At 70.9% G+C, this 57,090-nt stretch carries 51 protein-coding genes (1 of these 51 cut by a window edge); 15 read left to right on the top strand and 36 right to left on the bottom strand.

Translation table 11 applies throughout. The features are described from left to right. Positions 1–900, top strand: the 3' portion of a protein-coding gene (locus ACGFYN_RS09005; RefSeq protein ID WP_393865110.1) for an amino acid deaminase/aldolase. Its footprint begins 303 nt before the window's first position; 900 of the gene's 1,203 nt are visible here — the last part of the coding sequence; its start codon lies off the left edge, out of view; the stop codon is at positions 898–900. Between the two features lie 16 nt (positions 901–916). Here ACGFYN_RS09005 and ACGFYN_RS09000 read toward each other — a convergent pair whose 3' ends face one another. From ACGFYN_RS09000 to ACGFYN_RS08985, 4 genes are all read right to left on the bottom strand, one after another. After that, complete coding sequence (locus ACGFYN_RS09000; RefSeq protein WP_393865325.1) at positions 917–1,822, bottom strand: DUF2510 domain-containing protein; 906 nt, start codon at positions 1,820–1,822, stop codon at positions 917–919. A gap of 67 nt (positions 1,823–1,889) precedes the next feature. Beyond that, positions 1,890–2,672 (bottom strand): 3-oxoacyl-ACP reductase, encoded by a 783-nt coding sequence (locus ACGFYN_RS08995; protein ID WP_393865109.1) that lies wholly within the window; start codon positions 2,670–2,672, stop codon positions 1,890–1,892. Continuing rightward, a complete protein-coding gene (locus tag ACGFYN_RS08990) occupies positions 2,669–4,042 on the bottom strand; it encodes an aldehyde dehydrogenase family protein (RefSeq protein ID WP_393865108.1) in 1,374 nt (457 codons plus the stop codon). The genes ACGFYN_RS08995 and ACGFYN_RS08990 overlap by 4 nt, the downstream gene beginning before the upstream one ends. An 11-nt stretch (positions 4,043–4,053) precedes the next feature. Further along, the gene (locus ACGFYN_RS08985) at positions 4,054–5,418 is read right to left on the bottom strand and encodes a glutamine synthetase family protein (protein ID WP_393865107.1); all 1,365 of its coding nucleotides are present in this window, start codon (positions 5,416–5,418) and stop codon (positions 4,054–4,056) included. Between the two features lie 93 nt (positions 5,419–5,511). Here ACGFYN_RS08985 and ACGFYN_RS08980 point away from each other — a divergent pair, with 93 nt between their 5' ends. Then, complete coding sequence (locus ACGFYN_RS08980) at positions 5,512–6,246, top strand: FadR/GntR family transcriptional regulator (protein WP_393865106.1); 735 nt, start codon at positions 5,512–5,514, stop codon at positions 6,244–6,246. Between the two features lie 53 nt (positions 6,247–6,299). Next, positions 6,300–7,004, top strand: a complete 705-nt coding sequence (locus ACGFYN_RS08975) for a gamma-glutamyl-gamma-aminobutyrate hydrolase family protein (protein WP_393865105.1) — start codon at positions 6,300–6,302, stop codon at positions 7,002–7,004. A gap of 238 nt (positions 7,005–7,242) precedes the next feature. On the opposite strand, the gene ACGFYN_RS08970 is transcribed toward ACGFYN_RS08975, so the two are convergent. Beyond that, positions 7,243–8,154 carry a LysR family transcriptional regulator gene (locus ACGFYN_RS08970; RefSeq protein WP_393865104.1) on the bottom strand — a complete coding sequence of 304 codons (912 nt, stop codon included), beginning with the start codon at positions 8,152–8,154 and terminating at the stop codon, positions 7,243–7,245. 70 nt (positions 8,155–8,224) lie between these two features. On the opposite strand from ACGFYN_RS08970, the gene ACGFYN_RS08965 reads away from it, so the two are divergent. Then, entirely contained in the window at positions 8,225–9,406 is a 1,182-nt protein-coding gene (locus ACGFYN_RS08965; RefSeq protein ID WP_393865103.1) for a TDT family transporter, read from the top strand. Here ACGFYN_RS08965 and ACGFYN_RS08960 read toward each other — a convergent pair. The 4 genes from ACGFYN_RS08960 to ACGFYN_RS08945 all read right to left on the bottom strand — a co-directional run bounded on the left by ACGFYN_RS08960 (position 9,318) and on the right by ACGFYN_RS08945 (position 14,951). Further along, positions 9,318–10,037 (bottom strand): helical backbone metal receptor, encoded by a 720-nt coding sequence (locus ACGFYN_RS08960; RefSeq protein WP_393865102.1) that lies wholly within the window; start codon positions 10,035–10,037, stop codon positions 9,318–9,320. The two genes, ACGFYN_RS08965 and ACGFYN_RS08960, sit on opposite strands and share 89 nt — an antisense overlap. Positions 10,038–10,042: 5 nt before the next feature. Further along, positions 10,043–10,609, bottom strand: coding sequence for a helix-turn-helix domain-containing protein (locus tag ACGFYN_RS08955; protein WP_393865101.1), 567 nt, complete (start codon positions 10,607–10,609; stop codon positions 10,043–10,045). A gap of 684 nt (positions 10,610–11,293) precedes the next feature. Then, on the bottom strand, positions 11,294–13,906 hold the full coding sequence (locus tag ACGFYN_RS08950; protein ID WP_393865100.1) for an ABC transporter permease/substrate binding protein: 2,613 nt from the start codon (positions 13,904–13,906) through the stop codon (positions 11,294–11,296). Continuing rightward, positions 13,899–14,951 carry a glycine betaine/L-proline ABC transporter ATP-binding protein gene (locus ACGFYN_RS08945; RefSeq protein ID WP_393865099.1) on the bottom strand — a complete coding sequence of 351 codons (1,053 nt, stop codon included), beginning with the start codon at positions 14,949–14,951 and terminating at the stop codon, positions 13,899–13,901. Before ACGFYN_RS08945 ends, ACGFYN_RS08950 begins: the two co-directional genes overlap by 8 nt. A 193-nt stretch (positions 14,952–15,144) precedes the next feature. Between ACGFYN_RS08945 and ACGFYN_RS08940 the strand changes: the two genes are divergently transcribed. Further along, on the top strand, positions 15,145–16,074 hold the full coding sequence (locus tag ACGFYN_RS08940; protein WP_393865324.1) for a 5'-3' exonuclease H3TH domain-containing protein: 930 nt from the start codon (positions 15,145–15,147) through the stop codon (positions 16,072–16,074). A 100-nt stretch (positions 16,075–16,174) separates the two neighbouring features. After that, positions 16,175–17,023, top strand: coding sequence for a siderophore-interacting protein (locus ACGFYN_RS08935; protein ID WP_393865098.1), 849 nt, complete (start codon positions 16,175–16,177; stop codon positions 17,021–17,023). Positions 17,024–17,104: 81 nt separating this feature from the next. On the opposite strand, the gene ACGFYN_RS08930 is transcribed toward ACGFYN_RS08935, so the two are convergent. The 3 genes from ACGFYN_RS08930 to ACGFYN_RS08920 form a co-directional block, all read right to left on the bottom strand. After that, the gene (locus ACGFYN_RS08930) at positions 17,105–17,881 is read right to left on the bottom strand and encodes an ABC transporter permease (RefSeq protein ID WP_393865097.1); all 777 of its coding nucleotides are present in this window, start codon (positions 17,879–17,881) and stop codon (positions 17,105–17,107) included. Further along, positions 17,878–18,894 (bottom strand): ATP-binding cassette domain-containing protein, encoded by a 1,017-nt coding sequence (locus tag ACGFYN_RS08925; RefSeq protein ID WP_393865096.1) that lies wholly within the window; start codon positions 18,892–18,894, stop codon positions 17,878–17,880. Before ACGFYN_RS08925 ends, ACGFYN_RS08930 begins: the two co-directional genes overlap by 4 nt. A gap of 171 nt (positions 18,895–19,065) precedes the next feature. Beyond that, positions 19,066–19,686, bottom strand: a complete 621-nt coding sequence (locus ACGFYN_RS08920) for a PadR family transcriptional regulator (RefSeq protein WP_393865095.1) — start codon at positions 19,684–19,686, stop codon at positions 19,066–19,068. Positions 19,687–19,912: 226 nt separating this feature from the next. Between ACGFYN_RS08920 and ACGFYN_RS08915 the strand changes: the two genes are divergently transcribed. After that, complete coding sequence (locus ACGFYN_RS08915) at positions 19,913–21,496, top strand: amino acid permease (RefSeq protein WP_393865094.1); 1,584 nt, start codon at positions 19,913–19,915, stop codon at positions 21,494–21,496. 31 nt (positions 21,497–21,527) lie between these two features. On the opposite strand, the gene ACGFYN_RS08910 is transcribed toward ACGFYN_RS08915, so the two are convergent. After that, a complete protein-coding gene (locus ACGFYN_RS08910) occupies positions 21,528–22,109 on the bottom strand; it encodes a GNAT family N-acetyltransferase (protein WP_393865093.1) in 582 nt (193 codons plus the stop codon). A gap of 68 nt (positions 22,110–22,177) precedes the next feature. Between ACGFYN_RS08910 and ACGFYN_RS08905 the strand changes: the two genes are divergently transcribed. Further along, positions 22,178–23,128 carry an RluA family pseudouridine synthase gene (locus tag ACGFYN_RS08905; protein WP_393865092.1) on the top strand — a complete coding sequence of 317 codons (951 nt, stop codon included), beginning with the start codon at positions 22,178–22,180 and terminating at the stop codon, positions 23,126–23,128. Positions 23,129–23,767: 639 nt separating this feature from the next. Further along, complete coding sequence (locus ACGFYN_RS08900) at positions 23,768–24,814, top strand: hypothetical protein (RefSeq protein ID WP_393865091.1); 1,047 nt, start codon at positions 23,768–23,770, stop codon at positions 24,812–24,814. 57 nt (positions 24,815–24,871) lie between these two features. On the opposite strand, the gene ACGFYN_RS08895 is transcribed toward ACGFYN_RS08900, so the two are convergent. The 6 genes from ACGFYN_RS08895 to ACGFYN_RS08870 form a co-directional block, all read right to left on the bottom strand. Beyond that, complete coding sequence (locus tag ACGFYN_RS08895; protein WP_393865090.1) at positions 24,872–26,347, bottom strand: cytochrome P450; 1,476 nt, start codon at positions 26,345–26,347, stop codon at positions 24,872–24,874. A 144-nt stretch (positions 26,348–26,491) separates the two neighbouring features. Then, a complete protein-coding gene (locus ACGFYN_RS08890) occupies positions 26,492–27,112 on the bottom strand; it encodes an ATP/GTP-binding protein (protein WP_393865089.1) in 621 nt (206 codons plus the stop codon). Then, complete coding sequence (locus tag ACGFYN_RS08885) at positions 27,093–27,521, bottom strand: DUF742 domain-containing protein (RefSeq protein ID WP_393865088.1); 429 nt, start codon at positions 27,519–27,521, stop codon at positions 27,093–27,095. The genes ACGFYN_RS08890 and ACGFYN_RS08885 overlap by 20 nt, the downstream gene beginning before the upstream one ends. Continuing rightward, entirely contained in the window at positions 27,518–27,925 is a 408-nt protein-coding gene (locus tag ACGFYN_RS08880) for a roadblock/LC7 domain-containing protein (protein WP_016434374.1), read from the bottom strand. The genes ACGFYN_RS08885 and ACGFYN_RS08880 overlap by 4 nt, the downstream gene beginning before the upstream one ends. Beyond that, positions 27,922–29,514, bottom strand: coding sequence for a sensor histidine kinase (locus ACGFYN_RS08875; protein ID WP_393865087.1), 1,593 nt, complete (start codon positions 29,512–29,514; stop codon positions 27,922–27,924). The genes ACGFYN_RS08880 and ACGFYN_RS08875 overlap by 4 nt, the downstream gene beginning before the upstream one ends. A 248-nt stretch (positions 29,515–29,762) precedes the next feature. Beyond that, positions 29,763–30,398 (bottom strand): TetR/AcrR family transcriptional regulator, encoded by a 636-nt coding sequence (locus ACGFYN_RS08870; protein WP_393865086.1) that lies wholly within the window; start codon positions 30,396–30,398, stop codon positions 29,763–29,765. 202 nt (positions 30,399–30,600) lie between these two features. On the opposite strand from ACGFYN_RS08870, the gene ACGFYN_RS08865 reads away from it, so the two are divergent. From ACGFYN_RS08865 to atzF, 4 genes are read left to right on the top strand one after another with little or no spacing between them, the layout of a single operon-like run. Beyond that, positions 30,601–31,425: an urea amidolyase associated protein UAAP1 gene (locus ACGFYN_RS08865; protein ID WP_393865085.1), complete on the top strand. Its 825-nt coding sequence runs from the start codon at positions 30,601–30,603 to the stop codon at positions 31,423–31,425. Continuing rightward, positions 31,422–32,084 (top strand): urea amidolyase associated protein UAAP2, encoded by a 663-nt coding sequence (locus ACGFYN_RS08860; RefSeq protein WP_393865084.1) that lies wholly within the window; start codon positions 31,422–31,424, stop codon positions 32,082–32,084. The genes ACGFYN_RS08865 and ACGFYN_RS08860 overlap by 4 nt, the downstream gene beginning before the upstream one ends. Then, positions 32,081–35,593 (top strand): 5-oxoprolinase/urea amidolyase family protein, encoded by a 3,513-nt coding sequence (locus ACGFYN_RS08855; RefSeq protein ID WP_393865083.1) that lies wholly within the window; start codon positions 32,081–32,083, stop codon positions 35,591–35,593. The genes ACGFYN_RS08860 and ACGFYN_RS08855 overlap by 4 nt, the downstream gene beginning before the upstream one ends. Further along, positions 35,590–37,290 carry an allophanate hydrolase gene (gene atzF, locus ACGFYN_RS08850; protein WP_393865082.1) on the top strand — a complete coding sequence of 567 codons (1,701 nt, stop codon included), beginning with the start codon at positions 35,590–35,592 and terminating at the stop codon, positions 37,288–37,290. Before ACGFYN_RS08855 ends, atzF begins: the two co-directional genes overlap by 4 nt. Positions 37,291–37,348: 58 nt before the next feature. Here the strand turns inward: atzF and ACGFYN_RS08845 are convergent, their stop codons facing one another. The 11 genes from ACGFYN_RS08845 to ACGFYN_RS08795 all read right to left on the bottom strand — a co-directional run bounded on the left by ACGFYN_RS08845 (position 37,349) and on the right by ACGFYN_RS08795 (position 48,746). Next, positions 37,349–40,204: a DEAD/DEAH box helicase gene (locus tag ACGFYN_RS08845; protein WP_393865081.1), complete on the bottom strand. Its 2,856-nt coding sequence runs from the start codon at positions 40,202–40,204 to the stop codon at positions 37,349–37,351. Positions 40,205–40,291: 87 nt separating this feature from the next. Further along, a complete protein-coding gene (gene tatC / locus ACGFYN_RS08840) occupies positions 40,292–41,242 on the bottom strand; it encodes a twin-arginine translocase subunit TatC (protein WP_393865080.1) in 951 nt (316 codons plus the stop codon). A 47-nt stretch (positions 41,243–41,289) separates the two neighbouring features. Further along, positions 41,290–41,577: a Sec-independent protein translocase subunit TatA gene (gene tatA / locus ACGFYN_RS08835; RefSeq protein WP_393865079.1), complete on the bottom strand. Its 288-nt coding sequence runs from the start codon at positions 41,575–41,577 to the stop codon at positions 41,290–41,292. A gap of 262 nt (positions 41,578–41,839) precedes the next feature. Beyond that, entirely contained in the window at positions 41,840–42,034 is a 195-nt protein-coding gene (locus ACGFYN_RS08830) for a hypothetical protein (protein WP_393865078.1), read from the bottom strand. 10 nt (positions 42,035–42,044) lie between these two features. Further along, the gene (locus tag ACGFYN_RS08825) at positions 42,045–42,338 is read right to left on the bottom strand and encodes a hypothetical protein (RefSeq protein WP_393865077.1); all 294 of its coding nucleotides are present in this window, start codon (positions 42,336–42,338) and stop codon (positions 42,045–42,047) included. Positions 42,339–42,407: 69 nt separating this feature from the next. Next, the gene (locus ACGFYN_RS08820) at positions 42,408–43,448 is read right to left on the bottom strand and encodes a helix-turn-helix transcriptional regulator (protein WP_393865076.1); all 1,041 of its coding nucleotides are present in this window, start codon (positions 43,446–43,448) and stop codon (positions 42,408–42,410) included. Between the two features lie 19 nt (positions 43,449–43,467). Continuing rightward, positions 43,468–44,421, bottom strand: coding sequence for a helix-turn-helix transcriptional regulator (locus ACGFYN_RS08815; protein WP_393865075.1), 954 nt, complete (start codon positions 44,419–44,421; stop codon positions 43,468–43,470). A 131-nt stretch (positions 44,422–44,552) separates the two neighbouring features. Further along, a complete protein-coding gene (locus ACGFYN_RS08810) occupies positions 44,553–44,924 on the bottom strand; it encodes an FKBP-type peptidyl-prolyl cis-trans isomerase (protein WP_384253292.1) in 372 nt (123 codons plus the stop codon). A 60-nt stretch (positions 44,925–44,984) separates the two neighbouring features. Continuing rightward, positions 44,985–45,989 (bottom strand): FKBP-type peptidyl-prolyl cis-trans isomerase, encoded by a 1,005-nt coding sequence (locus ACGFYN_RS08805; protein ID WP_393865074.1) that lies wholly within the window; start codon positions 45,987–45,989, stop codon positions 44,985–44,987. Between the two features lie 126 nt (positions 45,990–46,115). Next, positions 46,116–47,477, bottom strand: a complete 1,362-nt coding sequence (gene pafA / locus ACGFYN_RS08800) for a Pup--protein ligase (RefSeq protein WP_147997031.1) — start codon at positions 47,475–47,477, stop codon at positions 46,116–46,118. 9 nt (positions 47,478–47,486) lie between these two features. Beyond that, on the bottom strand, positions 47,487–48,746 hold the full coding sequence (locus tag ACGFYN_RS08795) for an MFS transporter (RefSeq protein WP_393865073.1): 1,260 nt from the start codon (positions 48,744–48,746) through the stop codon (positions 47,487–47,489). Positions 48,747–48,847: 101 nt separating this feature from the next. Here ACGFYN_RS08795 and ACGFYN_RS08790 point away from each other — a divergent pair, with 101 nt between their 5' ends. Beyond that, positions 48,848–49,864, top strand: coding sequence for a LacI family DNA-binding transcriptional regulator (locus tag ACGFYN_RS08790; RefSeq protein WP_393865072.1), 1,017 nt, complete (start codon positions 48,848–48,850; stop codon positions 49,862–49,864). A 63-nt stretch (positions 49,865–49,927) separates the two neighbouring features. Here ACGFYN_RS08790 and prcA read toward each other — a convergent pair whose 3' ends face one another. From prcA to arc, 5 genes are all read right to left on the bottom strand, one after another. Beyond that, positions 49,928–50,686, bottom strand: a complete 759-nt coding sequence (gene prcA / locus ACGFYN_RS08785) for a proteasome subunit alpha (protein WP_393865071.1) — start codon at positions 50,684–50,686, stop codon at positions 49,928–49,930. Positions 50,687–50,747: 61 nt separating this feature from the next. Then, entirely contained in the window at positions 50,748–51,593 is an 846-nt protein-coding gene (gene prcB / locus ACGFYN_RS08780; protein ID WP_393865070.1) for a proteasome subunit beta, read from the bottom strand. A 152-nt stretch (positions 51,594–51,745) separates the two neighbouring features. Then, positions 51,746–51,964 (bottom strand): ubiquitin-like protein Pup, encoded by a 219-nt coding sequence (locus tag ACGFYN_RS08775; RefSeq protein WP_030848612.1) that lies wholly within the window; start codon positions 51,962–51,964, stop codon positions 51,746–51,748. A gap of 155 nt (positions 51,965–52,119) precedes the next feature. Then, a complete protein-coding gene (dop, locus tag ACGFYN_RS08770; protein ID WP_393865069.1) occupies positions 52,120–53,631 on the bottom strand; it encodes a depupylase/deamidase Dop in 1,512 nt (503 codons plus the stop codon). Between the two features lie 234 nt (positions 53,632–53,865). Beyond that, positions 53,866–55,632: a proteasome ATPase gene (gene arc / locus ACGFYN_RS08765; RefSeq protein WP_393865068.1), complete on the bottom strand. Its 1,767-nt coding sequence runs from the start codon at positions 55,630–55,632 to the stop codon at positions 53,866–53,868. Positions 55,633–55,875: 243 nt separating this feature from the next. Between arc and ACGFYN_RS08760 the strand changes: the two genes are divergently transcribed. Beyond that, positions 55,876–56,178 carry a ferredoxin gene (locus tag ACGFYN_RS08760; protein ID WP_393865067.1) on the top strand — a complete coding sequence of 101 codons (303 nt, stop codon included), beginning with the start codon at positions 55,876–55,878 and terminating at the stop codon, positions 56,176–56,178. 56 nt (positions 56,179–56,234) lie between these two features. Here ACGFYN_RS08760 and ACGFYN_RS08755 read toward each other — a convergent pair whose 3' ends face one another. Next, the gene (locus ACGFYN_RS08755; protein ID WP_393865066.1) at positions 56,235–56,810 is read right to left on the bottom strand and encodes a hypothetical protein; all 576 of its coding nucleotides are present in this window, start codon (positions 56,808–56,810) and stop codon (positions 56,235–56,237) included. Between the last annotated feature and the right edge of the window lie 280 nt (positions 56,811–57,090).

Here is a 57,090-nt window from a genome sequence, read left to right as displayed (position 1 = left end):
TACGCGGAGCTCGCCGCCGACCCCAAGCTCGCGGCCGCCGTGACCGTGATGGTCGACGACCCCGCGCAGCTCCGCCTCATCGACGAGGCACGCGAGGGCGGACGTGAAGTCATCCGCGTCTGCCTGGAGTTGGACACCTCGCTCAAGCTGTTCGGAGGCCGCGTGCGCGTCGGCGCGCGCCGTTCGCCGCTGCACTCCCCCGCCCAGGTCGCCGACATGGCGCGCGCCGTGGCCCGGCGGCCCGGTTTCAAGGTCGTGGGGATCATGGCCTACGAGGGGCACATCGCGGGCGTCGGCGACTCCGTCGCCGGCCGGCCCCTGCGGTCGCGTGCCGTACGGCTCATGCAGGCCACCGCCCGCCGGGAGCTGGCCGAGCGGCGCGGCGCGGTCGTGCGGGCGGTGCGGGCCGTCGTGCCCGACCTGGAGTTCGTCAACGGCGGCGGCACGGGCAGCGTGCAGCACACCGCCGCGGAGGACGCGGTCACCGAGATCGGCGCGGGCTCCGGGCTGTACGTGCCGCGGCTGTTCGACAACTACACCTCCTTCAGCGGGCGTCCGGCGGCCCTGTTCGCCCTGCCCGTCGTGCGCCGGCCGGGCGTCGGGGTGGTGACGGTGCTGGGCGGCGGCTATTCCGCCTCCGGTGCGGCCGGCCCCGACCGGCTGCCGGTCCCGCACCTGCCCGAGGGACTGCGCTACGACCCGCAGGAGGGACCGGGCGAGGTGCAGACGCCGCTGCTCGGCTCGCCCGCGGACGATCTGCTGCTCGGCGACAAGGTGTGGTTCCGGCACGCCAAGGCCGGTGAGCTGTGCGAGCGGTTCGACGCGCTGCACCTGGTCGAGGGCGAAGCCGTGACGGCGACGGTCCCGACGTATCGCGGGGAGGGTCACACCTTCCTGTGAGCCGCGGGCGGGCCGGTCACTTCGTCGGGCCGATGCTGCTGCCGACCCCGCCGCCGGTCGCCGCGTCGTCGATCGAGCGGATGCCCCTGGCGATCCGGTCCATGTCGGCGACCGGCGGGCCGGCCTCGCCCGCGTCGAAGACGAACCGGACCATCACCGGCGCCTCGGTGCCGACGGTGGAGGGGAAGGCGAGCGACTCGACGTACCCGCCGGGCCCCTTGGCCGTCCTGACGCGCCAGCGCACGAAGTAACCGGCGCGACCCGCCACCGCGATCTGGCCGGACTTGACCTGCCGGTGCGACTCGATGCCGCCGAAGGGCCGCCTGCCGACCAGGTCGCGGTCGTAGGCGGCGTCGGCGGCGTCCTTGACGTCCTGCTCGGCGAGCGCCCGCGGGGAGCTCTGGTCGCTCTGGCTCACCGTGCGGGAGATGACGAGGCCGTGCCGGCACACACCGGAGTCACCCGGGCAGTCGTAGGTCCCGTCGGTGGTCATGACTACGTCGTCCTCGGCGACGTACTGCGGCCTGACCCAGCCGTCGAGCAGCGGCAGGGTGATGCCGTCGAGCTGGTCGGTGACGACGGACGGGTCGTCGGCGGAGGGCTCGGCAGAGGACTGCGACGGCGAGGGGCTCTCGCTCGTCGGCCCGGCGTCGGAGGCGACAGGGTTCGGCGCGGTCTGCACGTCCGGGCCGTTCCCGTCGCTCCGGCCGAGGAAGACCGTGCCCGTGACGATCGCCGCGACGAGCACGGCCCCGGCCGCGACCAGTGCGACGACCTTCGCGCGGCCGGGACCGCCGCCGGCGGCCGGCTGGGCCGCGGGGACGGTGGCCGCGCTGCGGTGCTCGGTCCAGGCGGTGCCGTCCCACCAGCGCTGCAGGTGGGGGGCCGACGGGTCGGGGTACCAGCCGGGCGGGGGCGACATGCTCATCCCGGCACTCTAGGACGAGGCCTGACGATCAGTACACAGTGTCCCGCCCTGAGCGGTGCGGCTAGAGCGGTGTGACGTACGCGCCCGAGATCCCGCCGTCCACCAGGAAGTCGGTGGCGTTGACGAAGGACGAGTCGTCGCTGGCCAGGAAGGCGACCGCGGCGGCGATCTCCCCGGCCTCCGCGAACCGGCCGACCGGGATGTGCACCAGGCGGCGGGCGGCCCGCTCCGGGTCCTTCGCGAACAGCTCCTGAAGGAGCGGGGTGTTGACCGGTCCCGGGCAGAGCGCGTTCACGCGGATGCCCTCGCGGGCGAACTGCACGCCCAGTTCGCGGGACATGGCGAGGACGCCGCCCTTGGACGCGGTGTACGAGATCTGGGACGTGGCCGCCCCCATCCGCGCCACGAAGGACGCCGTGTTGATGATGGAGCCCCTGCCCTGGCGGCGCATGTAGGGGATGGCCGCCTTGCAGCACAGGTAGACGGAGGTGAGGTTGACCTCCTGCACGCGCTTCCAGGCCTCCAGGCCGGTCTCCAGGATGGAGTCGTCGTCGGGCGGTGAGATGCCCGCGTTGTTGAAGGCGATGTCGACGCTGCCGTAGGTGTCGAAGGCGGTCTTGAAGAGGGCCTCGACCTGCTCGGCGTCGGTGACGTCGACCTTCACGAAGAGCCCGCCGACCTCGTCGGCCGCCGCCTTGCCGCGGGCCTCGTCGACGTCGCCGCAGACGACGTGCGCGCCCTCGGAGGCGAGCCGGCGGGCGGTGGCGAGGCCGATGCCGCTGCCGGCTCCGGTGATGACGGCGGTACGGCCGACCAGGCGTCGGCATACAGGGGTGTCGGTCACTGTGCGGGGCCTTCCGTGCTGATGAAGACGTTCTTGGTCTCGGTGAAGGCGGTCAGGGCGTCCGGGCCGAGCTCGCGGCCGAGGCCGGACTGCTTGAGGCCGCCGAAGGGGGTCCAGTAGCGGACGGCCGAGTGGGAGTTGACGGAGAGGTTGCCGGCGCGGACGGCCTGGGAGACGCGCAGCGCGCGGCCCAGGTCGCGGGTCCACAGGGAGCCGGCCAGGCCGTACGGGATGTCGTTGGCGAGCCGGATCGCCTCCGCCTCGTCGGTGAAGGGGAGCAGGACGGCGACCGGGCCGAAGATCTCCTCCCGGGCCGCGGCGGAGTCGTGCCGCTCCCCCGTCAGGACGGTCGGCGGGAACCAGAAGCCGGGCCCGTCGGGGGCGCCGCCGCGCAGGGCGGGGGCGTCGTCCGGCACGAACGACCGTACGCGCTCCAGCTGTTGACGGCTGATCAGCGGCCCCATCTGGGTCTTCTCGTCGGCGGGGTCGCCCACCACCACGCCGGCCAGCGCGTCGGCGAGCAGCTCACGCACCTCCTCGTACACGGACTCCTGGACCAGGATCCGGGTGCGGGCGCAGCAGTCCTGGCCGGAATTGTCCAGGAAGGAGAAGGGGTCGACGGCGCTCCCGAGATCGGCGTCGGCGAAGACGATGTTGGGGCTCTTGCCGCCGAGTTCGAGGGTGACCGGCTTGACCAGGCGGGCGCAGCGCTCCATGACCTCGCGGCCGGTGCGGGTGGAGCCGGTGAACACGATCTTCGCGACGCCGGGGTGGTCGACGAGGGCGCGTCCGGCGACGCCGCCGTGGCCCGGGAGGACCTGGAACAGATGCTCGGGCAGCCCCGCCTCCAGGGCGAGTTCGGCGAGTCGCAGGGCCGTCAGCGGGGTGGTCTCGGCGGGCTTGAGGACGACCGCGTTGCCCGCGGCGAGGGCCGGGAAGGAGCCCCAGGCGGCGATGGGCATCGGGAAGTTCCAGGGTGCGATCACGCCGATCACGCCGAGCGGTTCCTGGAAGGTGACGTTCCAGCCGCCGGGTACGGGGATCTGCTTGCCGAGGAGGCGTTCGGCGCCGCCCGCGGAGTACAGCAGCAGGTCGCGGGCGTTGCCTGCCTCCCAGCGCGCGTTGCCGAGGACGTGGCCCGCCTCGCGGACCTCCAGCTGCGCCAGTTCCTCCACATGGGCGTCGACGACGTCGGCGAAGCGGCGCAGCAGCCGGGCCCGGTCGGCGGGCGGCAGGGCGGCCCACCGCTCCTGTGCGCGGGTGGCCCGTACGACGGCCGTGTCCACGTCGGCCGCGGTGGCGGCGGGGACGGTGGCGACGACCTCCTCGGTGGCGGGGTTGAGGACGCGGAGCTCGTGCTCGTGGGACAACGGTGCACCTTTCACATGCGTTCGAAGGAGCGGCGCAGCTCCCAGTCCGTCACTGCGGCGTCGAAGGCCTCGAGCTCGACCCGCGCCATGTTGCGGTAGTGCGCGACGACCTCGTCGCCGAAGGCGGCCCGGGCGATCGGGCTGTTCTCCCAGAGGCCGGCAGCCTCGCGCAGGGTGGTCGGGACGTGCTCGTACTCGGCGGCGTACGCGTTGCCCGGGCAGGGCTCGGGCAGCTCCAGCTTCTGCTCGATGCCGTGCAGCCCGGCCGCGACCAGCCCGGCGACGGCGAGGTGCGGGTTGACGTCGCCGCCCGGCAGCCGGTTCTCGAAGCGCAGGGACCGGCCGTGGCCCACGACCCTGAGGGCGCAGGTGCGGTTGTCGTGGCCCCAGGCGACGGCGGTCGGGGCGAAGGAGCCCGGCTGGAACCGCTTGTAGGAGTTGATGTTGGGGGCGTAGAGCAGTGAGAAGTCCCGCAGGGCGGCGAGCTGTCCGGCGAGGAAGTGCCGCATGACGTCCGACATGCCGCCCTCCCCCGCACCGGGCATGACGTTGTTCCCGGCGGCGTCCGCGAGCGAGAGGTGGATGTGGCAGGAGTTGCCCTCGCGCTCGTTGTACTTGGCCATGAAGGTGATCGACACGCCCTCCTGGGCGGCGATCTCCTTGGTGCCGGTCTTGTAGATCGCGTGCTGGTCGCAGGTGCGCAGGGCGTCGTCGTAGCGGAAGGCGATCTCGTGCTGGCCGGGGTTGCACTCGCCCTTGGCCGACTCGACGGTGAGGCCGGCACCGGCCATCTCGTTGCGGATACGGCGGAGCAGCGGCTCGATCCGCCCCGTCCCCAGCACCGAGTAGTCGATGTTGTACTGGTTCGCCGGCGTCAGCCCCCGGTAGCCCGCGTCCCAGGCCTGTTCGTAGGTGTCCTTGAAGACGATGAACTCCAGCTCCGTGCCGACCTGGGCGGTGAGGCCGTGTTCGGCGAGGCGGTCGAGCTGGCGGCGCAGGATCTGGCGCGGGGCGGCGACGACGGGCGAGCCGTCGTTCCAGGCGAGGTCGGCGATCAGCATGGCCGTACCGGCGTTCCAGGGCACGCGCCGCAGCGTGCTCAGGTCCGGGTGCATGGCGAAGTCGCCGTAGCCGCGGTCCCAGGAGGACATGGCGTAGCCGTCGACGGTGTTCATCTCCGTGTCGACGGCGAGCAGGTAGTTGCAGCCCTCGGTGCCGTGGTGGAGGACCTCGTCGAGGAAGAAGCGGGCGGCGAACCGCTTGCCCTGGAGGCGCCCTTGCATGTCGGGGAAGGCCAGGACGACAGTGTCGATCTCACCGCTCGCGACGAGGGCGTGCAGCTCCTCGACGCCGAGCGGGGGTGTGCGGTCTGCCACGGGAGATCTCCTTCGGCTGCTGCGCTTTTTCCACCGGGCCGGAAGCCATAAGGTATGCCGGAGAACCATTGCTTGGGAAGGGGGTGCGGTGGGATGTCGGCGGATCCGGACGGCGGCCCGGAGGACCGGTTGACGCCGGTGCTGCGGCCGGTGCGGGCGGGCAACGGCTTCGAGGAAGCCCTGGAGCAGATCTTGCAGGTCGTACGGCTGGGTCTGGTGCCGGGGGGCGAGCGACTGCCGGCCGAGCGGGAGCTCGCGGAGCGGCTCGGCATCAGCCGGGTGACGCTGCGCGAGGTGCTCAAGGTGCTGCAGGACCAGGGCCTGGTGGAGGCGCGGCGCGGGCGGTACGGCGGAACGTTCGTCCTGCCCCGCCCGGACGCGGGCGGCGAGGACGAGCTGCGGCGCAGGATCACCGAGGTCGACATCGAGGACGTGCTGCGCTTCCGGGAGGTCCTGGAGGTCGGGGCGGCGGGGCTGTGCGCGGCGCACGGGCTGGGCGAGGAGCAGGCGGACCGGCTGCGCGAGGCGCTGGACCGCACGGGCGACGCGCCTCTCGCCGACTACCGCAGGCTGGACACCCTGCTCCACCTCACGCTCGCGGAACTGTGCGGATCACCGACGCTGACCGCGCAGTACGCGGCAGTTCGGGCCACGGTGAACGACCTGCTCGACTGCATCCCGCTCCTCGTGCGCAACCTGGAGCACTCGCAGCGCCAGCACGTCGCGCTGGTGGAGGCGGTGCTGGACGGGGACGCGGACGGGGCGCGGGAGATGATGCGCGAGCACTGCGCGGGCACGGCGGCGCTGCTCAGGGGGTTTCTGGCGTGACGTCACGTCGGCAAAGGTATGGATCGGATCCATTGCTCCGGGCTGGAGGACGTATGGCGGGCGGGCCGCTGATCGGCATCAGTACGTATCTGGAGACCGGGGCGCGTTGGGGCGTGTGGGAGCTGGAGGCCGCGCTGCTGCCGGCCGGCTATCCGCGGCTCGTGCAGCGGGCGGGCGGGGTGGCGGTGATGCTGCCGCCGGACGAGGTGCTGCGGGCCGCGGACGTCGTGTCCCGGCTGGACGGTCTGGTGATCGCGGGCGGCCCGGACGTCGAGCCGGTCCGCTACGGCGCCGAGCGCGATCCCAGGACCGGGCCGCCGGCCCGCGCCCGGGACTCCTGGGAACTGGCGCTGATCGACGCGGCGCTGGCCGCCCGGGTCCCGCTGCTGGGCATCTGCCGGGGCATGCAGCTGCTGAACGTCGCCCTCGGCGGCACGCTGGTCCAGCACCTCGACGGTCACGCGGAGGTCGTGGGCGTCTTCGGCCATCACCCGGTCAAACCGGTACCGGGGACGCGGTACGCCGCGGCCGTCCCGGAGGAGACGTCCGTGCCCACGTACCACCACCAGGCGATCGACCGCCTCGGCAGCGGGCTGCTGCCGTCGGCCCATGCGGCGGACGGGACGGTGGAGGCGGTGGAGCTGCCACCGGCCGACGGGTGGGTGCTGGGGGTCCAGTGGCATCCCGAGATGGGTGAGGACACGCGGGTGATGCGGGCCCTGGTGGAGGCGGCGGAAGGTTCCGCGGCGGGGTCCTGAGTGGCACAGGCACGATGCCCAGGACCCCGCCGGGGCGGGGAAGGGCGCTAGGGGGTGTCTGACAATTCCCGCCTGCCCCGCGACGCCTGGCACGCACTCCCCCAGAGGGGCCCCCAGCCGCGTTCCCGGACCGCCCACGTGACTCCGCCACGCGAGCGGTCCGGCGCCTTGCGATCGCACGCACCAGACGCCGCGAGGCCCGCCCTCCGGGCGGACGACGGGAATTGTCAGACACCCCCTAGCCCCGCGTCAGCGACAGCAGTTCCCTGGCCGGGCCCGCCGGTCGATGGCCCGTGGGCCACACCGCCCGTAGATCGCGCGCGAGGGCGACCCCCTCCACCGGCACCCGCACCAGCCGCCGCATCGCCAGCTCCTCGCCCACGGCCAGTTCGCTCAGGACCGCGGGACCCGCTCCGCTCACGACCGCCGCCTTGACCGCGGTCGTCGAGGAGAGCTCGATCAAGGGGCGCGCCAGACCGCCGAGCGCCGCGTCCAGGACCTGCCGGGTCCCGGAGCCCTTCTCCCGGAGGATCAGCGGGGTCGCCGCCAGCTCGGAGGCGGCCAGCGCCTTCCGCCGCCGTGCCCACGCATGGGCGGGCGCCGTCACCACGATGAGACGGTCACGGGCGATGACCGCGGAGTCGAGGCCGTGCGGCACGTCGACCCCTTCCACGAAGCCGAGATCCGCCTGGCCGGACAGCAGCTGCTCGGCGACCGCCGCCGAGTTGCCGGCCAGCAGCGACACCGCCGTGTCCGGGCGCTGGGCGCGCAGCGCCAGCAGCCAGCCCGGCAGCAGATACTCGGCGATCGTCATGCTCGCCGCCACCCGCAGCCGCGAGTCCCGCCGGTCCCGCAGCGCCTGCGCCCCCACGTCGAACGCCTCCGCCGCCTCCACGATCCGCCGCGCCCAGTCCGTGACCAGCGCGCCGGCGTCGGTGAGCCGGGAGCCCCGCGGTGACCGGTCGACGAGGGCCACGCCCAACTGCCGTTCCATCGAACGGATCCGGCTGCTGGCAGCGGGCTGCGTGATGCCGAGCTCGCGCGCCGCCCCGCCGAGACTGCCGAGCCGCGCCACCGCCAGCAGCAGCTCCAGCGCACCCAGATCCGGCACCCGATGCGACAGCGAGCCCTGCGTCTCCACTTCGCTCATAAACCCAGCTTATGCCCTGATAGAGCGGTGCTCCCTGGTCGCCCGTCCCGGACGGCGAGACCGTGAGGACATGGTCACCGCAGCCCAGCACCTTGCGCACGCCACCCCACGTGCCCCACGTGTCCCCCGCGCCACGGCCGTCCGTCACCTCGGACCCAACTGGTACGCCTCCGTCATGGGCACCGCCATCGTCGGCACCGCGGGAACGGCCCTCCCCCTGCACGTCCCCGGCCTGCGCACCGCCTGCGCCGCCGTGTGGGCGCTCTCCCTCGGACTCCTCCTCGCCCTGCTGGCCGCCCGCGCCCTGCACTGGACGTACCACCGCGACCAGGCGCGCGCCCATCTCCTCGACCCGGCCGCGGCGCCCTTCTACGGCTGTCTGTCCATGGGTCTGCTGGCCGTCGGCGGCGGTGCCATGACCGTCGGCCGGGACTGGATCGGCCTGCGGGCCGCCGTCGCCCTCGACTCCGTGCTGTTCACCGCCGGGACGGTGGTCGGGCTGGCGGCCGCCGTGGCGGTGCCGTATCTGATGGCCGTACGGCACCGGATCGAGCCCGGGCAGGCGTCGCCCGTCTGGCTGCTGCCGCTCGTCGCCCCCATGGTGTCCGCGGCGGTCGGGCCGCTGCTCGTGCCGCATCTGCCACCGGGACAGCCCCGGGCGACGCTGCTCCTCGCCTGCTTCGCGATGTTCGGGCTGAGCCTGCTCGCGACCCTGGTGATGCTCCCGGTGATCTTCGCCCGGCTGATCACCGGCGGGCCGCTGCCGCTCGCGCTGACCCCGGCCCTGTTCCTGGTGTTGGGCCCGCTCGGCCAGTCCACGACAGCTGTGGGCAAGCTCGCGGACGCCGCGCCCGGTGCCGTACCTCCGCCGTACGGCGGAGGATTCGCCGTCCTCGCCGTCCTGTACGGCGTGCCGGTCATGGGCTTCGCGCTGCTGTGGCTCGCGTTCGCCGCCGCGCATGTGGTGCGGGCGCGCCGGCACGGCATGGTCTTCTCGATGACGTGGTGGGCGTTCACCTTCCCCGTCGGGACGTGCGTCACGGGGGCCGAGGCCCTCGCCCGCCGCACCGGGCTCCTCGCCTACGACTGGCTGGCGGTCGGCCTGTATCTCCTGCTCGTCGCCGCCTGGGGCACCGCCGCCCTGCACACGGCCCGCGGCCTGGTCAGCGGCGAGCTGCTCGCAGCGCCCCGCCCAGCACCCGCGCAGCCTCGGCCAACGACGGCCCGTACCACGTCAGATGACGTCCGCTGACCAGGGCGCACGGCAGCCCGGGGAACGCCTCCGGTCCGTCCCCGGCGGTGAAGCGGTACGGCTCGTCCGGCAGGACGACGACGTCCGGCGCCGCCGCCCGCAGCTCCTCGACGGGGATGCGGGGATAGCGGTCGGGGTGGGCCGCGTAGACGTGGTCGACACCGAGGCGGGAGAGGACGTCACCGGCGAAGGTGTCGCGGCCCAGCACCATCCAGGGGCGGCGCCAGATCGGCACCACGGCCGTCGTGCGGCGCTCCGGCGGGGGCAGCTCGGACCAGGCGCGCTCCGCCTCGTCCAGCCAGCGCGGCCGGGAGGCCGCCCCGCACGCCCGGAGCACACGCTCCAGCTCCCCGAAGGCCCGCGCCACATCCCGCACCTCGGTCACCAGGACCTCGACGCCCGCCGCGCGCAGGGCAGCCAGGTCGGGCTCGCGGTTCTCCTCCTCGTTCGCGACCACCAGGTCGGGGGCGAGGGCGAGAACGCGGTCGAGCTTCGGGTTCTTGGTGCCGCCGATGCGCGGGACATCGAGGTCAGCGGGGTGGGTGCACCAGTCCGTCGCGCCGACGAGAACGCCGGGCGCCGAGAGAGCCACCGCCTCGGTCAGCGACGGGACGAGGGAGACGACGCGCACCGGCACTAGCGCGACCGGTTCTGGACCGCCTCGACGTGCTCCGCCACCGCGACGACGATCACGCGCGTGTCCGACACCGTCGCCCGCCACCGGTGGCGCACGCCGCCCGTCAGATAGAGCGTGTCGCCGCGGCCGAGGCGGTAGGCGCGCCCCTCCGCCTCGATCTCCACGGCGCCGTCGGCGACGTACATCAACTGGTCGTTGCGGTACTGGAATTCACGGCCCGCGTCGTGGTCCCCGGTGAACTCCGAGGCGTGCATCTGGTGATGACCCCGCACCAGGGACCGCTGCCGCGGCTCCTCGGCAGGCTCGCACACCTCGGCGCGCACGACGTCGACGCTGCACGCCGGGTCGGCGGCCGCGAGGAGTTCGACGGCGGTGGTGCGCAGAGCGTCGGCGACCTTCTCGAGCGAGGCTCGGCTGGGCCGTGCGCGGTCGTTCTCGACCTGGCTCAGGAACGGAACCGACAGGCCGCTGCGGTCGGCCACGACGGCGAGGGTGAGCTGCAGCGCCCGGCGACGGCGCCGTACGGCCGCGCCGACACGCAAAGGCTGTTCTTTGTGGTCGCCCATCGCTCCGGCTCCCTCCTTGTGTCGTGGTCCGTTTCCCGCACCGCCGTTCGCGCGCGGTACTTCTGATGAGTTCTCTGCACCTTACGCAGGTTCGGCAAACCGTTTCACGTGCCCGTCACATCCTCGTAAACACAGCATGCGGTCAATTCGCCAAATCCTGACGGCCGATGAGCAATACCGAGCGGCTGTGCCGATACCTCCTTCGGGACGAAGTACCTGACCAGGCGGGCCGGCCGGCCGGCCTGGACGTCGGCGGGGCGGTGTCGGCCGGGCCGTGGTCCGGACACCGGATCACGGGCCGGCCGGCCCGCCGGGCGGCGAAATCGGGGGCGCGTGTCCGCGGCCTCGGCGAGCCCCGCGGCGCCGGCGAACTACGGCGGGGCGAGAACTCCCTACTTGGTTTCAATGCGCCGGGGCTCGTGGGTGTTCCCGGCGCATCGCCCTGCCTCTGGGGGTGCGATCAGGCCCGTGATCAGGGTTTGCGCGAATGACGGGGAAGTTCCTTGTCACAACCGGAAGTTGGCGCTGCGGAGCCCGGCCGACCGGCGCCGAAAACGCGCCCGGGGCGCCGTCGGCACCGCGCCGCGGGGGCGCGGAGCCGTCGGCGCCCCGGACAGGTGGGCGGTGAGGCTCGGGTGAAGAGGTAGCGCTATGTGGTTGGCCGGATCCTTTTCGTATCCGGGGTCACTGCGGTGTCATCCGGCCGACCACGTCGGGGTGCTTCTTGGCCCACGCGGCGACCGCCTGCTCCTCATGCCCCTGGCCCTGCTGGTTGATCTCGCTCTCCAGGCTGCCGAGCTCGCCCTCGCTCATGTGAAAACCCTTGATCCACTTGGTGAGCTGCGGGTACTGCCCGGTGAACTTCTCGTTCGTGATGGTGCGGATCGTGTTGCCCTCGCCGAAGAGCTTCTTGTCGTCCTTCAGCTTGGTGAGGTCGTAGCGGCTGTAGGCCCAGTGCGGCGACCACAGCACGACGGCCACGGGCTTCTTCTGCGCGTAGGAGCGCTTCAGCTCGGCCAGCATCGCCGGCGTGGAGCCGTCGACGACCTTGTACTCCTTGTCCAGGCCGTAGCCCGGCAGGACCTTCGTCTTCAGGAGGTTCATCTCGCCGGTGCCCGGCTCGATGCCGATGATCTTCCCGTCGAAGGTGCTCGCCTTGCCCTTGAGGTCCTCCAGCGACTTGACGCCCTTCACGTACGAGGGCACGGCGACTTCCAGCGAGGTCGGCCGGTACCAGGTGCCCAGGTCCTTGAGGCTGTCCTTGCTCTTGTCCCAGTAGTTCTTCTGGGCATACGGCAGCCAGGCGTCGAAGTTGACGTCCAGGTCGCCGGAGGCGAGGCCGGTGTAGACCGGGCCGACGTCCATCTGCTTGAGGTTCAGCTTGTAGCCGCGCCGCTCCAGGACGTTCTTCCACAGGTAGGTGACGGCGACGTCCTCGTCCCAGGGGAACCAGGCCACGTTCACGGCCCGCTTGGCCTCGGCCGGGGCCGCGCCGCCGGAGACCGGGGCCAGCTTGTCGACGACGCCCGGGTTCTTCTTCAGCCAGGCGCGCACGGCGTCCTGCTGCTTGCCCTTGCCCACCTTGTTGATCTCGGCCTCGAGGCTGGTGAGCTGCTTCTCGGTCATCCTGAAGTTCTTCAGCCACTTGCCGACGACGGGGTTGTCGTTCGCGAAGCCCTTGCGGGAGAGCGTGTGCACGCCGTCGCCCTTGCCCCAGGCGCCCTTGGGGTCCTTGAGCTTCTTCAGCTTGTAGTCGTTGTACGCCCAGTGCGGCGACCACAGCGTGGTGACGATCGGCTCCTGCTTGCTGTACGCGCGCTTGAGTTCGGCCAGCATCGCGGGCGTGGAGCTGTCGACGACCTTGTACTCCTTGTCGAGGCCGTACGCCTTCAGCACCTTGCTCTTGAGCAGGGCCATCTCACCGGCGCTGGACTCGATGCCGGTGATCTTGCCGCCGAAGGTGGACGCCTTGCCCTTGAGGTCCTCCAGGGAGTTGACGTCCTTCATGTACGCGGGGACCGTCAGCTCCAGCGAGGTCTGGCCGTACCAGGAGCCGAGGTCGTCGAGCTCGCTCCCGTACTTCTTCCAGTACTGCGCGTGCGTCGTCGGCAGCCACGAGTCGGTCTCGAAGTCCACGTTGCCCTGGGCGAGGGAGGTGTAGAGCGGGCCGGCGTCGAACTGCTTGACGTCGACCTGGTATCCGCGCTGCTCCAGGATCTCCTTCCACAGGAAGGTGGAGGCGACGCCCTCGTCCCAGGGGATGTAGCCGATGGATATCTTCTTGCCCTGGCCGACGTTCTTGCCGTCGGCGACGTCGGCGGACCCGCCCGAGTTGCCGCCGAACATGCCCATGCCGCCCGCGACGAGGGCGAGGACCACCACGCCGACCACGGCGATCTGCGGGCTCGGCCGGTACGACCACAGCTTCAGACCGTGCGCGGCGCGCGCCTTGGCGGCGGCGCGGCGGCCCAGCGGGGAGACGTGGGTGCCCAGGGCGCCGGTCATGCGGTCGAGGTAGATCGCGAGGATCACGATGGCTACGCCGGCCTCGGAGCCGAGGCCGACGTTGAGCTGGCCGATGGCCTCGTTGACGTCGCCGCCGAGGCCGCCGGTGCCGACCATGCCGGCGATCGCGGCCATGGACAGACCGAGCATGATGACCTGGTTGACGCCGGCCATGACGGTCGGCAGCGCGAGCGGCAGCTGCACGCGCAGCAGGGTGTCGCGAGGCGTCGTGCCGAACGCCTCGGCGGCCTCCACCAGTTCCTTGTCGACCTGCCGGATGCCCAGCTCGGTCATGCGCACGCCGGGGGCGAGCGCGAAGATCAGGGTCGCGACGATGCCGGCGGAGGCGCCGGTGCCGAAGAACAGGATCGCCGGGATGAGGTAGATCATCGCGGGCAGCGTCTGCATGAAGTCCAGGACGGGGCGGACGAGTCCGCTGACCCGGTTGGAGCGCGCGGCCCAGATGCCCACCGGCACCGAGATCACCAGCGCGATGATCGTGGCGACCAGGACGAGCGACAGCGTCACCATCGCGTCGTCCCACAGTTCGAGGGAGTCGATGAAGGCGAAGCCCACGAAGGTCAGGACGCCGGCGAGCGTGCCGCGCAGCCAGAAGGCGAGCACCGCGAAGATGCCCGCGAGCAGCAGGGGCTGGGGCGCCTGGAGGACGGCGTTGATGCCGTCGTAGGTGCCCGTGAAGACGGTCTTGAAGAAGTCGAAGAGCCAGGCCGCGTGGTTCAGCAGCCAGTCGACCATGTCGTTGACCCAGTTGCCGAGGGGGATTCTAGGCACGGGCCACCGCCTTCTCGTCGCCGAGGAAGCCGACGAGGCGCTGCCTTTGGACCACTCCGACGAGTTTGCGCTTGTCGTCGAGTACGGCCACCGGGTGCGACAACCGGGCGCTGATCGCGCAGAGTTCGGTGAACGGCGTGTCGGGCGTCGCGGTCTCGCAGTCGCTCTCGCAGCCGCAGTCGGCCTCGTCGCCGCGGACGTCCCGGTCCATGACGGCGGACGCGGTCAGCACGCGGGAGCGGTCGACGTCCTGGATGAAGGACTCCACGTAGTCGTTCGCGGGCCGCAGCAGGATGTCCTCGGCCGAGCCGGTCTGGACGATCCGGCCGTCGCGCATGACGGCGATGCGGTCGCCCAGGCGCATGGCCTCGTTGAGGTCGTGGGTGATGAAGACGATCGTCTTCTTCAGGGTCTGCTGGAGCTGCAGCAGCTGGTCCTGCATGTCGCGCCGGATCAGCGGGTCGAGCGCGCTGAACGACTCGTCCATCAGCAGCAGATCGGCGTCCGTGGCGAGCGCGCGGGCGAGGCCGACGCGCTGCTGCATACCGCCGGAGAGCTCGTCGGGCCAGGACTTCTCCCAGCCGGCCAGACCGCACAGGGCCAGCGCCTCGCCGGCGCGCTTCTCGCGCTCGGCGCGGGGCACGCCCTGCACGGCCAGGCCGTAGGCCGCGTTCTCGAGCACGCTGCGGTGCGGGAACAGCGCGAAGTGCTGGAAGACCATGCTGATCTTGTGGGCACGGACCTCGCGCAGCTCACGGGCGCCGAGCCCGGTCAGATCCTGGCCGTCGAAGCGGACGCGTCCGTCGGTCGGCTCCAGCAGGCCGTTGAGCATGCGCAGCAGCGTGGACTTGCCGGATCCGGACAGGCCCATGACCACGAAGATCTGGCCCGGTTCCACGGTGAAGGAGGCATCGATCACGGCAGCGGTCGTGCCCTCGGCACGCAACTCCTCGCGATCGGCACCCTGCCGGAGCCGCTCGACCGCCTTGACTGGTTGTCTGCCGAACACCTTGTAGAGATGTTCGGCCTCTAGCCTGGATGACACGCGGACCTCTTGCCTCGGCGACAGGGACAGTGGGGCGACGCGGCGCAAACCGTTGAAGGTGCAACCGCATCGCTCCGGGGCGGCGCCTGCCCCGAGTGGTCCAGTCCAAACGCGGCAGTGGGCCACTTCACAAGGCGCTTACATCTGTCACGCAAGGGTCGTGGCCGGGTGACTGTCGGTGGGGTACGGCATGATGCGAGACGTGACCGGACGACTGATGCTCCTCGACACCGCCTCGCTCTACTTCCGCGCCTACTTCGGCGTCCCGGAGTCCGTGAGGGCCCCGGACGGCACACCGGTGAACGCCGTGCGCGGGCTGCTGGAATTCATCGACCGCCTGGTCAAGGACCACCGGCCCGACCACCTCGTGGCCTGCATGGACGCCGACTGGCGCCCCCAGTGGCGGGTCGACCTGATCCCCTCGTACAAGGCGCACCGCGTCGCACAGGAGCGCGCGGCGGGACCGGACGAGGAGGAGGTGCCCGACACCCTCTCCCCGCAGGTGCCGGTCATCGAGGCCGTTCTGGACGCGGTCGGCATCGCGCGCGTGGGCGTCGAGTCGTACGAGGCGGATGACGTGATCGGCACGTTCACCGCGCGGGCGAAGGGCCCCGTCGACATCGTCACCGGCGACCGCGACCTGTACCAACTGGTGGACGACGCGCGCGGGGTGCGCGTGCTCTACCCCCTCAAGGGCGTCGGCACGCTGCAGCTCACCGACGAGGCGTGGCTGCGCGAGAAGTATGGGGTCGACGGCAAGGGGTACGTGGATCTGGCGCTGCTGCGCGGCGACCCGAGCGACGGGCTGCCGGGCGTGCCCGGCATCGGCGAGAAGACGGCGGCGAAGCTGCTCGCCGAGTTCGGGGACCTGGCCGGGATCATGGCCGCGGTCGAGGACCCGAAGGCGAAGCTCACACCGTCGCAGCGCAGGCGGCTCGACGAGTCGCGGCCCTACGTCGCGGTCGCGCCGACGGTCGTCAAGGTCGCAGGCGACGTCCCGCTGCCGGACGTCGACACGGCACTGCCGCACGCCCCACGCGACAAGGCGGCGCTGGAAGAGCTGGCGACGCGGTGGGGTCTCGGCGGTTCGCTGCAGCGCCTGCTGACCACGCTGGACGCGTGAACCATGTCCTCGCTCGCTGAATTGTGGGGGCGGATAGCGTGTTGACGACAGGAGAGGTGCTAACTTAGGTAAGCCTAAGCATGGAACGCGGGAGGTCGCCATGGCAGAACGTCCGGCTCGGAAGCCGCGGAGGGCGCAGTTTGCGCAGGTCGTCCGCACCGAGCGGCTGACCCCGCACATGCAGCGCGTGGTCCTCGGCGGCGAGGGGCTGGCCGGCTTCGCGGCCGACACCTGCACCGACCACTATGTGAAGCTGCTGTTCCCCCCGGACGCGGGGGTGACCTATCCGGAGCCCTTCGACCTGGAGCGCATCCGCGAGGACCTGCCGCGCGAGCAGTGGCCGGTGACGCGGACGTACACCGTGCGTGCCTGGGACCCGGAGTCCCGCGAGATGACGCTGGACTTCGTCATCCACGGCGACGAGGGCCTGGCCGGCCCATGGGCCGCGCGCGTCCAGCCCGGCGAGACCGTGCCCTTCATGGGTCCCGGTGGCGCCTACGCCCCCGACGTGAGCGCGGACTGGCATCTGCTGGTCGGCGACGAGAGCGCGCTGCCCGCCATCGCCCGCTCCCTGGAGTCGTTGCCCGGCGGCGTCACGGCCCATGCCTTCGTCGAGGTCTCCGGCCCCGAGGAGGAGCAGAAGATCGACTCCGACGTGGAGGTCGTCTGGCTGCACCGCGGCGAGCGCCCGGTGGGCGAGCTGCTCAGCGAGACCGTGCGCGCGCTGGAGTTCCCCGGGGGCCGGCTGCACGCGTTCGTGCACGGCGAGGCGCACTTCGTGAAGGAGTTGCGCCAGCTGCTGCGCGTCGAGCTCCAGATCCCGCGCGAGGACCTGTCCATCTCCGGCTACTGGCGGCTCGGTCACAACGAGGACGGCTGGCAGGCCTCCAAGCGGGACTGGAACGCCCGGATCGAGCAGGAGCAGGAGGGCTCGGCGTCCGCGGCGTGAGACGGCGCCCGGCACATGAGACGTCCCGAAGGGGCGGCACCTCGACGAGGTGCCGCCCCTTCGCCTTGCGTACGCCCTGGCTCACACCTTCCGCTGGTACGACCGGAACGTGCGGATCGACAGCCACACCGCGGCCACCGCGAGCGCCAGGAGCGCCCCGCCGCGGCCGACCACGTCGCCCCAGTCCGGGTCCTCCGACATGGCCGAACGGCCCGCCACCATCGCCCAGTCGAGCGGGTTGAAGTCGGCGATGTGCTGCATCCAGCCCGGCATCTGGGACGGTGCCATGAAGGCGCTCGAAAGGAACGTCAGCGGCAGCAGCAGGAAGGTGTTGATGCCGATGATCGACTCCCGCTCCTGCACCAGCATGCCCAGCGCGTTGGACAGCGCCCCGAAGATCGTGCCGAGCAGCACGGAGGCGACGACCAGCACCGCGATCCCGACGATGCCGCCCGGGTAGTCCGCGCCGCCCGCCAGCGCGAGCAGCACGATGACGACCGACTGGAAGGCGGTGATCAGTCCGTTGTTGACGACGTTGCCGTTCATCAGCGCCGCCCGGCTGACCGGTGTGGTCAGGAAGCGGTTGAGCGTGCCCCGCTGGATCTCCTCCAACGTGCCCATGCCGGCCCACATGTTGGAGCTGAGGGCGCTCATCACGACCACGCCCGGGACCAGGTAGTCGAGATAGCTGGTGGTCCCGAAGCCGCCCAGCTCGACGACCTTCTTGAAGAGGTTGCCGAACAGGAACAGCCAGATCACCGGCTGGATCAGCGTGATGATCGCGTACGCGGGCTGCCGGGTGAACACCATCAGCTGGCGCTGGGTCATGTACCAGGTCTGGGAGACGGCCGTGCTCACTGCGCACCTCCGGCGAGGACGAGGTTGTCGGTGGCTTCGGCGTCGGCCTCGGAGTAACGGCGGCCGGCGTAGCGGAGGTAGACGTCGTCGAGGGAGGGCCGGGCGACGGTCGCGGCGGCGACCCCGACCCCGGCCCGCTCCAGGGCCCCGAGCAGCGCGGGTACGGCCGCCGCCCCGTCGTCGGCGCGGACGCTCACACGGCGTCCGTCGACCAGCACCTCGTGCAGGCCGGACAGCCGGCCGATGGCGCCCTTGAGGAGCGTGCGGCCGGCCTCGCCGATCCCTTCCCGCAGCTCCAGATGGACGGCGTCGCCGCGCAGTTCACCCTTCAGCGAGTCCGGCGTGCCCTCGACGACGACGCGGCCGCGGTCGACGATGGCGATGCGCTCGGCGAGCCGGTCGGCCTCGTCGAGATAGTGCGTGGTGAGCAGGATGGTCAGGCCCTCCTCGCCCGCCAGCCGGTCGATCTCGTCCCACATCGCGGTACGGGCCTCCGGGTCCAGACCGGTGGTGGGCTCGTCGAGGAAGAGCACCTCGGGCCGGTGCACCAGGCCGAGGGCGACGTCGAGGCGGCGCCGCATCCCGCCGGAGTAGCCCTTGACCGGGCGCTTCGCGGCATCGGCGAGGCCGAAGCGGTCGAGCAGCTCGTCCACCCGCCGGCCGAGCTCGGCGCCCTTCAACCCGTAGAGCCTGCCCTGGAGTCGGAGGTTCTCGCGGCCTGTGGCGACCGGGTCGGCGCCGGAGCTCTGGGCGACCACGCCGATCGCGCGGCGCACCCGGTCGGGGTGGCGCAGCACGTCGTGCCCGGCGACGGTCGCGGCGCCCGAGTCGGGCTTCGCGAGCGTGGTGAGGATCTTGACGGTGGTCGACTTGCCGGCGCCGTTGGGCCCGAGGAGCCCGAAGACGGTGCCCGGTTCGACGGTGACGTCCATGCCGCGCAGGGCGGTGACATCACCGGCGTAGGTCTTGATCAGCTGGCGCGCCTCCACTGCGGGCGCACGGGTAGTACTCATGACGACAGCTCTCCTGATGAGCGGATGACAGCTGATCCGTCCGTGCCGGGAGCGCCGGGCTATCCTGGGTGTGCCGCACCTCGATCGCCCGGAGCCGCCGCACGGCGGATCCAGCTCGGGGTTCGCGACCCCGGCCACGCTGCTGCAACAGCCCGGCCGGGGTCCTTCTCGTTATCTGAACTCCGGTGGCAGCTCCCCCGTTTCGTGGAAGTGGCGCCACCCGTCGACACCGGGCAGTGTGCCCTTCTCGATCTCCTCGAGGAAACCGCGGACCCACCGCGCCTGCGCCTCGACCATGTGCAGCTGGTACTCGACCTCCACGAGGAAGAGCCGCGGCAGCGTCTCGCACAGCTTCTCCAGCGCCGCGCGCCCGCTCGCCACCTCCACCTCCAGGTTCTGCAGCCGCTCCTCGAGCAGCCGCACCACCTCGTCGGGAGGCAGGGCGCCGACCAGCGACAGCGCGGTCTCGAAGATCGGGAACTCCTTGGCGGGCACGGCCAGCAGGTCGGACAGCCAGTCGGCCATCTCGTCCCGCCCCTCCTCGGTGAGCCCGTAGACCGTTCGCTCGGGGCGGTTGCCCTGCCGCTCGACGTCGGCGACCTCGACGAAGCCGTGCTTCTGGAGGTTCTGCACGACCGTGTAGAGCGAGCCGTAGTTGATCTTCGTGCTGACGTCCTTGCCCTGGCGGCGCAGCGTCTGCGCGATCTCGTACGGATGCATCGGCTTCTGCCAGAGCGTGACCATCACGGCCAGCGCCAGCGGGTTGCTGAGCTTGCGGCGCTTCCTCGCCATGACCATCACCTCGTTCCCGAATATCCGTAGCCGAACATATCGCGATCCGGAAGGAGTCGTCAATACACACGATGTATCGCGTTTTCAGGTGCGAGGCAAGCACGTGAGGACTTGGGCCCGTCGTAGACATGCCGGCGTGACGCGCAGGAAACAGCCCGTCCCTAATTTCTGTCGCCCGACAGGAATTCCGCGCCCAGAGGAATCCGCGCCGAAGGCAGGTGCCGCCGTGACGACTACCGCCCCCTCCGACGTACGCCCCGACCCGCCCCACTCCCCCGACGACGGCTCGCTCTCCGAGTTCGGCTACCGCCAGGAGCTGCATCGAAGCCTCGGCCGCTACGCCTCCTTCGCGGCCGGCTTCTCCTTCATCTCCGTACTGACGACGGTCTTCCAGTTCTTCGCCTTCGGGTACGCCTTCGGCGGCCCCGTCTTCTTCTGGACCTGGCCGGTGGTGCTGGTCGGGCAGCTGGCGGTCGCCGCCTGCTTCGCGGAGCTGGCCGCCCGCTATCCGATCTCGGGCGCCGTCTACCAGTGGTCCTCGCGCCTGTCAGGCCTCACCTTCGGCTGGTTCGCGGGCTGGATCATGGTGATCGGGCAGATCGTGGTGGTCGCTGCGGCGGCGCTGGCGCTGCAGATGGTGCTGCCGGCAATCTGGCCGGGCTTCCAGATCGTCGGCACCGATCCGGCGCCCACCTCGCCCGACGGCGCGGCGAACGCGGCGGTGCTGGGCGTGGTCCTGCTGGTGCTGACCACGCTGGTGAACATCCTGGACAACCGTGTGATGTCCGTGATCAACCGCGTCGGCGTCACCGCCGAGATCATCGGCGCGGTCCTGATCGTCGTACTGCTGCTGACCCACTCCCGGCGCTCCCCCGGCATCACCTTCCACACCGAAGGCGCCACAGGGTCGGGCCTGTTGGGGGCGCTGCTGGTCGGGTCGTTCACCGCGGCCTACGTGATGATCGGCTTCGACAGCGCGGGCGAGATGAGCGAGGAGACGCACCACCCCCGCCGCACCGCGCCCCGCACGATCCTCACCGCGCTCGGTGCGGCAGGGCTCCTCGGCGGCCTGGTCGTCCTCGGCGGCCTGCTCGCCGCGCCCAGTCTGACCGACGGGCACCTGGGGATCGACGGGCTCAGCTACGTGCTGACCAGCAGCCTCGGCGACGGCGTCGGCAAGATCCTGCTCGCGGACGTGGTGGTGGCGATCGCGGTGGCGACGCTGGCGATCCAGACGGCGGCCTGCCGGATGCTGTTCTCCATGGCTCGCGACGGCCAGCTCCCCTTCTCCGCACGGCTCGCCCACGTCAACCGGCGCACCGGGGTGCCCGGCGCCCCGGCCCTGGTGGTCGGCGTCCTCGCGGCCGCCCTGCTCCTGCTCGACTTCGCCTCCCCGGACGCCTTCCTGGCCATCGGCACCACCTGCATCGTGCTGCTGTACCTGGCGTACGCGATGGTCACCGGTCCGCTCCTGATCCGGCGGCTGCGCGGCGAGTTCTCCACGGAGGGCACGGACGAGACCGGCGGCAGGCTCTTCTCCCTCGGCCGCTGGGGAGTCCCGGTCAACGCCCTCGCCCTCCTCTACGGCCTCCTCATGACCCTCGACCTGGCCTGGCCCCGGGCGGCGGTGTACGACCCGGCGGGCGGGCACTGGTACTTCCGGTGGTTCACGGTGCTGTTCCTCGCGGCGACCCTCGTGACCGGTGCCGGATACCGGGCGTACCGGTCGTATCGAGGGCGTACGGCGGACCGAAGTGCCGTACCGGAAGCAGCCGTTCAGGAAGCCGGGGTCCAGGACGCCGGAGTCTAGGAGGCCAGGGTCCCGTACGCCGGCGCCCTCGTCAGTCGCCGCGGAGGCGGGCGTGCAGGTGCATGTCGTGCCAGCCGTCGGGGTGGAGAAAGGCGCTGCGTTTCACGCCCTCCAGCGCGAAGCCCGCCTTCGCGGCGACGCGGCAGGAGGCGTGGTTGGCGCCGGCGTGCAGGAGCTCCAGGCGGTGGAAGCCGATCTCCTCGAAGGCCCAGCGGGTGATCGTGGCCGTCGCGCGGGCGGCCACGCCCCGGCCGCGGGCCGCCGCCGTGGTCCAGTACGCGATCTTCGCCAGGCCGTCGACGAGCACGATGTCGCGCAGCGCCACCCGTCCCAGCAGCAGGTCGCTCTCGGCGTCGGCCACGGCCCACTGCGCGATGCGCTCCCCCTCCCACTCCGTGAGCCACCCCTCGACCCAGCCGGCGGCCTCGGCCTGCGAGCCGCTGGTCATCAGGTGCCACTGGTGCATCAGCGGGTCCTGGAAGGCCTCGTGCACGGCGGACGCGTCCTCGATGCGCCAAGGGCGCAGGACCAGCCCGTCCCCGGAGGCCAGCACGGGCTGCGGCGAGCGGCGGAGGGTTCCGGCGGGCAGGACGGGGCTGGTGGTGTACGGCATGGTCCGCATCCTGCACGCGGGGCGCGGCCGGTCCCAACGGGTTTTCCGGCGCCGTAGTCTTGATCGTGATGAGACGAAAGCCGCACGCTCCGCCCTCACCCCTGCCGCAGCGGCTGGGGATCGATCCGGTGCGGGTGCGGCTGCCCCTCGAAGGGCCGTGGGCCACCGCGCGGGAGTACCTGGTCGAGCGGCTGAGCGGCGCGGGCGCCGGCGTCGTCGAGGGGATGTTCGCCGCAGGGAAGGTCGTCGGGGCCGACGGGCGGGCCGTGGCGCCCGACGCGGCGTACGAACCCGGCATGTTCGTGTGGTTCCACCGGGAGGTGCCCGCCGAGGTACCGGTGCCCTTCCCGCTGGAGGTCGTCCATCGCGACGAGCACATCGTCGTCGTCGACAAGCCGCACTTCCTGGCCACCACCCCGCGCGGCAGCCATGTCACCGAGAGCGCGCTCGCACGGCTGCGCCGGGAGCTGGACATCCCGGCCCTGGGCGCCGCGCACCGGCTGGACCGGCTCACCGCCGGGCTGGTGCTGTTCACGGTGCGCCCGGAGGAACGCGGCGCGTACCAGTCGCTGTTTCGCGACAAGCGGGTCCGCAAGGAGTACGAGGCGGTGGCCCCGTACGATCCCGGCCTCGCCCTCCCCCGCACCGTGCGCAGCCGCATCGTGAAGGAGCGCGGGGTGCTCGCCGCGTACGAGGTGGAGGGCGAGCCGAACGCCGTCAGCCGTGTCGAGCTGACGGAACACCGCCCCGGCGGACCCGCGCGTTACCGGCTGCTCCCGAGCACCGGCCAGACCCACCAGCTGCGCGTCCACATGAACACACTCGGCGTACCCATCCTCGGCGACCCCCTCTACCCCGTGGTGACCGCCGTTGTACCACCCGGCGACTTCCGGCGCCCCCTACAACTACTGGCCCGCGCCCTCGCGTTCACGGATCCGGTCACGGGGGTGGAGCACCGGTTCCGGAGCGGACGGGTGCTGGGGGCCTGGGGGGCGTACGAGGAGTGGGCCGGTCTCTGACCGCGAACCCGGGGACTTCGATCTCCGAAGGTGACAAGTAACGCTCGATTCCCACCAGTTCACTCGTACAGCTATGAACGAATCAGAACCAACACTTTCGGATCGATGCCACACATGACAACATTTCAACCAAGTGCGCCCCTCGTGTGCCGTCATACGCTCCTCTTACGCTCCTTCACGAGCACCGAGTACGCACGCACGCTGGGAGTACAGCCAGAAGTAGGACGTTCTTGCGGAGGCTCGAGTCATGGCATCAAGTCGCGTTGAGTTCGCGGTAGCAACCCCGGACATGTCGGCTTGGAACGGCTCGGCGCACGAGACATCGGAGCGTCCGTCAGGTACCCGCGGAATTCAGGAACTTCCGCGTCGATCGCGCCACTTATGCAGCGTGACACCGGATAAAGCCGAATTACTCACCGGACATGCGGGCCGGGGTCGTATTCCGAGGTAACACCGGAAGTTCCCATTGAGACCGCCGTCATGGCTGCTCGGAACAGCGAATAAGACCCAGTGCCCCACCATGGCTCATGGCCGGCGCCATCGGCGACCGCCTCTCCATGGATCTGTGCAATGCGGCGCTCGGCACGCAGTTGGCAAGGACTCGTTCGGCCGGTTCCGTCAGCAGGCCCAGTTCGTGCGGTGGAGAAGGACACCGTCACCACACAGGAGGCAACCGTGCTGGACACCTTCCAACTTCCCGCGTTCTACATGCCGTTCAAGGCCACGGTGAACCCGCATCTGGAGTACGTCCGGCCTCGGGTCCGCGCCTGGGCATGGTCGATGGGCCTGCTCGAACCACAACACACCGATTCGCATCACGGCGGGTGGAGCGCCGAGGTCTTCGACCGGGCGGACTTCACCCTGTTCACGGCGCTGACCTACCCGCACGCCTCCGCCCGGGAATTGGAGCTGCTGTCCAGCTGGCACAGCGTCATCTGGTGCCTCGACGACGTCTTCCTTCCCTGGTGCGAAGCTCTCGGCAGCCGTGAGCGCATCCTGGACCGCATCGAGCGGCTGATGAGCTTCCTGCCGGTCACGGCGTACGACTCGGGCCCGGTCCCGCAGCACCCGCTGGAAGGCGCACTGCTGGACCTGTGGCAGCGCACCGCGCCCGAGGCGTCACGCTCGTGGCGGGTTCTGTACACCAGGTCCGTACGGCAGTTCCTGGACGCGTCCCTGTGGGAGGCGGACAACCTCACACGCGGGCGATACCCCGATCTCATCGAGCAGACGGAGATGCGCCGCGACTTCGGGGCGGCCGGGTGCAGCGCGCTGCTGATGGAGCACTCGCTGGGATGGGAGATAACCGAGGAGATCCGCGCGACCCGCCCCTTCACGGTGCTGATCAACGCGTTCCGGGACACGGTCGACCTGCACAACGACATCGTGTCCTACCCCAAGGAGGTCCGCGAGGACGCGGCCAGGAACAACATCGTGCACGTGGCGCAGGAGCTGTACGACATCCCGCTCCACGAGGCGGTATCCATCGTCGACCGCATCCTGACGGGACGGGTGAGGACACTCGCCGAGACCGTGCGGTCCGACCTCCCGCAGGCACTGCGCGATCTGCGTACGGATCAGGCCACCCAGCACGCCGTGCTCCGGCACGCCCGGGCCATCCAGGGCTGGGCGGCGGGCTCCTACCACTGGCACCAGAGCACCGAGCGATACCGGTCCGCCGCCTGACTCCGGCGCCCGCCGCAACTGGTCGAGCGGGCACCGAAGTTCACCGAAGCGCGTCGGTCAGTAGCCTCGCCACCAGCGCAGCAGGCGGCGCCAGGCGCCCAGCGGACGGACCGGCTCGGGTGCCGGTGGGGCCTGCTGGGGCGGCGCCGGCCGGGGCGCTGGGGCGGCGGCCGGATCGGGCTGCGCGATGCCGACCTGCCAGTCGGTGCGCTGCGCCGGAACGGAGGTGGGGCTGGGCCTCGCCGTCACGTCCTGCTGAGGCCTCGGGTCGAAGCGGACCGGCAGTTCCACCAGGTGCCGGTTCGAGATGGACGCCCGCCAGTGCAACTCGTCCTCGTCGCAGTCGAGCTGGATGTCGGGAAGGCGGTTCAGCAGCGCGTCGACGCCGACGTCCGCGATGGCGCGCCCGATGTCCTGGCCCGGGCACTCGTGCGGGCCGCCGCTGAAGGCGAGGTGGGACCGGTTGCCCATCATGTTGGCCGACAGGTCGGGCCGGACGCGCGGATCGACGTTGCCGGGCGCGATGCCGAGAAGGAGACCGTCACCCTTGCGGATGCGCTGGCCGCCCAGTTCGGTGTTCTGCTTGGCGATGTAGGCGAGTTGGGTGCTGAAGGGCGGCTCGTCCCACAGCGACTGCTCGACCGCCTGGGGCACCGTCATCTGGCCGCCGTTCAGCTGGGCGCGGAATCCCGGGTCCGTGAACACCAGCCGCAGCACGTTGGCGAGGAGGTTGGCCGTGGCCTCGTACGCCGCCATCAGGACGACGCGCAGATGCTGGCCGACCTCCTCGTCGTTGAGCCGGGCCGAGTGGTTGATCAAGTGGCTGGTGAAGTCGTCCTCGGGCTCGGCCCGGCGGCGGGCGGTGAGCCTCATCAGGACGTCCATGATGTAGGCGTTGCTCGCGATGGACGTCTCGGTGCCCTTGAGCATGTCGCGGGCGGCGTGCACGATCCGGTCGTTGTACTCGTCCGGCATCCCGAGGATCTGGCACATCACCGCCATCGGCAGATGCTCGGCGAACTGGCTGACCAGGTCGGCCCTGCCCTCCTCGCAGAACTGGTTGACGAGGTGCTGGGTCGCGCGGTTGATATGGCGGCGGATACCCCGGTGGTTGATGGTCGACATGGCGCCCGTGACCGCGCCGCGCAGACGCAGATGCTCGTCGCCCTCGGCGTGGCAGCAGATGGGCTGCCAGGCGATGAGCGGCATGAGCGGGTGATCCGGCTTGATCGTGCCGTCCTGGAGGGCGGTCCACTGCCGGGTGTCACGGCAGAACTGCGAGGGCGTACTCACCATGTGCAAGTTCTCGCTGTGCCCCAGCACCACCCAGATCGGCACGTCCTCGTGCAGCAGCGCCGGTGCCACGGGACCGTGTTCGTCGCGGAGCTTCTCGTAGACGGCTCCCAGGTTCTCCGCCTCGGGGCCGTACAGCCGGCGCAGCCCGCCGGGGCCGATGCCGTGGGCGGGGCAGCCGGGGGGCGGGCCGGCCAGGGGTTCGTCCGTACCGGTCGGGGAGAGGTGTTCAGGCGTCACGGTGATCGCTCCGAAGCTGAAGTTCTGAAGGTGAGGTTCTGAAGGTGACGTTCTGGGGGTGACGTTCTGGAGGTGTTGGGGGTGGTCGTACGCCGGGCGGGGGCGGAGGCCGGTGCGGTCACAAGGGCCGAGACGTGTGCGGGCCTACGTGGCCGCCTTCGCCCTCGCCAGCGAGTGCAGGAAGCGCAGCAGTGTCATCAGGACGTCGCGGCTGGAGGCCCGGCGGCGCGCGTCGCACTCGATGATCGGGATCTCCGCGGGCAGGTCGAGGGCGCTGCGCAGGTCGGCGATGGGGTAACGGGGCGCGTCCGGGAAGGAGTTGACGGCGACCACGAACGGCACACCGCGCTCCTCCAGGCGTCCTATGACATCGAAGCTGACCTCCAGCCGGCGGGTGTCGATCAGCACCACCGCGCCGAGCGCACCCTCGAACAGACCGTTCCACAGGAACCAGAAGCGCTCCTGGCCCGGGGTGCCGAAGAGGTAGAGCACCAGCTGTTCGGTGATGCTGATCCGGCCGAAGTCCATCGCCACGGTGGTGGCCGTCTTGGTGTCGGAGCCGTAGTTGTCGTCCACCCCGACGCCGGCCTGCGTCATGGTCTCCTCGGTGGTCAGCGGCCTGATCTCGCTGACCGAGCGGACCATCGTCGTCTTGCCGACTCCGAAGCCGCCCACGATCACGATCTTCACCGCGGCCTGCGCCGTGTGCGGCAGATGATCCTCTGTGCGTGGTCCGGGGATGGTGTCAGAGCCTTTGAAGTCCATGCATCACCGCTTCGAGGAGGGAACGGTCGGGGAGCGCCTGCCGGACGATGGGGGCGCGCGCCTGCACCAGCTCTGCCGCCAGCATGTCGGTGAGCAGCACGGTCACCACACTGAACGGCAGGCTCAGATAGGCCGAGAGCTCGGCCACCGAGAGGGGTGCCGTGCAGAGCCGGAGCATCGCGGTCTGCTCCGGGGTGGCCGAGGGCGGTGGGTCGGCGCGCGCCACGATTAACGTGACCAGGTCGATGTCCGCGCGCTCGCCGTCCGGTCCGGCGACCACATAGAGCCGCTCCGGGGCCTTGGCGTCGCCCTCTTTGCCGGGTTTCGGGGCCGGTTTCGGTTTCGGTTTCGGGGGAGGTTCCGCGGCTTCCCGACCTGGATATCGCCGTCGGCGTTGCGGAGGAGTCATACGGTCTGCCCGTTGCGGCGGGGCGGGCTGGTGAGATGGGCTCCGATGCGTACGACGAGGTCGCGCATGCGGTTGCTCATCAGGCCGGGTTCGGCGACCACGTCGGAGAGGACGGCGAGATAGGCGTTGGCCCCGGCGGCCATCAGATAGAAGTAGCCGCCGTTGATCTCGATGATGACCAGCTTCATCCGGCCGTCGCTGCCGGGAATCTCGTGCGCGACGGCACCCGCCAGGCTCTGCAGTCCCGCACAGGCCGCGGCGACGCGGTCGGCGGCATCCGGATCTCCCCCGTAGCGAGCGATGCGCAGGCCGTCGGCGGAGAGCACAACGATCATCTCGATGCCCGGTACTCCGTCGGCGAGATCCTTGAGCATCCAGTCGAAGTTGGCTCGCTGCTGGATCACTTGTGGTCCCTCTCGTCGTCGGCCTCGATGCGGGCCGGCTCTGTGGTCGGCTGGGTGAATGCGGTCGGGTCCGGGTCGCCCTTGAGCCCCTCCCAGAACGCCTCGACCCAGAGCCCCGGTTCGGGCTCCTTCTCCTCCGGCTCGGGCTCGGGCGCGGGCGCCGCCCAGGAGGGCCGGGCCGCCTGCGCCTCCCGCTCCGCCTCCTCGGCCGCGGCCTGTTCGGCGAGCCGCTGGCTGAGCGGGACCTTGACCCGGCTGCGGCGCTGCGGGAGACCACCGGCGGTCCATTCGGTGACCTCGGGGACCTCGTCCTCCATGGACACACCGGCGGGGATGCGCGGACTGGTGGGACGCCGCCGCTTGGGCGCGCGCTTGGGACCCTCGATTCCGCCGATCTCGAGCTTGGGTGCGGCGGTCGCGCCGACACCGTGGGCGAGGCCGGGCGCGGGGTCGCTGGTCATCATCACGCGCGGCACGACGAGGACGGCGCGGACTCCGCCGTACGCCGAGGCGCGCAGCGAGATCTGCATGTCGTACGTCTTGCACAGGCGCCCCACGACGGCGAGGCCGAGGCGCGGGGACTCGCCGAGGTCCTGGAGGTCGACACCGGCCTGGGCGCGCTCCAGCATGCCCTCGGCCCGGGCGCGGGCCTCCTCGCTGAGGCTGACGCCGGCGTCCTCGATCTCGATGGCGATGCCGGTCTGCACCTCGGTGGCGGTGACGTGCACCTTGGTCTGCGGGGGCGAGTAGCGCGTGGCGTTGTCGAGGAGCTCGGCGCAGGCGTGGATGACCGGCTCGACGGAGATGCCGCGGACGTTGACCTTGGCGATGTTGTCCAGCGAGATGCGCCGGTACTCCAGGATGCGGGACATGGCGCCGCGCAGCACGCTGTACAGCGGGACGGGCTGCGGCCACTGGCGGCCGGGGCGGCCGCCGCCGAGCACGGAGATCGAGTCGGCGAGCCGGCCGATCAGCGCGGTGCCGTGGTCGATGCGCAGCAGGTCGTCGAAGACCTCGGGGTTGCGGCCGTGGTCCTCCTCCATCTCCCGGAGTTCCTTGGCCTGCTGGTGGACGATGGCCTGCACGCGCCGGGCGATGCTGACGAAGGAGCGCTGCGAGGAGTCCCGCATGGCTTCCTCGGTGTCGACGATGTCGAGCACGCGCTTGAGCAGTGCCACCTGGGCCACGGGGAGTTCGCGGTAGGAGGGGTCGATGTCGCCGAGTTGGCGAATCACCTCTCCGGGGGAATTCCCGCCGCGCAGGTAGTAGATGGCGGTCGGGGCGATCTCGTGCGCGAGGCGGTGCATCTCCTGCTCATGGCCGGCCACGCGCCGTTCCAGATACGCAGTGTGACGGGCGCTCTCCTCGCGCACGGTGTGCAGGGTACGGCCGCGCCGGACCGCTTCGGCCGCTGTCGCGATCACGAGCAGCGTGGCGACGACACCGCACCAGACGACGGCCGCCCGGGCCGGCACGGTCACCGCCGCGGTGGCTGCACCGGTCGCCGCGGCCATCGCTATGGCAGGCAGCAACAGCACACGCGCATAGGGGAGTTCACGGCGCCGGGGAGGGGATTGGACACTCACCATGTAGGCCCTCTGAGACGAATCGACGGGGAGTCGCACATATAGGGAACAAGCGCACGAATACACATCAACTCGGTGCGCTGCGGGCGAGCTTAGTCCGACCGGATCATCGCCGTGTCATATTCAGCAAGCGCCTGAAACGGGCCACACCCGAGGAGTACCCTCGGCCCATTTACACGCTCAGAGACCACTCGAACACCGTACGTCACGACGTACGGCCGTACGAGAACACTCACCGTGACGGGTGAAGATCAGATTCCGGCGATCCGCAGGGCCGCGTCCGCGGTGGCCTCGGCGAACGCCCGCACCGGGCGCTCGGGATCGGAGCGGCGCACCAGGATCACGCCCTCGATCAGACCGAACACCAGGTCCGTCCGCAGCCCCAGCTCGCTCTTGGCGAGCGCGCTCCCGGCGGCCGTGGCGGCGAGCAACTGGCCGTAGGCGTCCTTGAGTTCACCGCGTACGGCGTGGAAGCCGGCGAACCGCTCGGCACGCACCTCGGGCAGCAGATAGAGGCCGCCGAGATTGTACGGGCCGCCGCACAGCAGCTCCACGTCCTGCCGGCACAGCTGCCACAGCCGCTTCTCCGGCGGGGCCGAGTCGTCGGCCAGGAGCCGCCGGGCGTACCCCAGCGAGGGCGTGACCGTGGACTCCAGCAGGGCGGCGAGGAGTTCCTCCTTGCCGGAGACGTAGTGGTACATCGAGGCCTGCCGCATGCCCGCGCGCTCGGCGACCGCGCGGGTGGTGGTGGCCGCGTAGCCGCGGGTGGTGAACAACTCGGCGGCGGCCGTGAGCAGTTCGTCGCGCGGCTGCAGTCCGCTGTCCGGCCGCTGCGCCGCCCGTGGCCGGCCGACCCGGCGGCCGCCTCCTGCATCCGGCGTTCCCATGCGTTCGATCCTCGCACACGGCCGGCCCGGGCGATCTTCGCCGATCCCCGCGCAGCCGGGACGGCGGTCCTCGTGAGGGCTCGGTAACGGGCCGGCAACGCGCGGGCAACGCCCGTGACCCGCCCGCCTCCTAATTTCTGTCGCGCGACAGAAATTGCCGGGCCGCCCGCCCGGCAGTCACCCCGGAGCCGGAGGTCCCGCGATGGCGACAGCCACCACTTACGGAGCCCGCGACCACGCACGCGCCCAGGAGGGCGCCCGTGCCGAGGCCATGCCCGTCGTCCCGGCCGCCGACTGGCCCGACCCGCCCTGCGCGGCGGGCCACCTGGTGTGGGCCGAGACCGTCGCGGGCGGCAACTACACCCACCGGGTGCTGGCCCGCGGCACCGAGCTGCGCCTGACCGACCCGCACGGCGACGCCTGCGCCCATCTGCTGCTGCACGTGGCCGACCGGCCCTGGGAGCGGCTGAACGTCGCCGACACGGTGAAGGTGCAGTGGAACGCGTATCTCGGCGAGGGCCGTCTCCTGCTGTCCGACCAGGGCCGGGTGCTGGCCTCCGTCGTCGCCGACACCTCCGGGCGGCACGACGCGCTGTGCGGCACCTCCACCCTCGTACGCAACACCGAGCGGTACGGCGCCGGCGCCCCGCAGTCCGCCTCCCCCGCGGGCCGCGAGCTGCTGAAGCTGGCGGCCGCGAAGAACGGCCTGGAGCCGCGCGACCTGCCGCCGTCGCTGTCGTTCTTCCAGGGCGTCGAGGTGCGCGAGGACGGCGCCCTGGAGTTCACCGGCTCCACCGGGCCCGGCGGCAGCGTCACCCTCCGCGCCGAGCAGGACCTGACCGTCCTGATCGCCAACGTCCCGCATCCCGTGGACCCGCGCCCCGCATACGTCAGCACCCCGCTGGAGGTCCTCGCCTGGCGCGCCGCGCCGACCGGTCCGGGCGACCCGCTGTGGCAAGCGACTCCCGAGGGCCGCCGCGCCTTCCTCAACACCGCCGAATATCTTGCCGCGAGGGGGCTCGCATGAGCACGAGCGCACCAACGGACGTGCGCACGGCCGTCGTTCCGGCCCGGGCCGCCTGGTCGTCCGTGGTCCCCGCCGGCCACACACTGACCATCACCGACCTGCACGGCAACCAGGCCGTCGACTTCCTCGCCTACGACGCCCACGACACGTCCGTGCGCTACAGCGCCCCCGACACCATCCAGGCCCAGGGCAGCATCTTCCTCACCACGGGCAGCGTGCTCATGAGCAACGAGCAATCCCCGCTGATGACGGTCGTGGACGACGAGGTGGGCCGGCACGACACGCTCGGCGGCGCCTGCTCCAAGGAGTCGAACACGCTCCGGTACGGCCACCACACCTGGTCGCAGCACGCGTGCGTGGACAACTTCCTTGCTGAGGGCGCCCGTTACGGCCTCGGCAAGCGCGACCTCGTCTCCAACATCAACTGGTACATGAACGTGCCGGTCGAGAAGGACGGCACCCTCGGCATCGTCGACGGCATCTCGGCGCCCGGCCTGAAGCTGACCCTGCGCGCGGAACGCGACGCGCTGGTGCTGGTCTCCAACTGCCCCCAGATCAACAACCCTTGCAACGGCTTCGAGCCGACGGCGGTGCGGATGACGATCCAGGCCGCCGCGCCGGGGGACGCCGAAGCCGCAGCTCCGGGGGACGCCGCATGACCTTCGACACCCTGCTCGTCGCCAACCGGGGCGAGATAGCGGTCCGAATCATCCGCACCGCCCGCGAACTCGGCCTGCGCACGGTCGCCGTGTACTCCGACCCGGACCGTGCCGCGCCCCACGTCCGGCTCGCCGACGAGGCGGTACGGCTCGGCCCGGCGCCCGCGAAGGAGTCGTACCTCGACGCCGACCTGGTCCTGAAGGCGGCCAAGGACAGCGGCGCGGGCGCGATCCACCCCGGCTACGGCTTCCTCTCGGAGGACGCCGCCTTCGCCCGCCGCTGCGAGGACGCCGGGATCGTGTTCGTAGGTCCGACACCCGGGCAGCTGGAGCTGTTCGGCGCCAAGCACACGGCGCGAGCGGCGGCCGAGGCGGCGGGGGTGCCGCTGGCGCCGGGAACGAGCCTGCTCCCGGATCCGGCCTCCGCCGTGGCGGCCGCCGAGCGCATCGGCTACCCGGTCATGCTCAAGGCGACCGGCGGTGGCGGCGGTATCGGCATGTCGGCCTGCCGGTCCGTGGCCGAACTGACCGGCGCCTGGGAGCGGGTGCAGCGCGTCACAGCCGCCTCCTTCTCCTCCGCCGGCGTCTTCCTGGAGCGGCTCGTCGAGCACGCCCGCCATGTCGAGGTGCAGGTCTTCGGCGACGGCACGGGCAGGGTCGTCACTCTCGGCGACCGCGACTGCTCCCTCCAGCGCCGCAACCAGAAGGTCGTGGAGGAGGCACCGGCCCCGAGCCTCCCGCCCTACGTGCGCAAGCAACTCGCCGCGTCCGCACGCGACTTGTGCGCGTCCGTCGGTTACCGCTCGGCGGGAACCGTCGAGTTCGTCTACGACGCCGCGCGCGAGGAGGTGTACTTCCTGGAGGTCAACACCCGTCTCCAGGTGGAGCATCCGGTCACCGAGGAGATCTACGGCATCGACCTCGTCGCCTGGATGCTGCGCCTGGCGCGCGGCGAGACGGACGTCGTCCGCGAACCGGGCGCCCCGCGCGGCCACGCCGTCGAGGCCCGCCTCTACGCCGAGGATCCTTCGCGCGAACACCGCCCCGGCGCGGGCCTGTTGACGCGGGTCGAGTTCCCGCCGGGCGTCCGCGTCGACGGCTGGGTGGAGACCGGCACCGAGGTGACGACGGCGTACGACCCGCTGCTCGCCAAGGTGATCGCGTACGGCCCCGACCGCGCCCATGCCCTGCGCCGGCTGGACGAGGCGCTGTCCCGCACCCGTGTCGACGGCATCGAGACCAACCTGGGCCTGGTGCGCGCGGCGCTCGCCGAAAGGGACTTCGCCGCGGCCGCGCACTCCACGGCGACGCTCGCCTCCGTCTGCGACCCGACCTCGCGGATCGAGGTCGTCTCCGGCGGCACCCTGACCACCGTGCAGGACTGGCCCGGCCGCACCGGCCACTGGCAGGTCGGCGTGCCGCCGTGCGGGCCGATGGACGACCTGTCCTTCCGGCTCGGCAACCGCGCGCTCGGCAACGACGAGGGCGCGCCGGGGCTCGAATGCACCCTGCGGGGCCCGGCGTTGAGATTCACCCACCCCACGACCGTGTGCGTGACGGGCGCCGCGGCCGAGGTCACCGTCGACGGCGCCCCGGTCGCCCAGTGGGAACCGGTGACGGTGCCCGCGGGCGCAGTCCTGCGGATCGGCGCACCGTCCGAGCACGGTCTGCGCACCTACCTACTCGTCGCCGGCGGCCTGGACGTGCCGGACTTCCTGGGCAGCGCGAGCACCTTCACGCTGGGCCGCTTCGGTGGGCACGGCGGCCGGGCGCTGCGTACGGGCGACGTACTGCACGGAGGCGCGGTCACCGAGGGCGCCCCGGTGCCCCGCGAGAACCGTCCGGCCTTCGGCGCCGTGTGGCACGTCGGCGCCGTGGAAGGCCCGCACGCCGCACCGGAGTTCTTCACCGCGGAGGACATCCACGACTTCTACGCCGCCGCCTGGAAGGTCCACTTCAACTCGGCGCGCACCGGCGTACGGCTGGTCGGGCCCAAGCCGCGCTGGGCGCGCGCGGACGGCGGCGAGGCGGGGCTGCACCCGTCCAACATCCACGACACGCCGTACTCCGTCGGCGCCGTCGACTACACCGGCGACATGCCCGTGCTGCTCGGCCCGGACGGCCCCTCGCTCGGCGGGTTCGTCTGCCCGGCGACCGTGCTGAGCGGCGAGCGCTGGAAGCTCGGCCAGCTCCGGCCGGGCGACACGGTGCGCTTCACACCGGTGGCCGTCGACGGCTCGCCGCGCCCGGCCGTCGTGGACGGCGGCGTGCTGGCCCGGGACGGCGACATCACCTTCCGCCGCAGCGGCGACGACAACCTGCTGGTCGAGTTCGGGCCCATGCAGCTCGACCTGGCGCTCCGCATGCGCGTCCACGCGCTGATGGAGGCGGTCACCGCGGCCGCCGTCGACGGCGTCACCGACCTCACCCCCGGCATCCGCTCCCTGCAGATCCGGACGGACCCCGGCCGTCTGCCGCAGCACGAACTCCTGCTCCGGATACGGCAGATCACGGGTGCGCTCCCGCCCACGGACGAACTCGTCGTCCCCTCCCGCACCGTCCACCTCCCCCTCTCCTGGGACGACCCGGCGACCCGCGAGGCGATCGCCCGCTACATGACCGGCGTCCGCGACGACGCGCCCTGGTGCCCCTGGAACATCGAGTTCATCCGCCGGGTCAACGGCCTGGAGTCGGTGAACGACGTCTACGACACCGTCTTCGACGCGGAGTACCTCGTCCTGGGCCTGGGCGACGTCTACCTGGGCGCCCCGGTCGCCACCCCGCTGGACCCGCGGCACCGCCTGGTCACCACGAAGTACAACCCGGCACGCACCTGGACGGCCGAGAACTCGGTCGGCATCGGCGGCGCCTACCTGTGCGTCTACGGCATGGAGGGCCCGGGCGGCTACCAGTTCGTGGGCCGTACGACCCAGGTGTGGTCGGGCTGGCAGCAGCGCGGCGCGTTCGAACCCGGGTCGCCCTGGTTGCTTCGCTTCTTCGACCGCATCCGCTGGTATCCGGTGGACGCGGACGAACTCCTCGAACTGCGCGCCGACATCACGTCCGGCCGCTTCGTGCCACGCATCGAGGAGGGCACCTTCTCACTCGCCGGGTATCAGAGGTTCCTCACCGAGAACGCCGATTCCATCAGGGAGTTCAGGTCCCGGCAGCAGACGGCCTTCGCGGCGGAGCGGGACGCGTGGGAGGCGGCGGGCGAGTTCGCACGCGCCGACGCGGCGACCGCGCCGCCCGCTCCCCCGGCAGAGGTGACGGTCCCACCGGGCGGCCGGCTCGTCGAGGCCGAATTCGCGGCTTCCGTCTGGCAGTTGAACGTGAAGCCAGGTGACAGGGTGAGGGCGGGTCAATCCCTTCTGGCCCTGGAGGCGATGAAGATGGAGTCCAGGGTGCACGCGCCGGCGGACGGCGTGGTGACGGAGATCCTGGTCGGGCCGGGCGACCAGGTCGAGGCGGGGACGGCACTGCTGGTCCTGGCCCCGGCGGCGCAGTGAGACAGACCGAGGAGCGAGAGATGTCCGCAGTGACCCGAGTCCGCGCCGCCCACGACCGCATCGCGGCCGTGGACCGCCCCGAGATCTGGATCGGTCTGCGCCCACGGGCACAGGTCGAGGCGGAGGCCCGGACGATCGACGCACGTGTGGCGGCGGGTGAGCGGCTCCCGCTCGCGGGGCGCCTGTTGGCGGTCAAGGGCAACATCGACGTGGCCGGCCTGGCCACCACGGCGGGCTGCCCGGCGTACGCCTACCGGCCCGAGGGCGACGCACCGGTCGTCGCCCGGCTCCGCGCGGCGGGCGCGATCGTGCTGGGCACGACGAACCTGGACCAGTTCGCGACGGGCCTGGTGGGCACGCGCTCGCCCTACGGCGCCGTCCGCAACGCCCACGATCCGTCCCGCATCAGCGGCGGCTCCAGCTCGGGATCGGCCGTGGCGGTGGCCCTGGGCATCGTCGACCTCGCGCTCGGCACCGACACCGCGGGCTCGGGCCGGGTCCCGGCCGCCCTGAACGGCATCGTCGGCCTCAAACCCACCCGCGGCCTGGTCCCGACGGCCGGAGTGGTCCCGGCCTGCGCCTCTCTCGACTGCGTGACGGTGTTCGCGCGCACCCTCCCGGAAGCCGAGCAGGCACTGTCCTTCATGACGGCTCCACCGGCCCGGGACCTGCCGGCACTCCCCCGGCGCGCCCCGGGCCCGTGGCGCATCGCGGTCCCGCCACGCGAACAGCTGGGCGAGCTGGACGAGGGCTGGGCGCAGGCATACGAAGCGGCAGTGCGGCAGCTCGAGGCGGCGGGCGCCGACGTACGCACCCTCGACCTGACCCCGTTCACCGAGGCGTCGGCGATGCTCTACGACGGCGCGTTCGTCGCCGAGCGCTACACGGCGGTAGGGGACTTTGTCGACAAGTTGATCGCCAGGGGAGGCGGGGCCACCACGACGCTCGACCCCACGGTCGCCGGCATCATCACCCGCGCCCGCGACATCCCGGCCCACCGCCTCTTCACGGACATGGGCCGCCTGGCGGCCCTGCGCACCCGGGCCCTGGAAGAACTGGGCGACGCGGACGCCCTGTTGCTTCCCACCACCACCGGCCACCCGACCCTCGCCGAGGTGAGCGCCGACCCTCTCGCCACCAACGCCCGCCTCGGCCGCTTCACCAACTCCACCAACCTTTTCGACCTGGCGGCGGTGGCCGTCCCGGCAGCCGAGGTGAACTCCCTCCCCTTCGGCGTCATGCTGATCGGCCCGGCCTTCACGGACGAACGCCTGGCCCGGATCGCCGGACTGCTGCAGCCCGAGGCACGGCTCGCCGTGGTGGGCGCACACCTGACCGGCCAGCCCCTGAACCCCCAGCTCCTCGCCCTGGGCGCCCATCTGGACCGCACGACCACAACGGCCCCTGTCTACCGCCTGCACGCGCTGCGGACGACGCCGCCCAAGCCCGGCCTGGTGTACGTGGGCGAGGGCGGAGCCGAGATCGAGACGGAGATCTGGCACCTGCCGGCGACCGGCCTGGGCCGCCTGCTGGCGGCACTTCCCCGCCCGATGGCCCTGGGCACCGTCGAACTCGCGGACGGCACCCGGGCCCCCGGCTTCCTGTGCGAACCGAGCGCCTTGCAGAACGCCGAGGACATCACACATCACCGCAGCTGGCGGGCCTATCTGAGCGACCGCTCAGGGCAGGAGTCGTAGGGGCGCGGGGAACTGCGCGACCAGCCACAACAGACCCGCACCCGCCGGACAACACCCGTCACCCCACCGATGAGTAGGCCACAACCCCCCGCAGCAACTCCTCGACCGCCTTACGCGCGGCCTTCCCCACGGTCGAGCCCTCCACAGAGGCCGACGCCGCGGAGATCTGCCCCAGCACGTCGATCACCTGCTTGCACCACCGCACGAAATCCCCGGCCGGCATCTCCGCCTCCCGGAGAACCTCGTCGAGCCCCTTCCCACTGGCCCACATGTACGCGGCCCAGGCGAACCCGAGATCCGGCTCCCGCTGGCCGACCCCTTCGGTCTGCGTGATCCGGAAGTCCTCCTCCAGCGCGTCCAGCCGCCCCCAGATCCGCACCATCTCGCCGAGCGCGGCCTTGGCCTTCCCGGACGGCAGCTTCGGGGCCATCGCGTCGTCACCGACCCGTGCCTCGTACACCAACGCCGAGACGCACGCGGCCAGTTCCGCGGGACCGAGCCCTTCCCAGACCCCGGCCCGCAGGCACTCGCTCGCCAGCAGGTCCAGCTCGCCGTAGAGCCGGGCCAGCCGCTTGCCGTGCACGGTGACCTCGTCACCGCGCAGGTAGTCCAGCTCGGTCAGCAGCGCCACGATGCGGTCGAAGGTCCGGGCGATCGTGTTCGTGCGGCCCTCGATACGCCGCTCCAGCTGCGACGTGTCCTTCAGCAGCCGGTGATACCGCTCGGCCCATCGCGCATGGTCCTCACGGTCGCTGCATCCGTGGCAGGGGTGCGCGCGGATGGCGGTGCGCAGCCGTGCGATCTCACGGTCGTCGACGGCCATGGACCGCTTCTTGCGGGCGCGCTCCGGCGGGATGTGCCCGGCCTTGGTGCGCAGCGCCGAGGCGAGGTCCCGACGGGACTGCGGGGAGCGGGCGTTGAAGGACTTGGGGATGCGCATCCGCTCCAGCGCCTCGACCGGCACCGGGAAGTCCATCGACGCCAGCCGCTTGACCTGGCGCTCCGCCGTCAGCACCAGCGGACGTGGCCCGTCGTGGTGCTCGAAGCCGCGATGGCCGTTGGACCGCCCGGCGGGCAGCCCGGGGTCCAGCACCAGGGCCAGACCGGCGTACTTGCCCGTCGGCACATGGATGACGTCGCCCGGCTTGAGCTTCTCCAGCGCGACCGCGGCCTCCGAGCGCCGCTGGGCGGCGCCCTGCCGGGCCAGCTCGGTCTCCCGGTCCTTGAGCTCGCGCCGCAGCAGCGCGTACTCCTCGAAGTCACCGAGGTGGCAGGTCATCGAGGCCTGGTAGCCCTCCAGGCCCTCCTCGTTGCGCTGCACCTGCCGCGAGATCCCGACGACCGACTTGTCGGCCTGGAACTGCGCGAAGGACGTCTCCAGCAGCTCGCGCGAGCGGTGCCGGCCGAACTGATCGACCAGGTTGACCGCCATGTTGTACGAGGGCCTGAAGCTGGAGCGCAGCGGATACGTGCGCGTGCCCGCCAGTCCCGCCAGGTGCTCGGGGCTCATGCCGCGCTGCCACAGCACCACCGCATGGCCCTCGACATCGATGCCGCGCCGGCCCGCACGACCCGTCAGCTGCGTGTACTCGCCCGGGGTGATGTCGGCGTGCTGCTCGCCGTTCCACTTGACGAGCTTCTCCAACACCACCGAGCGCGCGGGCATGTTGATGCCCAGCGCCAGCGTCTCGGTCGCGAACACGGCCTTCACCAGGCCGCGTACGAAGAGCTCCTCGACGACCTCCTTGAACGTCGGCAGCATGCCCGCGTGGTGGGCCGCAATACCGCGCTCCAAGCCCTCCAGCCACTCGTAGTAACCGAGGACGTGCAGGTCCTCGGTCGGGATGGACGCCGTGCGCTCCTCGACGAGGGCGCGCACCTTGCCGCGCGCCTCGTCGTCGTTGAGCCGCAGGCCGGCGTAGAGGCACTGCTGGACCGCCGCCTCGCAGGCCGCGCGGCTGAAGATGAAGGTGATGGCGGGCAACAGGCCCTCGGCGTCGAGCCGTTCGATGACCTCCGGGCGGCCCGGGGTCCACACCCGCGACCGCTGTCTGCGCTCCCGCTCACGGTCGGCCTCGCGCATCGCCCGGCCGCGCCTGCGGTCCTGGTACGAGGGGCGGCTCGCCTCCATGCGGGCCAGGCGCGTGAGGTCGGGGTTGACGGCCTTCTTGCTGCCCTCGCCCTCCTCGAACAGGTCGTACATCCGCCGCCCGGCGAGCACGTGCTGGAACAGCGGCACGGGCCGGTGCTCGGAGACGATCACCTCGGTGCGACCGCGGACGGTGTCGAGCCAGTCGCCGAACTCCTCGGCGTTGGAGACGGTCGCGGACAGTGACACCAGGGTCACCGACTCGGGGAGGTGGATGATCACCTCTTCCCATACGGCGCCGCGGAAGCGGTCGGAGAGGTAGTGCACCTCGTCCATCACCACGTAGCCGAGGCCGAGGAGGGTCTGGGAGCCCGCGTACAGCATGTTCCGCAGCACCTCGGTGGTCATCACGACCACCGGGGCGTCGGAGTTGACGCTGTTGTCGCCGGTGAGCAGGCCGACCTTGTCCGCGCCGTAACGGCGGCACAGGTCGGCGTACTTCTGGTTCGACAGCGCCTTGATGGGGGTCGTGTAGAAGCACTTCTTGCCCTGCTGGAGGGCGAGGTGGACGGCGAACTCGCCGACGATCGTCTTGCCGGAACCGGTGGGCGCCGCGACCAGTACGCCCTTGCCCGCCTCGAGCGCCTGGCAGGCCTCGATCTGGAAGGGGTCGAGGCCGAAGTCGTACATCTCGCGGAAGGAGGCGAGCGCGGTGGCCTGCTCGGCAGCTCGCCTGCGGGCAGCCGCGTACCGCTCGGCCGGGGAGAGGTCCTCTGTCATCGTACTTTCGAGCGTACCGGGCCACACTGACAACAGGACGATCATTATCCGGAACCCGGGCCGTCAAACACCGGGAGGTGCCCACGTCACCAGGGACGCGGGCACCTCTCGCGGACTTGTGCGGGCGCGGACTCAGGTCACGTCGTCGTAGCCGTTCACCCGGTCCGTGTTCGTCTGCTCGGGCAGCGCCCGGCTGGCGGAGACCGTCTCGACCTCGCCGATGTCCTCGGGGGTGAGATCCAGGTCCGAGGCCTCGTCGTCGGCGGGGCCCTCGGCGTCGCGCAGCCGCTTGCGCCGGTCGTTCAGCAGCGAGAAGACGACCGCGCCGAAGTACAGCACCCAGATCGGCCCGGCGAGCGCCAGCATGGTCAGCGGGTCGGTGCTCGGCGTCGCCACCGCCGCGAACACCGTGATGGCCATGATCATCCCGCGCCACCAGCCGAGCATGCGCCTACCGGTCAGGATCCCGGTCAGGTTGAGCATGATCAGCAGCAGCGGCAGCTCGAAGGACAGACCGAAGACCAGCACCATGCGGGTCACGAGGTCGAGCAGGTCGTCCAGCGGCAGCAGGTTGTTGACGTCCTTCGGCGTGAAGCCGATCAGCACCTTCGCCGTGGTGGGCAGCACCCGGTAGGCGAAGTAGGCACCGCCGAAGAACAGCGGTGCGCCGGTGGCGACGAAGGCGTAGGCGTACTTGCGCTCGTGGCGGTGCAGGCCCGGCGCCACGAACGCCCAGAGCTGGTACAGCCAGACCGGGGAGGCCAGCACGACGCCGGCCATCAGGGACACCTTCAGCGCCAGCGTGAACGGTGTGAGCAGACCGTTGATCGTGATCTGCGCGCACTGGTGGTTCTTCTGGTGCGCCTTCGCCAGTTGCTCGAAGGTCTGGCCGCAGCCGACCGAGTCCAGCACCGGCTTGGTGATGAAATTGATGATGTCGTTGTAGAAGAAGGCGGCGACGGCCGTGACGAGCACGATCGCCAGCATCGCCTTCGCGAGCCGGTTGCGGAGCTCACGAAGGTGGTCCGCAAGGGGCATCCGCCCCTCGGGATCCTTCTCCTGTTTGCGGGCAGACTTGGGCAACCCACATCCTCATCTCGTGCGGCAGGCCGGAGGCGTCCGGCCCTGCATCAGGCCTTCGTGGTGTCCGTCGGCTCGTTGACCGGGCGCGAGCTGGTCACGTCGCCGGGGGAGGCCTGGATGGTGCGCTGCGCGGGGGGCTGCTCGCCGTTGTTCGGCGGACCGGCGGGCGTGGCCGTGCCGTTGCCCTCGTCCTTCATCGCCTTCGCCTCGCTCTTGAGGATGCGGGCGGACTTGCCGAGCGAGCGCGCCATGTCGGGAAGCTTCTTCGCGCCGAACAGCAGGATGACGACGACGAGGATGAGAATGATCTCGGGGGCGCCGAGCCTTCCGAACATAAGTCTTTACCTTCTCACCGAGGCGGCTGGGGGTTGGGATGCCGTCCGACCGGTCGGACACATGTCCGATCGACCGTCTGACAGCGATCGTAACGCTCAGGGGTAAACGTCAGGCAATCCCCGTGCGTACTCCCGGTCCGCGGTCCGGGCCTCGTTCTCCGGGCCGCGACCAGCAGGGTACCTGCCAGGGTGGCCCCGGTGACAGGCCGAAGCGGCCCAAATCGCCTCCGGCACAGGACTCACATGCCTCGCACAGCGGTACTCAGACCGAGTCCACCGCCCGGGCCGTGCTCACGGCCGCCCGCTCCAGATCCTCCGCGGCCCGGTTGATACGGCGCGCGGAGTCCGTCACCTGCCTGCCCAGCCGCTCCGCCTCCAGGAACACCCGCACGGCGAACACCGCCAGCACGGCGAGACCCAGGAAACCCACAGCTACCGCGAACATCGGCCAGAACATGGGGTCGAGCCTAGAGGGTGGAGTGCAGCCGCAGCGTCCTGACCCCGCCGCCGGTCAGCAGCTCCACGATCCGCTCCCCGGCCGGCTTGCGAACCGAGGAGCCGCAGTCGGGGCAGGTGAAGGAGTAGAACGTGGTGCGGCTGGAGGCGCCGATGGCGAGGCGCAGCGCACCGGCGGCGAGCTCGAAGCTGCCGCGGCACTCCGGGCAGCCCGCCCTGAAGGTCACCGCCGACGCGCCTCTCATCCCGGCGAAGGCTGCCGCCACCGACATGTGCTGCACTTCAGACACCGACGACTCGCTCAAAGCTCTTGCTCCTCTACTTCGGGTCGTTCGCCCTCGGGCGTCTCGGCCGGGGCCGGCTCACCCCGCGGCTCACTCCCTGTCGTACTGCCCGTCGTCCACCACAAGCCCGCCGCGCGGTCCCTGCGCCTCCACGCCGTCGTACGCCGCCAGTGCCTCACGGGCCGCCCGGCGGGCGCTGTCGGCGAGGTCACGCGGGGCGACGATCCGGCCGTCCCGCCCGAGCCGCAGCGCCAGCCGCCGCAGCGAGGCCGGGTCGGGCGTACGCAGGCTGATACGCAGCCCGCCGTCCGCAAGCTCATCCGCGCTGTCGTGCGGGTAGTACTCGGCGACCCAGCGACCGCCCGGGCCGACCTCGACCACGACCTCCGGGTCCTCGGCGGCGGGCTGCACCAGACCTTCCGACAGGTCCCGCAGCTCGATCTCGGGCGGCGCGGCCGGCTCGTCGAGGATCTTGATCTCGGCGACCCGGTCCAGCCGGAAGGTGCGGCGCGCCTCGGAGCGGCGGCACCACGCCTCCACGTACGTGTGCCCGACGCTGACCAGGCGGATGGGGTCGATCTCCCGCTCGCTGAGCTCGTCGCGCGCGGGCGAGTAGTAACGGATCCACAGCCGGCGGCGCTCCGCGATCGCGCGGTCGACGTCGGCGAAGACACCGCCCTCGGACTCGAAGGTCACCGAGAGCCGGGAGCTGGCGCCCGCCGCCTCGCCGGCCGCGGTCTCCACCTTGGCGGTGGCACGCAGCAGCGCCTGCCGGTCGCCCTCGCGCAGCCCGGGCAGCGTGGAGACCGCGCGGGCGGCCACCAGCAGCGCGGTCGCCTCGTCGGCGGCCAGCCGCAGCGGCTCCGCCGCTTCCTCGCCGAGGGCGGCCGCGTTGTGCCACCAGATGCGCTCGCCGTCGGTGTCGATGTCGAGCAGATCGCCGCCGCGGAAGCTGGTGCCGCACATGGGCAGCACGTCGAGGTCGGAGACCAGCTCGTCCTCGGTGATGCCGAAGGCGCGCGCGACATCCTCGACCCGCGCTCCGGGACGCTCCTTGAGATACGTCACCAGGGAGAGCATCCGCCTGGTCTGGTCGATGGCGTTGACGGGCCTGACCGGTTTGCCTGCCACTGTCCTGCTCCGCTCCCCCTCAGCCCTTGGCCACGGCCTGCAGCCGGTCCACCACGTCGGCGCGCAGCTCGGCCGGCTCCAGGACCACCACGTCCGGCCCGAACTCCACCAGCCAGGCGTCCAGCCCGTGTCCGTACGGAATCTCCAACTCGTCCCAGCCGCCGCCGAGTTCCCGCACCGCGGTGGCCTTCGCCCGAAGGGGGTACCCCGACCCCGAGCGCAGCCGGATCAGCGCGGAGCGGTCGGCGGTCTCCCCCGCCCAGCCCGCGACGGTCTCGCGGACGGTGACCACGTCGGGTACGGCAGCGGTGAACTGCCCGCTGCGGCTGCGCACCTTGCCGGTGATCCGCGACAGCCGGAAGACGCGCTCGGCGCCCCGGTCGCGGTCCCAGCCCGCCAGGTACCAGTGACCGCGCCAGCACTCCAGCGCCCACGGCTCGACGTGCCGGGGCTCGGGGCGGGCGGCGGTGGCCTTGCGGTAGTCGAAGACGACCGGGCGGCGGTCGCGGCAGGCCAGCATCAGCGGTTCGAAGGCGGCCTCGTGCACCGGGATGCGCGGTTCCAGGGCGCCATGTGCCTCGTACGGGTCGACATCCTCGGGCAGGCCGGCCGCGCGCAGCTTCTGCAGGGCTCCGCTGGCCGCTCCGGCGAGCCGGGCCTGCTGCCACACCTTGGCGGCGAGACCCAGGGCGGCGGCCTCCTCGGCGTCGAGGGTGATCGGCGGGAGGCGGTTGCTGTCGCGGCGGGCCAGATAGCCCGTCTCGCCGTCGAGGTTCTCCACCGTCTCGATGACCAGGCCGAGTTCGCGCAGATCGTCCTTGTCGCGCTCGAACATGCGGCTGAAGGAGTCGTCGCTGCCCGCTTCGAGGTAGGCCTCGATGGACTCGCGCAGCTCGCGCTTGCTCAGCGGCCGCCGGGTCCCGAGCAGACACAGCGCGAGGTTCATCAGCCGTTCCGCCTTGGCAATGGCCATCGACGCCCTTCGCCTCCCTATGGTGCTTTACGACGTTGACCGTACCGCCCCGAAGTGGCGTGGCAAAAGCCGAGGGCCCATGCCTGGACAGGCATGGGCCCCAGGTGATCGGGTCCGATCGGATCCGGGAGTCAGACCGCGACGAGGTCGACCACGAAGATCAGAGTCTCGCCCGGCTTGATCGCCGGGGTCGGGCTCTGGTTGCCGTAGGCGAGGTGCGCGGGGATGGTCAGCTGGCGGCGGCCACCGACCTTCATGCCCTGCACGCCCTGGTCCCAGCCCGCGATGACCCGGCCGCCGCCCAGCGGGAAGCGGAACGGGGTGCCGCGGTTCCAGCTGGCGTCGAACTCCTCACCGGTGCTGAAGGCAACGCCCACGTAGTGGACGGTGACGGTCTGGCCCGCCTGCGCAACAGCGCCGTCGCCCTCCCAGATGTCCTTGATCTCGAGGTCCGCCGGGGGCTCGCCGCCCGGGAAGTCGATCTCGGGCTTCTCGATGCTCACGTCTTTCAGCTCCTGCTTGTCTGCGGAAAGGCAACACACACAGTCTTACATCCCGGCGGGCTACATCTTCGCGAGGATGTCGACCGAGAAGACCAGTACGGAGTCCTTCTTGATACCGCTGCCGGCCGGCGGCTTGTCGCCGTAACCCAGCTTCGGCGGGACGACGATGAGGACCCGGCTGCCGACCTTCTTGCCCGTCAGGCCCTGCGCCCAGCCCTTGACGACCTGCTGGAGGCCGAACGACGTCAGCGCCTTGCGGCTGTACGTCGAGTCGAACTCCTTGGCGTTGTCCCAGAAGACACCCTTGTACTGCACCAGAACGCTGTCCTTGGCGGCGACCACGTCGCCGTCGCCCTCGATGACGTACTTCGCCACCAGGTCGGTGGGCGCGTCCTTCTTGGGGATCTCGATGGAGGGCGCCTTGCCGTCGGTGTTGGTGCCGACCTTGGGCAGGCTCGCGTCGTTCTGCGGGACGTCGGTGCCCTTGGCGGAGCTGGACGCGTTGAACGCGCCCTGGATGTCGGCGACGAACACCAGCGTGTCGGTGCCCTTGATGCCCGCCTGTGCGTTGCCCGCCTTGCCGTAACCCCAGGTGGGCGGCACGGAGAAGAGGACGCGGCTGCCGACCTTCTTGCCCTGGAGGGCATATCGCCAGCCGTCGATGATGCTGCCCTCGGCGAGCTGGATGAGCAACGGGGTCTTGCGGTCGTAGGAGTTGTCGAAGACCTTCGCCGTGTTCCAGACCTGGCCGAGGTAGTGCGCCTGCACATAGTCGTTCTCGGCGACCGTCTTGCCCGCTCCCGCGATCGCCGTCTTCACCGCGAGCTGCTTCGACGGCTCGCCCGAGCCCTTGGCCACGGTCGGCTTCTCACCGAACTTCGTACCCGCGGTGATGGCCGGCAGCGGACCGTCGACGACCTTCGGCGGCGGCGCGGCGGACGTGGCCGAGGCGGAGGGCGACGCGCTGTCGCTGGCCTTGCTCGAGTCGGACTTCTTGTCGTCACCGCAGCCGGCGACGGTGACAAGTCCTGCGGGTACAGCGATCAGAAGGGAGCGTCGGCGCACGGTGGGGGCCTCGTATCGGTCGATCTTGTGGATGGCGTGCGCGCAACTCTACGGCGTGAGAAGGGCGCCGCACTGGAAACGTACGGCGCCCGTGTTGCGTTCCGGCCTTTCACCGGAACGCGTTGCTCACATTCCTGCGATGAGCTTCTCCACCCTGTCGTCCACCGAGCGGAACGGGTCCTTGCACAACACCGTGCGCTGCGCCTGGTCGTTGAGCTTGAGGTGGACCCAGTCGACGGTGAAGTCCCGGCGCTGTTCCTGGGCCCTGCGGATGAAGTCGCCGCGCAGCCGGGCCCTGGTGGTCTGCGGGGGGACGGACTTGCCCTCGAAGATCTTCAAGTCGTTGCAGATCCGCGCTGCTTGACCCTTCTTCTCGAGCAGGTAGTACAGGCCACGACGGCGGTGGATGTCGTGGTAGGCGAGGTCTATCTGCGCGACCCTCGGGTGGGACATGGTCATGTTGTGCTTGGCCCGGTACCGCTCGATGAGCTGATACTTCATGACCCAGTCGATCTCGGTGCCGATCCGGTCGAGGTCCTCGGCCTCGATCGAGTCCAGAGTGCGGCCCCACAGCTCCAGGACCTGCTCGACGGTGCCGGTGCGGATGCCCCGGCGCTCGCAGAAGTCCACGGCCTTCTCGTAGTACTCGCGCTGCACCTCGAGGGCGGAGGCCTCGCGGCCGCTGGCCAGGCGCACCTTGCGCCGGCCGGTGATGTCGTGGCTGACCTCGCGGATCGCCCGGATCGGGTTCTCCAGGGTCAGGTCCCGCATCACGGTGCCCGCCTCGATCATGCGCAGCACCAGGTCGGTCGCGCCGACCTTGAGCAGCATGGTCGTCTCGGACATGTTGGAGTCGCCCACGATGACGTGCAGGCGGCGGTAGCGCTCGGCGTCCGCGTGCGGTTCGTCGCGGGTGTTGATGATCGGCCTGGAGCGGGTCGTCGCCGAGGAGACGCCCTCCCAGATGTGCTCGGCCCGCTGGCTGACGCAGTACACCGCGCCGCGCGGCGTCTGCAGCACCTTGCCCGCACCGCACAGCAGCTGGCGCGTGACCAGGAACGGAATGAGGATGTCCGCGAGCCGGGAGAACTCCCCGTGGCGCGCGACGAGATAGTTCTCGTGGCAGCCGTAGGAGTTGCCCGCCGAGTCGGTGTTGTTCTTGAAGAGGTAGACGTCGCCCGCGATTCCTTCCTCGTGCAGGCGTCGTTCGGCGTCTACCAGTAGCCCTTCCAGAATGCGTTCGCCGGCCTTGTCGTGGGTGACCAGTTCGGTCACGTTGTCACATTCGGGTGTCGCGTATTCCGGATGTGAGCCCACGTCGAGATAGAGGCGGGCGCCGTTTCGCAGAAAGACATTGCTGCTGCGGCCCCATGACACGACACGGCGGAAGAGGTACCGCGCCACCTCGTCGGGAGACAGGCGGCGCTGTCCCCTGAACGTACACGTGACGCCGTACTCGTTCTCCAGCCCGAAAATGCGGCGGTCCATGAGTGAACATTACGCCCGATCCCCTGAGCTGAAACGGGGTTCGGCCGCTCGGTTCGGATCATTTTCGGATGAAGCCGCAACGACCGCGCCACCCGCGGGAGCTGCGAGGACCCGTCCGGTGGCCAGCAGAACCAGCAGCGACACACCGCCCGCGGCACCGGGCACGGCGAAGCCCCACAGCGCCCCGCCCGTCTCTACGACCGGGCCCGCGAGGCCCGTTCCGACCGACGCCCCCACCGTGAACGTCGTCACGAGCCAGGAGAATGCCTCGGTGACCGTCCCGGCCGGCGCGTGCCGGTCGACGAGCACGAAGGCGCAGGCGATGACGGGCGCCAGGAAGAGCCCGGCGAGGGCCGTCAGCAGCACCATGGCGACCGTGCCGGGCATCAGCGTCAGCGGCAGGTAACACACCGCCAGAAGGCCCACCAGGAGCTGCAGTCGGCGCGCGGGCTCGCCGGTCCACCGCCGCGCCCCGTAGACCGTCCCTCCGACGAGCGCGCCGAGCCCCAGCGCGGCCATCAGCCAGCCGTACACGGCGTCTCCGCCGTGGTCGTCGGCGTACGGCACCGAGGCCACCGTGATGGAGCCCAGTGCGATGCCGACGAACAGGAACGCGCCCAGCAGGGCGAGCAGCCCCCGGGAGCGCAGGGCGCCCAGCCAGTGCGCCTCGCGCGGCGCCGACCGCCACGCGCGCGAGGGCGGCGAGAGGACCACGGACAGGGCGCCGAGGACACCCAGGGCGTTGAGCGCCAGCAGGGCCGCCCGCTCCGACCAGAGCGACACGCACAGGGTCACCAGCAACGGGCCGGCCGTGAACATGACCTCCTGCGCCACGGCGTCCATGGCGTACGCCGTGTGCACCTGCTCCTCACGGCGCAGCACCGACGGCCACAAGGCCCGCAGACCGCCCTCCAGGGGCGGCGTGAAGAGCCCGGCGGCCGCCACGCACGCGTAGGCGAGCGGAAGCGGGTCGGTGCCCGAGAAGGCGAAGCCCGCCATCGCGAGGGCCGACAGGACGGCCGCGGGCAGCTGGACACGCGGCTGGCCGTACAGGTCCACAAGCCGGCCGAGGACGGGCTGGCCGACGGCGTTGGCCACGCCGTACACCGCCGCGAGGACACCCGCCAGGCTGTACGTGCCGCCCTCTGCGCGGACGAACAGCACCAGGGCGATCGCGGCGGTCGCATTGGGCAGCCGCCCCACCAGCGTGCCCGTCAGCAGCCGGGCCGCGTGTCTCGCCCTGAGGATCTCCAGGTATCCCGCGGCCATGTCCCGCCTCCAAGTGTTACGTATAACCTCGACTCCCATACGTAGCATGTGCGCTGTTCGTAGTCCAGGCGAAGGCCCCAGACGAAGAGAGCAGGCCCACGGTGGCACGCAGCAGTACGCGCCCGACCAGCCGTGACGTCGCGCAGGCGGCGGGCGTCTCCCAGGCCGCCGTCTCGCTCGTGCTGGGCGACAAGTGGCGCGGCCGCGTCTCCGAGGCCACCGTCGAGCGCGTACGGGAGGCCGCACGCGAACTCGGCTACCGCCCCAACCTCGCCGCCCGCAATCTGCGCCTGGGCCGCACCCGTACGGTGCTGCTCGTCGTCCCGGCGCTGACCACCGAGTTCTTCGCCGGCGTCTACACGGGCGCCGCGCGCGTGGCCGCCGAGCACGGCTTCGGCGTCGTCCTGTACCCCTCCCCCGAGGGCATCGGCCCGGCCCGCGACCCCTTCGCGTCCGCCCAGGCCGCCCTGGACGGCGTCATCGCCTCCTCCATGGCCGCGGACGCCCTCACCGTGATCCGCGGCGACCAGCTGCCCCTGGTGATGCTCGACAGCGACCCGGAGGGCAGCCTCGGCGCGGCGACGGTGAACCTGGACATCGCCGACGGTGTCCGGCAGGTCGTCGACCATCTGCTGGGCCTCGGTCACCGGCGCTTCCTGCACCTGGCCGCGGACGTGGCGTCCTGGACCTTCGAGGTGCGCGCGCGTGAACTCGCCGCGCGGGCGGGCTCGGTCCCCGGCACCTCCGTACGGACGGCCCGGGCACCGATCTCCATCGAGGGCGCCCTGACCGCCGCCGAGGCGGCCCTGGCGGCGCCGGGACCCCGACCCACGGCCCTGGTGTGCGACGACGACAAGCTGGCGGCCGGTGCATACAAGGCGGCCCGGCGGCTCGGTCTGCGGGTCCCCGACGACATCTCCGTCACCGGTCTGGACGACCTCGCGCTCGCCACGGCCCTCGATCCCGAGCTGACGACCGTGCGCCTGGACGCCGAGCTGTTCGGCGAACGCGGCATGGAGGCCCTGCTGGCGGTCCTGGAAGGCCGGGCGCCGGAGGCCGGTGACATCCCCGTCGAGCTGGTCGTGCGGGGTTCCACGGCGCCGCCCTGCGCCTCCTGAGCGCCCTGTGCCCCGGCCGGGCGACGACCGGGGCACACGAGGGGTGAGGTGAGGAGAGGCGGACTACTCCTCCGAGTCCGGGTCACCGGCCTCGTCGGAGCTGTCGGCCTCGGTGGCCGCCCCGTCGCTCTCCAGGAGCCGGGAGAGCTGGCGGCCGACGATCCGCCGGAACTTACGGGCCTGCGGGCGCGTACGGTCCAGCACCGCGACCTCCAGGCGCTCGGCGGGGATCTCCCGCTCGCTGCCGTTCGTGTCGCGGGACAGGGCCGTGACGGCCAGCCTGAGCGCCTCGGCCAGGGTCATGCCGTCCTGGTGGCGCTGATCGAGATAGCTGCTGATCTGCTCCGCGTTGCCCCCGACCGCGACCGAGCCGTGCTCGTCCACGATCGAGCCGTCGTGCGGCAGCCGGTAGATCTGGTCGCCGTCCGGGGTCTCGCCGACCTCGGCCACCACCAGCTCCACCTCGTACGGCTTCTCGCCCGCCGAGGAGAAGATCGTGCCCAGCGTCTGGGCGTAGACGTTGGCGAGACCGCGGGCGGTCACGTCGTCGCGGTCGTAGGTGTAACCGCGCAGGTCGGCGTAGCGCACGCCGCCGATGCGGAGGTTCTCGTACTCGTTGTACTTGCCGGCGGCCGCGAAGCCGATCCGGTCGTAGATCTCGCTGAACTTGTGCAGCGCGCGGGACGGGTTCTCGCCGACGAAGACGATGCCGTCGGCGTACTGCAGCACGACCAGGCTGCGGCCACGGGCGATGCCCTTGCGGGCGTACTCCGCCCGGTCGGCCATGGCCTGCTGGGGTGAAACATAGAACGGCGTCGACACCGGTTATCCGTCCCTTTCTGTCGAGGTCAACTGGATCACCTTGAAAGCGGCGGGTCGCCGGCTACAGCAGCGCGGCCCGCGGACCGTCGGGCTGCTCCAGCCGCCGCTCCAGCACGGAACGGGCGATCTGGGCGGACTCGTCGTCCGTCAGCCGGCGGAAGCCGTCATCGGTGATCACGGTGACGATCGGATAGATCCGGCGGGCGACATCGGGACCACCGGTCGCCGAGTCGTCGTCTGCCGCGTCATAGAGGGCCTGCACCACGAGCGTGGTGGCCTGGTCCTCGGTCAGGTCGTCGCGGAAGAGCTTCTTCATGGCACCGCGCGCGAAGATCGAGCCGGAGCCCGTGGCCGCATAGCCCGACTCCTCGCTGCGGCCGCCCGTCACGTCGTAGGAGAAGATCCGGCCCTTCTCCCGGTCCACGTCGTAACCGGCGAAGAGGGGAACCACGGCCAGGCCCTGCATGGCCATGCCGAGGTTGGAACGGATCATGGTCGACAGCCGGTTCGCCTTGCCCTCGAGGGAGAGCTGCGCTCCCTCGACCTTCTCGAAGTGCTCCAGCTCCAGCTGGAACAGCTTGACCATCTCCACCGCCAGACCGGCCGTACCGGCGATGCCGACCGCGGAGTACTCGTCGGCCGGGAAGACCTTCTCGATGTCACGCTGGGCGATGACGTTGCCCATGGTGGCCCTGCGGTCGCCGGCGAGCACGACGCCGCCGGGGAACGACACGGCGACGATGGTGGTGCCGTGCGGCGCCTCGATCACGCCCTGGGTGGGAGGCAGTTGACGCTTGCCAGGCAGCAGCTCCGGCTGGTGCTCGGACAGGAAGTCCATGAAGGACGCCGACCCGGGCGTCAGGAAGGCAGCCGGCAGACGCCCGGTGCTACGAGAGTTGGCTTCCACGCGTTTCCTTCCAGGTAAAGGCAGCGGCTCCGCCGAAAACGGCCGAGCCGATCATCGAAATCCGTGCACGGACCATACCCGTGCCGACGCCTGTCATCCGCCCCGGCGCCGACCGGCTTGCGCCACGCCGAGACCGGGACGGACGACGGGCGTTACTCCCCGCCCTTCTGGACGAAGGAGCGGACGAAGTCCTCAGCGTTCTCCTCGAGGACGTCGTCGATCTCGTCCAGGACGGAGTCCACGTCGTCGCTCAGCTTCTCCTGGCGCTCCTTGAGGTCCTCGGAGCCCTGCGCGTCCTGCGCCTGCTCCTCGACCTCCTCGGTGGAGCGCGTCGCCTTCTGCTGGCCGCCGCCGGTGTCCTTGGTCGCCATAACCCTCACCCCGCTCGGTTCGACGTTCTTGATCAGACCCTACAAGCAGGGTCCGACATCGGCCCCGCAGTTCCCTCAACGTCCGGGGACCACCTCGATGATTCCCTTACGCCAGGTTTTCCACCCTGTTGGGGCGCGTCGGCCCCGGGTACCCGTCATCCGCCGGACAGCACCCTGACCAGGTCTTCCGCCGTACGGCAGCGGTCCAGGAGCTCCTTGACGTGATTTCGCGTTCCGCGAAGCGGTTCGAGGGTTGGGACGCGCTGGAGCGAGTCCCGGCCCGGCAGATCGAAGATCACGGAGTCCCAGGAGGCGGCCGCGACGTCGTCGGCGTACTGCTCCAGGCAGCGGCCGCGGAAGTACGCGCGGGTGTCCTCCGGCGGGCTCGTACGAGCCCTCTCGATGTCGTCGTCGTCCAGCAGGCGCTTCATCCGGCCGCGGGCCACCAGCCGGTTGTAGAGGCCCTTCTCCGGCCGTACGTCGGCGTACTGGAGGTCCACCAGGTGCAGACGGGCGGCGTCCCAGTCCAGGCTGTCGCGGCGCCGGTAGCCCTCCATGAGCTCCCGCTTGGCGACCCAGTCCAGCTCGCCGGCCAGGCTCATCGGGTCGTTCTCCAGCCGGTTGAGGGTGTCCTCCCAGCGGGCCAGGACGTCCTTGGTCTGCTCGTCCGCGTCGGAGCCGAAGCGCTCCTCCACGTACTTGCGGGACAGTTCGAAGTACTCCATCTGGAGCTGCACCGCGGTGAGCGTGCGACCGCTGCGGAGGGTGACCAGCCGCTTCAGGGACGGGTCGTGCGACACCTGGTGCAGCGTGCGCACCGGCTGGTCGACGGCCAGGTCCACCGCGATGAAGCCGTCCTCGATCATGGACAGGACCAGGGCGGTCGTGCCCAGCTTGAGGTAGGTGGAGATCTCCGAGAGGTTCGCGTCGCCGATGATCACGTGCAGCCGGCGGTACTTCTCGGCGTCCGCGTGCGGTTCGTCGCGGGTGTTGATGATCGGGCGCTTGAGGGTCGTCTCCAGGCCGACCTCGACCTCGAAGTAGTCCGCGCGCTGGCTGAGCTGGAAGCCGTGCTCATGGCCGTCCTGGCCGATGCCGACGCGGCCGGCCCCGGTGACGACCTGCCGGGAGACGAAGAAGGGCGTGAGGTGGCGCACGATGTCCGAGAAGGGGGTCTCCCGCTTCATCAGGTAGTTCTCGTGCGTGCCGTAGGAGGCGCCCTTGTTGTCGGTGTTGTTCTTGTAGAGGTGGATCGGCTGCGCCCCGGGCAGCTGGGCCGCGCGCTCGGCGGCCTCGGCCATGATGCGCTCGCCGGCCTTGTCCCAGAGGACGGCGTCGCGCGGATTGGTGACCTCGGGCGCGCTGTACTCGGGGTGCGCGTGGTCGACGTAGAGCCGGGCGCCGTTGGTGAGGATCACATTGGCGAGGCCGATGTCCTCGTCGGTGAGCTGGCTGGAGTCGGCGGCCTCGCGCGCGAGGTCGAAGCCCCGCGCATCCCGCAGCGGGTTCTCCTCCTCGAAGTCCCAGCGGGCCCGGCGGGCCCGGTGCATCGCCGCCGCGTAGGCGTTGACGATCTGGGACGAGGTGAGCATGGCATTGGCGTTGGGATGGCCGGGGACGGAGATGCCGTACTCCGTCTCGATGCCCATTACTCGCCGTACGGTCATGCGGCCCTCCTTGCCTGGCGGCGCCCTCGGTCGGGGGCTCCGCTCAAGTACCGCTGGCGCTCCGGTGCGTGTGCGGTGCCCGTCCCCGCACTGCGCGACTCCGCGGTACCGAAGAGCCTAGAACGGCTTTGCGCTGGTGGGGAGATCATTTGCGTCATTGCCTTGCTCCAGCCGTGGCCTGAAAAGCAGTCGGCTGCGGGTACCCGGTGAGGGCACCCGCAGCCGCCCTGTCTTTTACAGGTACTGACCGGTGTTCGCCACCGTGTCGATGGAGCGTCCGGTGTCGGCGCCCTGCTTTCCGGTGATGAGGGTACGGATGTAGACGATCCGTTCGCCCTTCTTTCCGGAGATCCGGGCCCAGTCGTCCGGGTTCGTGGTGTTCGGCAGGTCCTCGTTCTCCTTGAACTCGTCCACGCAGGCCTGGAGGAGGTGGGAGACGCGCAGACCCTTGGCGTTGTGGTCGAGGAAGTCCTTGATCGCCATCTTCTTGGCGCGGCCGACGATGTTCTCGATCATGGCGCCGGAGTTGAAGTCCTTGAAGTAGAGGACTTCCTTGTCACCGTTGGCGTAGGTGACCTCCAGGAAGCGGTTCTCCTCGGATTCCGCGTACATGTGCTCGACGGCCGTCTGGATCATGCTCTCGACGGTGGTCGTCTTGCTGCCGCCGTGCTCGCCGACGTCGTCGGCGTGCAGCGGGAGGCGCTCGGTGAGGTACTTGCCGAAGATGTCCTTGGCGGCCTCGGCGTCCGGACGCTCGATCTTGATCTTCACGTCCAGGCGGCCGGGGCGCAGGATGGCGGGGTCGATCATGTCCTCGCGGTTGGAGGCACCGATCACGACCACGTTCTGCAGGCCCTCGACACCGTCGATCTCGGCGAGCAGCTGCGGGACGATGGTGTTCTCCACGTCCGAGCTGACACCGGAACCCCGGGTGCGGAAGAGCGACTCCATCTCGTCGAAGAAGACGATGACGGGCGTGCCCTCGCTGGCCTTCTCACGCGCACGCTGGAAGACGAGGCGGATCTGCCGCTCGGTCTCGCCGACGTACTTGTTCAGCAGCTCCGGGCCCTTGATGTTGAGGAAGAAGCTCTTGCCGGCGGCCTGACCGGTGACCTCGGCGACCTTCTTGGCCAGCGAGTTGGCGACGGCCTTGGCGATGAGCGTCTTGCCGCATCCGGGAGGCCCGTAGAGCAGTACGCCCTTGGGCGGGCGCAGTTCGTGCTCCTTGAACAGGTCCGGGTAGAGGTAGGGGAGCTCGACGGCGTCGCGGATCGCCTCGATCTGGCCTCCCAGACCGCCGATCTGCTCGTAGCCGATGTCGGGCACCTCTTCGAGGACGAGTTCCTCGACCTCGCTCTTCGGAATGATCTCGTAGACATAGCCGGAACGGGGCTCGAGCAGCAGGGCGTCACCGGGCCGGATGTTCACGTCCAGCAGCGGTTCCGCGAGCCGTACCACCCGCTCCTCGTCGGTGTGCCCGAGCACCAGGGCGCGCTCGCCGTCCTCGAGGATCTCCTTGAGGGTGACGATGTCCCCTGCGCGCTCGAACTCCATGGCCTCGACCACGTTGAGCGCTTCGTTGAGCATCACTTCCTGGCCGCGCCGGAGCTCTTCGAGGTCGACGCTCGGGCTGACGTTCACCCGGAGCTTGCGGCCCCCGGTGAAGATGTCGGCCGTGCCGTCCTCGTTGGCTTGCAGGAAGACGCCGAATCCGGCGGGCGGCTGTGCCAGCCGGTCGACCTCTTCCTTGAGGGCCACGATCTGGTCGCGGGCCTCACGGAGCGTGTTGGCAAGTCGCTCGTTCTGGGCGGACACGCCGGCCAGGTTGGTCTGCAGCTCGACGATCCGCTCTTCGAGAATCCTCGTGTGTCGCGGAGAGTCGGCGAGCTTGCGTCGCAGGACGGCGATCTCCTGCTCAAGGTAGGCAATCTGCCCGGCGGGGTCCTCGGACCCTCGTCCCGGGCGGATGCCGCGGTTCATGTCGTCGTCGTGGGCTGCCACGGTCCTCACCTCCTCCAAGGGGAGCTGGACGCTTCCAGACCCTACCTGGGTGGGTGTCGATTGAAACCCCTAGATCACAAAGACGGTCGGGGTGTGTCCGATCTTCACCCTTGCGCTCTCCCTCACGCCAGGGGAATACCCACCGAACATGATTGGAAAGCTGCCCCAGGTAGGGTCGAAGTGTTCAACACCCGTCAGAGCTGGCCGGATTCCCGCCCGCCCGACTTGTAAACGGCAGGAGCTATGAGCGTGCAGCAAGAGGCCGGTCCCGGCGAGACGCTGGAGGTCTGGATCGATCAGGACCTGTGCACCGGCGACGGCATCTGCGCTCAGTACGCGCCCGAGGTGTTCGAGCTGGACATCGACGGGCTGGCCTACGTGAAGGGCTCCGAGGACGAGCTCCTCCAGGGCAAGGGCGCCACAACCCCCGTACCCCTGCCGCTACTCACGGATGTGGTGGACTCGGCCCGGGAGTGCCCGGGCGAGTGCATCCATGTGCGGCGGGTTTCGGACAGGGTCGAGGTGTACGGCCCGGACGCCGAGTGAGCGCCCGGGTACGGGCTGTCACCACTGTCTGAAATCTCACACGCTTCCCGCGCGGCTCAGACGCTGTGCGCCGCGGCGGATGTCGAGCGCTCGAACGAGCCGTTTTTCCACTGCCACTTCGCGTGCTCGGTCACGTCCGGGCAGCAACGCGGCACGTCGTCCGAGGAGTAGCCGAGCAGGGTGGCGAAGACCGCTCCGCGACGCACCGCGAAGTCACTCACCGTGTCCCCGGTCTTGGGGTCGGCGAGGGTCGCCACCACGCGGGGCTTGCCGTCCTTCGCGCGCGTGAGCACGTAGACGCCGTCGGGCGGGGTGCCCATGGGGGCGTCGCAGTGCACCACGGCGACCGTCTCCGGGTTGCCGTCGCCGTCGAGGTCGCCGGTGGCCTTCTTCTGCACGACGGCCTTCACCGGGCCGCACGTGAGTGGGAACTCGACACCGGCGGTGCCGGGCGCGGCCACCGCGTGGGCGGACTTGGTCTCGGGGCCGGCCGTCGGCTGGGCCGCGGTCGCCGAGTTGGGCTGCAGGAGCGAGGAGAGGGCCATGACGCCCGCTACGGCCGTGGCGGTGGCGACCCAGTGGATGGGCCGGGTGTGCGTGTGTGCCAGTTCCGGAACGGCGGATTGCTGCACTAGGAGCGTCTCCTGTGAGGGCTGTGCCGGTGGGGGTGGCCTGCATCGTGCCACACGTCACAGTGAGGCGGAACGGCGGGGTGTTCGGTTCCTCGGCAACTCCTCGCCCGGATTGTTCGGTTTGCCGCTCCGTGTCAACAGAAGGGGGGCGGGGGGGGGGGGGGGGGGGGGGGGGGGGGGGGGGGGGGCGGGGGGGGGCGGGGGGGGGGGGGGGGGGGGGGGGGTGGGGGGGGGGGGGGGGGGGGGTGGGGGGGGGGGGGTGGGGGGGGGGGGGGTGGGT

Origin of the sequence: Streptomyces sp. NPDC048419, from assembly GCF_043200415.1 — a bacterium.
In the GTDB taxonomy this organism is placed as follows: Bacteria; Actinomycetota; Actinomycetes; order Streptomycetales; family Streptomycetaceae; genus Streptomyces.
Note: the sequence above shows the minus strand (reverse complement) of the source record. Positions and strands in the feature narration are given on the sequence as shown.

What these genes read in the sequence shown, in the direction of transcription:
- ACGFYN_RS09000 (WP_393865325.1), bottom strand. Translation starts at nt 1,822, where the DNA reads ATGTCGCCCCCGCCCGGCTGGTACCCCGACCCGTCGGCCCCCCACCTG.
- ACGFYN_RS08980 (WP_393865106.1), top strand. Translation starts at nt 5,512, where the DNA reads ATGTCGGCGGATCCGGACGGCGGCCCGGAGGACCGGTTGACGCCGGTG.
- ACGFYN_RS08975 (WP_393865105.1), top strand. Translation starts at nt 6,300, where the DNA reads ATGGCGGGCGGGCCGCTGATCGGCATCAGTACGTATCTGGAGACCGGG.
- ACGFYN_RS08970 (WP_393865104.1), bottom strand. Translation starts at nt 8,154, where the DNA reads ATGAGCGAAGTGGAGACGCAGGGCTCGCTGTCGCATCGGGTGCCGGAT.
- ACGFYN_RS08965 (WP_393865103.1), top strand. Translation starts at nt 8,225, where the DNA reads ATGGTCACCGCAGCCCAGCACCTTGCGCACGCCACCCCACGTGCCCCA.
- ACGFYN_RS08955 (WP_393865101.1), bottom strand. Translation starts at nt 10,609, where the DNA reads ATGGGCGACCACAAAGAACAGCCTTTGCGTGTCGGCGCGGCCGTACGG.
- ACGFYN_RS08940 (WP_393865324.1), top strand. Translation starts at nt 15,145, where the DNA reads ATGCGAGACGTGACCGGACGACTGATGCTCCTCGACACCGCCTCGCTC.
- ACGFYN_RS08935 (WP_393865098.1), top strand. Translation starts at nt 16,175, where the DNA reads ATGGCAGAACGTCCGGCTCGGAAGCCGCGGAGGGCGCAGTTTGCGCAG.
- ACGFYN_RS08925 (WP_393865096.1), bottom strand. Translation starts at nt 18,894, where the DNA reads ATGAGTACTACCCGTGCGCCCGCAGTGGAGGCGCGCCAGCTGATCAAG.
- ACGFYN_RS08920 (WP_393865095.1), bottom strand. Translation starts at nt 19,686, where the DNA reads ATGGCGAGGAAGCGCCGCAAGCTCAGCAACCCGCTGGCGCTGGCCGTG.
- ACGFYN_RS08910 (WP_393865093.1), bottom strand. Translation starts at nt 22,109, where the DNA reads ATGCCGTACACCACCAGCCCCGTCCTGCCCGCCGGAACCCTCCGCCGC.
- ACGFYN_RS08905 (WP_393865092.1), top strand. Translation starts at nt 22,178, where the DNA reads ATGAGACGAAAGCCGCACGCTCCGCCCTCACCCCTGCCGCAGCGGCTG.
- ACGFYN_RS08890 (WP_393865089.1), bottom strand. Translation starts at nt 27,112, where the DNA reads ATGGACTTCAAAGGCTCTGACACCATCCCCGGACCACGCACAGAGGAT.
- ACGFYN_RS08885 (WP_393865088.1), bottom strand. Translation starts at nt 27,521, where the DNA reads ATGACTCCTCCGCAACGCCGACGGCGATATCCAGGTCGGGAAGCCGCG.
- ACGFYN_RS08875 (WP_393865087.1), bottom strand. Translation starts at nt 29,514, where the DNA reads ATGGTGAGTGTCCAATCCCCTCCCCGGCGCCGTGAACTCCCCTATGCG.
- ACGFYN_RS08870 (WP_393865086.1), bottom strand. Translation starts at nt 30,398, where the DNA reads ATGGGAACGCCGGATGCAGGAGGCGGCCGCCGGGTCGGCCGGCCACGG.
- ACGFYN_RS08865 (WP_393865085.1), top strand. Translation starts at nt 30,601, where the DNA reads ATGGCGACAGCCACCACTTACGGAGCCCGCGACCACGCACGCGCCCAG.
- ACGFYN_RS08860 (WP_393865084.1), top strand. Translation starts at nt 31,422, where the DNA reads ATGAGCACGAGCGCACCAACGGACGTGCGCACGGCCGTCGTTCCGGCC.
- ACGFYN_RS08855 (WP_393865083.1), top strand. Translation starts at nt 32,081, where the DNA reads ATGACCTTCGACACCCTGCTCGTCGCCAACCGGGGCGAGATAGCGGTC.
- ACGFYN_RS08845 (WP_393865081.1), bottom strand. Translation starts at nt 40,204, where the DNA reads ATGATCGTCCTGTTGTCAGTGTGGCCCGGTACGCTCGAAAGTACGATG.
- tatA (WP_393865079.1), bottom strand. Translation starts at nt 41,577, where the DNA reads ATGTTCGGAAGGCTCGGCGCCCCCGAGATCATTCTCATCCTCGTCGTC.
- ACGFYN_RS08830 (WP_393865078.1), bottom strand. Translation starts at nt 42,034, where the DNA reads ATGTTCTGGCCGATGTTCGCGGTAGCTGTGGGTTTCCTGGGTCTCGCC.
- ACGFYN_RS08815 (WP_393865075.1), bottom strand. Translation starts at nt 44,421, where the DNA reads ATGGCCATTGCCAAGGCGGAACGGCTGATGAACCTCGCGCTGTGTCTG.
- pafA (WP_147997031.1), bottom strand. Translation starts at nt 47,477, where the DNA reads ATGGACCGCCGCATTTTCGGGCTGGAGAACGAGTACGGCGTCACGTGT.
- ACGFYN_RS08795 (WP_393865073.1), bottom strand. Translation starts at nt 48,746, where the DNA reads ATGGCCGCGGGATACCTGGAGATCCTCAGGGCGAGACACGCGGCCCGG.
- ACGFYN_RS08775 (WP_030848612.1), bottom strand. Translation starts at nt 51,964, where the DNA reads ATGGCGACCAAGGACACCGGCGGCGGCCAGCAGAAGGCGACGCGCTCC.
- dop (WP_393865069.1), bottom strand. Translation starts at nt 53,631, where the DNA reads ATGACCGTACGGCGAGTAATGGGCATCGAGACGGAGTACGGCATCTCC.
- ACGFYN_RS08760 (WP_393865067.1), top strand. Translation starts at nt 55,876, where the DNA reads ATGAGCGTGCAGCAAGAGGCCGGTCCCGGCGAGACGCTGGAGGTCTGG.